This is a genomic window from Aureibaculum marinum, from assembly GCF_003813905.1.
GTDB lineage: Bacteria > Bacteroidota > Bacteroidia > Flavobacteriales > Flavobacteriaceae > Aureibaculum > Aureibaculum marinum.
This window is the reverse complement of the sequence record NZ_RPFJ01000009.1, coordinates 57,672-115,342: the sequence shown is the minus strand read 5'-3', so window position 1 is coordinate 115,342 and position 57,671 is coordinate 57,672. Positions and strand designations below refer to the sequence as shown.

Below are 57,671 nucleotides of genomic sequence, written 5' to 3'. Positions count from 1 at the left end.
AAAAAACATAAATCTTAGAATACTGAATACATTTAATCCTGATGATGAAGGTACTTTAATTACTGCTCGGTCTAGTTCAGAGGGTATAAAGTCATTATCAGTATTAGAAAACAATGCATTAATTAATTTTGAAGGTCGTGGTTTGTTGGGAAGAGCAGGTGTTGATGCTAGAATTTTTAAAGCATTGGGAGACCAAGATATTAGCGTAAGTATAATATCTCAAGGATCTTCTGAACGAGGTATTGGTTTGGTTGTAGAAGAAGAAAAAGCGAACAAAGCGGTTGCTGCATTAGAAAAAGAATTTGAAAGTGATTTTTATTCTCAAGATGTTAATAAAATTAGTGTTATAGATCAAGTGTCTGTAATCTCTTTAATTGGTATTGATTTAAGTTCGTTTCACAAACCTTTTAATACACTAATTAAAAATCAAATTGTTCCAATATTATTTAACAATACCATTACAGGTAAAAATGTAAGTTTGGTTGTTAAAAAGAATCAATTACATAAAGCCGTTAATGTAATTCATAGTGAGATTTTTGGAATATCTAAAAAAATAAACATCGCTATTTTTGGTCATGGATTAGTCGGAGGAACTTTAATTGACCAAATAATTACTTCAAAAGATGATATTGAAAAACGTAAAGGGATTAAGCTGAATGTTTTCGCTGTTGCTAATTCAAGAAAAGTACTGTATGATAGAAATGGCGTTCACGAAAATTGGAAAAATGCTATTGAAAAAGAAGGAGTAGCTTATCAAGTTGATGATGTAATAGCATATGCTAAACAATACCACTTAGAAAATTTAATAGCTGTAGATAATACAGCAAGTAAAGATTTTGTGGCAAACTATATTAAATTGGCAGAAAACGGATTTGATTTAGTATCTTCAAATAAAATTGGAAATACTATTGAGTTAGATTTCTATGAAGAGTTGCGAAAAGTATTAGCTAAAAATCAAAAGCAATATTTATACGAAACTAATGTTGGTGCTGGTTTACCTTTAATTGATACGATAAAATTGTTACACCTATCTGGTGAAAATATTACTAGAATTAGAGGTGTTTTTTCAGGTTCACTTAGTTATCTTTTTAATCATTTTTCTGTAGAAGACAGACCTTTTAGTGTTATTTTAAAAGAAGCTATAGATAATGGATTTACAGAACCTGATGCTAGAGAAGATTTATGTGGTAATGATGTTGCTAGAAAATTATTAATCTTAGCAAGAGAACTAGATTTAAAAAATGAGTTGGAAGATGTTCAAATTCAGAATTTAATACCTAAGAATTTAAGAACAGTTTCTGCTAATGAATTTTTAAACAGAATTACTGAATTGGATGAGGTGTATACTAATGTAAAACAAAATCAAGAACCTAATTTCGTGCTTCGATATGTTGGCGATTTATCAGGAGATTTGTCTAAAGATGACGGAGCAACTTTAAATGTAAAATTAGACTCCGTTCCCGAGGACAGCCCGTTAGGTCAAGTTAAAGGAAGTGATTCCATTTTTGAAATTTACACAGAATCTTATGGAGAGCAACCTATAGTAATTCAAGGAGCAGGAGCAGGAGCCGCAGTAACGGCTCGCGGTGTTTTTGGAGATGTTTTAAGGTTAGCAGATAAATTAGGATAACCATTTATAATCAATAGTAATACTTACTTATGTCTAAGCATAAAAATTTTGAAACCGAAGCGATTAGAACGCAAATAGAGCGTTCACAATTTTTAGAACATTCAAATCCTCTATACTTAACTTCTAGTTTTGTATTTGAAGATGCTGAAGATATGCGAGCGTCTTTTGCAGAAGAAAAAGAGCGTAATATTTATAGTCGTTTTACAAACCCAAATACTTCTGAGTTTGTTCAAAAAATATGTAAAATGGAAGGTGCCGAAGATGGTTATGCTTTTGCAACAGGTATGTCTGCTATATTTTCCACTTTTGCGGCATTGTTAAATGCTGGAGATCATATTGTATCTTCACGGTCAGTTTTTGGATCTACAAATTCATTATTTAATAAGTTTTTACCAAAATGGAATATTACTACAAGTTTTTTTAATGTAAATGAAGTTGATAATATTGAGCATTTAATTACTTCAAATACAAAAATTTTATATGCAGAAAGTCCTACAAATCCAGCGGTAGATGTTTTAGATTTAGAATTGCTTAGTACTATTGCTAAGAAACATAATTTATTGTTGATAATAGATAACTGTTTTGCTACTCCATACCTTCAAAATCCTATAGCTTTCGGAGCTGATTTGGTAATTCATTCTGCTACTAAATTAATTGACGGACAAGGAAGAGTATTAGGTGGAGTTACTATTGGTAAATCTGATTTAATAAGGGAAATTTACTTATTTTCAAGAAATACTGGGCCTGCATTATCACCTTTTAATGCTTGGGTGTTATCTAAGAGCTTAGAAACTTTAAGTGTTCGTGTTGATAAGCACTGTGAAAATGCCCTAAAAGTTGCAGAATTTTTAGAAGCCCATAACGCCGTAAGTTTTGTGAAATATCCATTTTTACCATCGTACCCTCAATACAAAATTGCAAAAAAACAGATGAAAGCAGGAGGAAACATTGTGTCTTTTGAAATAAAAGGAGGTGTAGATGCGGGCAGAAAGTTTTTAAACACTTTAAAAATGTGCTCGCTTTCAGCCAATTTAGGAGACACACGCACTATTGCAACACATCCGGCATCAACAACACATAGTAAATTAAGTGCCGAAGATAGATTAGAAGCTGGAATTTCAGATGGATTGGTTCGAATTTCTGTAGGATTGGAAAATGTAAAAGATATCATCGAAGATTTAGATCAAGCCCTTAAAAATATTTAAAATTTTAGTACTTTCGCAGTACTATGCTTTCTAAAAAAACAAAATACGGATTAAAAGCACTTGCCCATCTGGCAAGACAAAAAGACAGAACACCAGTTCAAATTGCTACGATTGCTGAAAAGGAAAATATTTCTAGAAAATTTTTAGAAAGTATATTGTTAACACTTCGTAAAAGTGGGTTTCTAGCATCAAAAAAAGGAAAAGGTGGAGGTTATTACTTGCTTAAAAATCCTAAAGACATAAAAATGTCTGATGTGATGCGTATTTTAGAAGGTCCTATTGCATTAACACCTTGTGTAAGTCTTAATTTTTACGAAAAATGTACAGATTGCGTTAATGAAGAAACTTGTGAGGTGCGACATTTAATGCTGGAAGTTAGAGACAGTACCTTAAAAATATTTAACAACAAGTCGTTAGCGGATATGATATAATTACTTACCTTGTATTTATTTCTGATTTTTTTTTCAATGTTAATAGAGTCTCTTATAAAGAAAAAATAATTTATTTTTGTTTATATTAATTTTAGAAAATGCAAAAAAGAACTGTTTTTCAGATGCTCGACAAGGCATCCGTTACCTATAAAGACAATCCTTATTTAAGCCAGAAAAATGATTCTGGTTGGGACAGAGTTACCTTTAGTGAAGCCAAAGAAAAAGCATTACATCTGGCATCTGCTTTTATAGAATTAGGAATTGGATATGAAGATAAAATTTCCATTTTATCAGAAGCAAAAATAGATTGGGTTATTTCAGAATTTGCCACTTTGTATGCAGGTGGAATCATTGTTCCACTTTCAATTAAATTGTTGCCAGAAGAGGTTCCTTTTCGAGTAAATCATTCCGAATCAAAGTTCTTTATAATTTCTGAAAACACCGTTGAGAAAGTGTTAAGTGCATGGAATCTGTATGAAAATAAAAATTTGAAACTGATTCTCTTAGACAAACCTTCATCTAAAATTATTGATATTTGTAAAGCCACTAATTTTGATCAAAGTCAACTGCTTTATATAGATGATTTGTATCAGTTGGGTGCTTCTAAATTTGATAAAAACCTTCAGACTATTCAGAAAATGAAGGAAATTATTAAAGAAGATGATGTAGTTACTATTTCATATACTTCTGGCACAACAGGCAACCCCAAAGGGATTATGCTTACGCATTTGAATTACTATTCAAATAGTTACGATGCTGTAGATACGTTTAAAATTAGAGAATTAATTTCTACCTTAATTATATTACCAACAGACCATTCGTTTGCTCATACCATTGGTCTTTATGCTGCACTTGCACGAGGTATTTCAATTCATTTTGTAGATGCCAGAGGAGGTAGTATGAATGCGTTAAAAAATATTCCTATAAATTTAGTAGAAGCCAAACCTAACTTTTTGTTGACAGTACCAGCATTAACAGGAAATTTTATTAGTAAAATTAGAGATGGAATAAAAGCAAAAGGGCCTTTTATAGAAGGTATTTTTAATCGTGGTATTAAGGCAGGTATTCGAAGAAATGGAGATGGATTTTCAAAACCAGGCTTAGTTGTACAAATAGCCACTTATTTTAATTATATAATTGCTAAAAAATTAATTTTTAAAAAATTAAAGCTCATTTTTGGTTCTGATATAGAGTTTTTTGTTGGAGGAGGAGCCTTATTAGATATTAAACAACAACAATTTTATAAGGCCATTGGAATTCCTGTTTATCAAGGATATGGATTAACAGAGGCCTCTCCAATTATTTCTACAAATACCCCGTTGGATCATAAAATGGGAACTTCAGGTAAACCCTTAAATAATGTGACTTGTAAAATTTTAGATGATAAGGGTAACGAACTGCCTAAAGGTCAAAAAGGAGAAATTTGTATTCAAGGTAATAATGTAATGAAAGGCTATTATAAGAATGAGGAGGCTACTAAAGAAACCTTAAAAAATGGTTGGTTACACACAGGTGATTTGGGATATATTGATCAGGATGATTTTTTAGTGGTGGTTGGTAGAGAAAAAGCATTGTTAATTTCTGAAGATGGTGAAAAGTATTCTCCAGAAGAAATTGAGGAAGCCATTATCAATTCTTCCCAGTTAATTCATCAAGTTATGATTTATAACGATCATAAAAAATATACTACAGCATTGGTTACCTTAAATAAAATGCATGTTATGGATTTTATAAAAAAACATAAAATTTTAGATGCAGAAGTGTTGGTTGCTAAGCTTAAAGAAGAACTGCATGCATTTAAAAAATTACGCGAATTTAATGGAAAATTTCCATCAAAATGGATTCCTTCTAATTTTCAAATTTTAGAAGAAGAATTTTCTGAAGTTAACTTTATGATAAATTCTACGTTAAAAATGGTTCGGCATAAAATAACTGAAAATTATAAAGACAGATTAGATTTAATGTATGTTAAGGATGCTCAAAAGTTAAGTTTAGAAAAAAATGTAGAGGTTATTAATAGGCTCTTCTTTATTGAATAGAACCATACAATATATGTTATAAAAACAGTAAATTGCTAAATTCGAAATTTAAATTTATGCTGGCATAAGTAGTTCTTTTTGCTATATCATTAAGAATATCAGCTATTTGTTATGTAATTAAAGCTATCTTGATATATTTTTGTCAGATAATTAAAAGTTAAAAATTATCTATTTTTTTTATACTATTTTTTTTGTAGTCTAGATATTTCCTCTATTTTTGCACAATATCCCACTAAGTCGATAGGATATAGAGTAAATATAATTTTATATGATACTAGATAGTTTTATAAATAGCCGATTGAAACAAAACAAAGAAACTTCAGAGCCTAAAGAAAAAGTAAAACGAAGTCTTGTTAAAACTGTTAGTTGGCGTGTAATAGGTACACTAGATACTGTTTTTATTTCGTGGCTTATTACGGGTACATTAACATTGGCTATTTCTATTGGTACGTTAGAGTTTTTTTCAAAAATGGTGCTTTATTTCTTTCATGAAAGAGCATGGAATAATATAAAATGGGGAAAGTAATGAACTTAGATTTAGATAAAATAAATAAGGAGTTAAGGTCAAAAACGCCAAAAGAAATCATTGAATGGGCAATTTCAATTGCTAAAAAACCGGTACTTACAACAAATTTTAGACCGTATGAAGTGGCTATTTTACATGCAGTTTCGCAAGTAAAAAATGATATAAACGTAATTTGGTGTGACACCGGATATAACACTCCAAATACGTATAAACATGCCGAAGAAATTATAGAAAAATTAAACTTAAACATTCATTTGTATGTGCCAAAACAAACTGCTGCTCATAGGGATGTTGTGTTAGGTATACCTCATGTTGACGACCCGAAACATAAACTATTTACAGAACAAGTAAAATTAGAACCTTTTAAAAGAGCAATGGCAGAACATCAACCAGATGTATGGTTTACAAATCTTAGAAAAGGACAAACGGCTTTTAGAGATAGTATAGATATTGTTTCTAAAGGAAAAGATGGTGTTATAAAAGTGAGTCCGTTTTATTATTATTCAGATGCTGAATTAGACACTTATTTGTTAGAATTTAAATTACCTAATGAATTTAAATATTACGATCCTACAAAAGTATTAGAAAACAGAGAATGTGGCTTACATGCTTAAACTTGATACAATGAAAGATAATACATCACATATTAACCCATTAGAAAACGAGGCTATTTATATAATTAGAGAAGTTGCAGCACAGTTTGAGAAACCTGTATTGTTATTTTCTGGAGGTAAAGATTCAATTACCTTAGTAAGGTTGGCTCAAAAAGCGTTTTATCCTGCAAAAATTCCTTTCCCTTTAATGCATATAGACACGGGGCATAATTTCCCTGAAACCATTGAGTTTAGAGATCGATTGGTTAAAGAATTAGGGTTAGAATTAATTGTTAGAAAAGTTCAAGATTCTATTGATCAAGGTAAAGTTAAAGAGGAAACAGGTAGGTATGCTAGTAGAAATCAATTGCAAACAACTACGCTATTAGATGCTATTGAAGAATTTAAGTTTGATGCATGTATTGGAGGTGCCAGACGTGATGAAGAAAAAGCGAGAGCCAAAGAACGTATTTTTTCGGTTAGGGATGATTTTGGACAATGGGATGAGAAAAATCAACGTCCTGAGTTGTTTGATATGTTAAATGGTCAAATTGAATTGGGACAAAATGTACGTGTATTCCCAATTTCAAATTGGACAGAATTAGATGTATGGTCTTATATCGAAAAAGAAAATATTGAAATTCCTTCTATTTATTTTGCTCATAAGCGTAAAGTCTTTTTTAGAGATGGATTAATATGGTCGCATTCAGATCATGTTTATCAAGATGACGATGAAGAGGTGTTTGAAAAAGTAGTCCGTTTTAGAACTGTGGGGGATATGAGTTGTACAGCTGCAGTTTTATCAGAAGCATCAGATATTGCTACGGTAGTTCAAGAAATTAGAAATTCTACCATTTCAGAAAGGGGAGCTCGTATTGATGATAAACGTTCTGAAGCAGCAATGGAAAAAAGAAAACAACAAGGATATTTCTAAAAAGTATTTAGCATTTAATAATAAAAACTTAGTACCTAATATAATTACAATGGAAGTTTTAAAAATAGCAACAGCAGGTAGTGTCGATGATGGTAAAAGTACATTGATAGGAAGAATTCTATACGATACTAAATCCTTAACGGATGACAAACTTGAAGCCATTGAAAAAACTAGTAAGCAAAAAGGATATGATTATTTAGATTTCTCGTTGGCTACAGATGGTTTGGTTGCAGAAAGAGAGCAAGGTATTACCATAGATGTGGCTCATATTTATTTCTCTACACCTACAAAAAGTTACATCATTGCTGATACTCCGGGCCATGTAGAATATACTAGAAATATGGTTACAGGAGCATCTACCTCACAAGCGGCTATTATTTTAATAGATGCAAGAAAAGGTGTGATAGAGCAAACTAATCGTCACTTTTTTATCAATAATTTATTGAGAATTAAAGAGGTTATTGTTGCTATTAATAAGATGGATTTGGTAGATTTTTCTGAAGAGATTTACACGAAAATAAAGACAGATTTTCAAGCCTTAATGGAAAAGAGAGATTATCAAAGTCAAAAAATTACTTTTATTCCCGTAAGTGCATTAAAGGGAGATAATGTTGTTAATCCATCAGAAAATATGCCTTGGTATAACGGAAAAACGTTGTTAGAGCATCTAGAAAATCTTAAGAATCAAGATATTTATAATGTAGGTACACCAAGGTTTCCTGTTCAATATGTAATTAGACCTAAAACAGATAAATTTCATGATTTTAGAGGGTATGCTGGAAAAGTATATGGAGGCGAATTAAATGTAGGAGATAAAATTGTAGTTTTACCATCACAAACTACATCAACTATAAAAGAGATTTATTTTTACGACCAAAAGTATCAGACGGCCTCACGACGATCTTCAGTTACCATTACCCTAGAAGATGACATAAATATTAGTAGAGGCGATATGATTGTTAAAGCTGGCGATTTACCAAAAATTGACAAACAGTTAACTGCCAATATTTGTTGGATGGATTCTAAACCATTACTGCCAGGTTCAAAATATGTTGTTCAACATGGAGTCAATAAAGTATTGGGTCGGGTAGATGCTATTCATCATAAAATTCATCCTGACTATTCAGGGATAGATTCAGATGTTGATAGTTTACAGGTTAATGATATTGCTTCTGTTACCTTAAAATTAAACAAACCTATATTTTATGATGAATTTAAAAATCATAGAACCAACGGTTCGTTTATTCTAATTGATTCTCAATCTAATCATACAGTTGGAGCAGGATTTATAAGTTAGATATTAATAGCATTGCTAAATTGGTAGTCTATTTCTTTAATCAAATAATCTACTAAATCGATAGGAAATATAGTGTAAATAAAAACTCTTCTGCCCCACGTTAGAGTTCCTCAAAAGAGGTTAGAAGGGGACTTATTATGCAAAGTTTTAGAACAGAATTAGAAAATCCAGTTGTTGAAAAAGATATTATCGATCTGGAGAAAAAAATCCGATTATTTAAAGAAGGTAGTATCAACGAAGAAAGTTTTAGAAGTCTTCGATTGGCTCGTGGTATTTACGGACAACGTCAATATGGAGTTCAAATGATTCGAATTAAATTGCCTTATGGAAAGGTTACTGGCGAGCAATTGCTCAGAATTTCAGATGTTTCAGACAAATACTCAACTGGTAAACTGCATATAACTACACGACAAGATGTACAAATTCATTTTGTTAGTATTGATAAAACTCCAGAATTATGGGCAGAACTTGAAAAAGATGATGTAACTATTAGAGAAGCCTGTGGAAATACTGTTAGAAACGTTACAGCAAGTGAAACAGCAGGTATTGATATTGACGAACCTTTTGATGTTTCTCCTTATGCTCACGCTACATTTCAATTCTTTTTAAGAAACCCTATTTGTCAAGAAATGGGGAGAAAATTTAAAATTTCATTTTCTGCTACAGACAAGGATACCGCTTTGGGTTTTATACATGATTTAGGTTTTATAGCAAAGCTAAAAGATGGTAAAAGAGGTTTTAAAGTAATGCTAGGTGGTGGATTAGGTTCGCAACCAAGACATGCAGATTTATTATATGAATTTTTGCCAGAAGAAAAAATAATTCCACTTACCGAAAGTATTCTTAGAGTCTTTGATCGCTATGGAGAAAGAGCCAAAAGAATGAAGGCTAGAATGAAATTTCTTATCAAAGACATTGGGTTAGATAATTTTATAAAGTTGGTAGAAGAAGAGCAAAAGGCCTTGGCAAATGAAACTGTAACCATTGATGTATCCAATTTTAAAAACAATCCTATTATTCCTGAAATTGATATTCCAAAAGTAACAATAGAAGATAGAGAAGCTTATCAGTTATGGAAAAAATCAAATGTAATTCCTCAAAAACAATCAGGTTTATTTGCAATTGGAATTAAAGTTAAATTAGGTGATTTTTCAACTGAAAAAGCAAGAAAATTAGCAACTTTAATAAAAGATTATGCAGGTAATGAATTGAGATTTACCTTAAGGCAGAATATTTTACTAAGGTATATAAAAGAGGCCTTATTGCCATTTTTTTACCAAGAGTTAAAAGCATTAGACTTTACTGAATTAGGTTATAATTCTACAGCAGATATAACAGCTTGTCCAGGAACAGATACTTGTAATTTAGGTATAGCAAGTAGCACTGGAATGGCTGATGAATTAGAACGGGTACTACAAACTGAATATCCTCAATACCTGAATAACCAAGAGGTTACCATTAAAATTAGTGGATGTATGAATGCTTGTGGGCAGCATAATATGGCTCATATAGGGTTTCAAGGAATGTCTATTAGAACCAAAGAGAAATTAGTTGCTCCAGCGGTTCAAATTTTACTTGGTGGAGGTGTTTTAGGAAATGGTGAAGGGCGATTTGCTGATAAAGTAATAAAATTACCTTCTAAAAGAGGGCCTCAAGCGTTACGACTTATTTTGAACGATTTTGAAAAAAATAGAACTAATAATGAGTCTTTTTTAGACTATTACGATAGAAAAGGGAAAATCTATTTTTATGATTTTTTAGTGCCGTTATCTGGGGTTGATAATCTTAAAGAAAATGACTTTGTAGATTGGGGTAACAACGACAAATATATTCAGGCCGTTGGGGTAGGTGAATGTGCAGGTGTAGTTATTGATTTGGTAGCTACATTATTATTAGAAGCTAAAGAAAAATTAGGATTAGCACAAGAATCGTTTCTTGATAAAAATTGGGCAGATGCTATTTACCACACCTATACTTCGTATGTAAATGGGGCAAAAGCCTTGTTGCTTTCAGAGGATAAAAAAACTAACAATCAGGCAAGTATTATTCAATTGTTTGACGAAGTTTTTATAGATACCCAAAAATTGTTTTTAAAAACCAGCTTTTCCAAATTAGTATATCAAATGAAAGAGAACAAACCATCAGAAGATTTTGCAAAAAAATACATCAAAGAGGCCATTTCTTTTTTTGAGAGTATTGAAGTGTATAGAACAAAAGAGTTAAGTCATGAAGCATAGAAAAATTCCAAAATTAACTGTAGTAGGTGCAGGTCCTGGAGATCCTGAGTTAATCACTTTAAAAGCTATAAAAGCGATACAATCTGCTGATGTTATTATGTATGATGCACTTATAAATGTTAGTCTATTAGAGTATGCTTCTAGTACTGCTGAAAAAATTTTTGTTGGTAAACGTAAAGGATGCTATCGCTATCAACAAGAACAAATTAATGAAATTATTGTTAGTAGAGCTAAGTCTGATGGACATGTAGTACGGTTAAAAGGAGGAGATCCTTTTATTTTTGGGAGGGGCTCAGAAGAAATTGATTATGCACAACAATTTGATTTGGAAACAGCTATGGTGCCAGGTATTTCTTCGGCAATGGCAGTACCCGCTTATCAAGGAATTCCGCTGACAAAAAGAGGTTCTTCTGAGAGTTTTTGGGTAATTACTGGTACTACTAAATCGCATCAAATTTCAGAAGATGTAGCCTTAGCGGCAAAATCATCCGCAACCGTAGTTATTTTAATGGGAATGGGAAAGTTAGATGAAATAGTAGCCTTGTTTTCTGCAGAAAACAAACAGAAAACCCCAGTTGCTATTATACAAAATGGAACTACAGAAAAAGAAAAAGTGGGTTTTGGAACTATAGAAACTATTTGTCAAGTAGTACAAGAAGAACAATTGTCGTCACCAGCTATTATTGTTATTGGAGAAGTTGTAAATAAACGTAATATTTTACAACAAGTTCAACAAGAAATACAATTAAAAGAAGCATTATGTTAGTAGAAAAAAACGAATTATATCCCATATTTTTAAAAGTAAACCAACTTAATACTATTATAGTGGGAGGAGGAAAGGTTGCGTTGGAAAAATTATCCTTTTTATTAAAATCGAGTCCTAATGCCAAAGTTGCCTTAATTGCATTAGATTTTTCTAGTGAACTGTTAGCCTTAACAAAAAAGCATAAAATACTAACAATGCAAAGACCTTATACAAGCAATATTTTACACAAACAGCACATGGTTATTGCCGCTACAAATGATAGCGAAGTAAATGCACAAATTTATAAAGATGCTAAGGAAAAACAATTGTTAGTAAATGTTGCAGATACTCCACATTTATGCGATTTCTACCTTGGTGGAATTGTAACAAAAGGCAATGTAAAAATAGCAATTTCAACAAATGGAAAATCACCTACAACGGCCAAAAGATTACGTCAATTTTTTGAAGAAGTAATTCCAGAAGATATTAATTTATTGGTGGGTAACTTACATAGATTTAGAAAAACAATTAAGGGAAATTTCGAGTCTAAAGTAAATGCCTTAAACAAACTAACAGAAGGATTATTAAATTAAAATAGATTGAACTTATTAGAACATTAGACTAAAAATTAGAAAATGATTAAAACAGATATATTAATAATTGGGGCAGGTCCAACAGGATTATTTACCGTTTTTGAAGCGGGATTGTTAAAGTTAAGATGTCATTTAATTGATGCTTTGCCTATTCCTGGCGGGCAATGTGCAGAAATTTATCCTAAAAAACCTATTTATGACATTCCTGGATTTCCAGAAGTGTTAGCAGGTAAATTGACCGAAAATTTATTAGAACAAGGAAAGCAATTTGAACCTGGTTTTACATTAGGTGAGCGTGCAGAAACTATCGATAAACAAGAAGATGGTTCTTTTATTGTTACTACAAATAAGGGGACAAAGCATCATGCTCCAGTAGTTGCTATTGCAGGAGGATTAGGAAGTTTTGAACCTAGAAAACCGTTGATTGAAAATATTGCTTTTTATGAAGGTAAGGGTGTTGAATATTTTATAAAAGATCCTGAAGTGTATAGAGGTAAAAAAGTTGTGATTTCTGGAGGAGGAGATTCTGCACTAGATTGGGCTATCTTTTTAGCCGATGTGGCTAGTGAAGTTACATTGGTGCATCGTAGAAATGAATTTAGAGGAGCCTTAGATTCTGTTGATAGAGTACAAGAATTAAAAGTATTAGGTAAAATAAATTTAATAACTCCAGCTGAGGTCACCAAATTACATGGTGAAGATAAAATAAAAGCAGTTTCTGTAACAAAAGAAGGGAGTGAACAAATTATTGAAACAGATCATTTTATTCCTCTTTTTGGACTGTCACCAAAGTTAGGTCCAATTGCAAATTGGGGATTGGAAATTGAAAAAAATGCAATAAAAGTAGATACTTTTGATTATCAGACAAATATACCTGGTGTATATGCTATTGGAGATGTAAACACCTATCCCGGTAAATTAAAATTGATTTTATGTGGCTTTCATGAAGCTACATTAATGTGTCAATCTGCATATAAAATTATAAATCCAGGTAAAAAGTATGTTATGAAATACACCACTGTAAGTGGTATAAATGGATTTGATGGTAGTAGAAAAGAAGCTCCTAAAGCAGTTGTAAAAGCTATAGTATAAAGTGGTTGACGTAAAAATAAAAATAAAAGACAGAGAAGGTGTAATTCATGAGGTACTTGCACCGACTGATATGGCAATGAATTTAATGGAAGTTTGTAAATCTTACGAGCTTCCTGTTGAGGGTACTTGTGGCGGAATGGCCATGTGTGCTTCTTGTCAGTGTTATGTGTTGTCAAACCATAGCATGTCAGAAATGGAAGAGGAAGAAGAAGCAATGCTCTCTGAAGCATTTTATGTGAAAGAAAATAGCAGGTTAGGATGCCAAATACCAATTACACCTGAATTGGATGGGTTAGAAATTGAATTGGCACCAGAATCTTAGGTTAGTGTGAATTTAAATCATTAACGGTTTTTTATCATATTAATAATAAAATGCTCATATCTTTGCTATTAAATTTTATTTTTAAACACGTTAACCTGTTTTAATCGATGCAATTACAATCGCAGAAGAAGTATAAACTTAGAAATTATAACATTTGTCTCAAAGATACTGTAGAGGCATTTACAAAAAAACTATTTTATAGTTTATTTGATAGTCACTTTAAGGCTGAAAATTATGAATTTTTAAAAAGTACATTTTTAAAAATTACGGAAAAATTAAATGTTTCTGAAAATAAAAAACGTTGGGAAGAATTTGAATCACATTTTGAGACAATTCAATATCAATTGAGTTTAGATGCAATGGCCATTGCAGAAAATGATCCTGCTGCTGAAAGTTTAGAAGAAGTGTATTTAGCTTATCCAGGCTTTCATGCAATTGCTATTTATCGATTAAGTCATGAGTTGTACAAGTTAAAAGTGCCAATTTTACCTAGAATGATGAGTGAATATGGACACGGTTTAACGGGTGTAGATATTCATCCAGGAGCTACAATTGGATCCTCTTTTTTTATTGACCATGCAACCGGAATTGTTATTGGAGAAACGTCAGTTATAAAAAATAATGTAAAAATTTATCAAGGGGTTACACTTGGTGGAATTCAGGTGAAAAAGAGTTTGGCAAGTACAAAAAGGCATCCTACAATTGAAGATAATGTTATTATTTATGCCAATGCTACTATTTTAGGTGGTGATGTGGTTGTTGGTGCTAATAGTATTATTGGTGCTAATGTATGTTTGACAGAATCTGTACCTGAAAATTCAATTTTAACCTATCAAAAAGAGTTTAAAATAAGAAATAGAGCAGATGCAAAGTAAAACGATAATTGATATCATTGGAAACACACCATTAATTGAAGCTAAAAACATTACTTCAAATAAAAATGTGCGTTTATTTTTAAAATTAGAAGGTAAAAATCCTGGTGGAAGTGTAAAAGATCGTGCTGCATTTCACATGATTAATGAAGCCTTAAAGCGTGGTGAAATCTCTAAAGGAGATACTTTAGTAGAAGCAACTAGTGGAAATACAGGTATTGCACTAGCTTTTATTTCTAAACTTTTAGGAGTAAATATGGTATTGGTAATGCCCGAAAATTCTACTGAAGAACGTATAAAAACCATGAGAGCTTACGGAGCAGAATTAATTTTGACTTCTGCAGATTTAGGAATTGAAGGAGCTCGTGATTATGCCATGCAATTAAAAGATAAAAAAGGGTATTTTATGCTCAACCAATTTTCAAATGATGATAATTGGAAAGCCCATTATAACACTACAGGACCAGAAATATGGAACGATACCAATGGTGAAATTACTCATTTTGTTTCTGCTATGGGAACAACAGGTACCATTATGGGAGTTTCTACCTATTTAAAAGAACAAAATGAAAAAATTCAAATTGTTGGAGCACAACCAGCAGATGGAGCCAAAATTCCTGGTATTAGAAAATGGCCAGAAGCTTATTTGCCTAAAATTTTTAATCGTTCAAAAGTAGATACCATCGTAGAAATTAGTGAAGCAGAAGCCAAAAAAACTTCAAATAGATTGGCAAAAGAAGAAGGTGTATTTGCAGGAATGAGTAGCGGAGGTTCTGTATGTGCTGCATTAAAAATTGCCAATCGTATTGAAAAAGGCATTATTGTAGCAATAATTTGTGATATTGGCGATCGCTACTTGTCATCAGATTTGTTTGAATAAAATTGGTTATAAGTTATTTAATGCGTTATTTTGCCCCAATTAGTTCTTTAAAATATGTTATCAAGAAAGGTGGAGGGATTAGACCCTATGAAACCTTAGCAACCCTTTTTAATAAAAAGCTCTCTTTTATCGGATTAAAATCATCTTTTAGATAATGATATTTAAAAAGATATAAGTTAAATGTATTAGAAAGAAGGTGCTACATTCTACCTATAAAAATAAGTAAAATTATTTTAAATTTTTAGTTTAAGACTAAATTTATGGCTAGATAACTAAGAGATTTTAACTTCCACAATTCTTGATAACATTTACTAACTATCCTAAAATATATAAGGATAGGGGATGACTAATAATGAAATATAGCCGATGAAAAATATCATACAAGAATTAGAAAAGAGAATTTTAGTACTCGATGGTGCAATGGGTACTATGATACAACAATATAAGCTTTCAGAAGAAGACTTTAGAGGAGATCGATATAAAGATTTTCACACCTCTTTAAAGGGAAATAACGATTTATTATCAATTACCCAACCTGAAGTTATAAAAAACATTCATAGAAAATTTTTGGAAGTTGGTGCAGATATTATTGAAACCAATACGTTTTCTAGTACTACCATTGGTATGGCAGATTATGAACTAGAAGAAGCTGTTTACGACCTCAATTACCAATCCGCTAAAATAGCGAAAGAAGTTGCCGATGAGTTTACAAAAAAAGACCCTGAAAAACCGCGTTTTGTAGCAGGTTCTATTGGACCAACAAATCGTACAGCAAGCATGTCACCAGATGTAAATGACCCTGCTTTTAGGGCAATAACTTTTGATGAGTTGCGTGTTGCTTATAAACAACAAGTAGAAGCTCTTATAGATGGTGGTGTAGATTTATTGTTGGTAGAAACAATTTTTGATACTTTAAATGCTAAAGCTGCTTTATTTGCTATTGAAGAAGTTAAGGAAGAGAAAAATATTGATATTCCAATTATGGTTTCTGGTACAATTACAGATGCATCTGGAAGAACATTGTCTGGACAAACAGTTGAAGCTTTTCTAATTTCAATTTCTCACATTCCAATTTTAAGCGTTGGGTTTAATTGTGCGTTAGGAGCCGATCAGTTGAAGCCTTATGTTAGTAGATTGTCTAGAGAAACCTCTTTTTATACATCTGCACATCCCAATGCAGGTCTTCCAAATGCTTTTGGTGAGTATGATCAATCGCCAGAAGATATGAAACTTTTAATAGAAGGATATCTAAAAGATAATCTTGTAAATATTATTGGCGGGTGCTGTGGTACAAATCCTGACCATATAAAGGCAATTGCCGAAGTTGCAAAAAAATATCAACCAAGAAAATTAAATGTAGAAGCTTGTTAATGGAGACTGATTGTAAAAAACACCTAAGACTTTCGGGTTTAGAACCATTAGTTTTAACACCTGATAGTAACTTTGTTAATGTTGGTGAAAGAACCAATGTTACAGGTTCTCGAAAGTTTTTAAGATTAATAAAAGAAGAGAAATACGATGAAGCACTGAGCGTTGCTAGAGACCAAGTTGAAGGTGGAGCTCAAATTATCGATGTTAATATGGATGAGGGAATGTTAGATGGTGAAAAGGCCATGGTAAAATTCCTAAATTTGATTGCTTCAGAACCTGATATTGCCAGAGTGCCAATAATGATTGATAGCTCAAAATGGCATATTATAGAAGCTGGATTAAAAGTTGTACAAGGAAAATGTGTCGTTAATTCAATTAGCTTAAAAGGTGGTGAAGAAGAATTTATCCGTCAAGCCAAATTGGTAAAACGTTACGGTGCAGCTGTAATTGTAATGGCTTTTGATAAAGATGGTCAAGCTGATACATACGAGCGTAGAATAGAAATATGTAAACGTTCTTATGATATTTTAGTAGACAAAGTTGGTTTTCCTGCTCAAGATATAATTTTTGATCCTAATATTTTTCCTGTAGCAACAGGTTTAGAAGAGCATCGATTAAATGCATTAGATTTTTTTAGGGCTACAAAATGGATTCGAGAAAATTTACCTTATGCCAATGTAAGTGGAGGGGTTAGTAATGTTTCGTTTTCATTTCGAGGAAATAATCCGGTAAGGGAAGCTATAAATGCAGCTTTTTTATATCATGCTATTCAGCATGGAATGACAATGGGTATTGTAAACCCTACAATGTTAGAGGTTTATGATGATATTCCTAAAGATTTATTAGAAAAAGTAGAAGATGTATTATTCGATAAACGTGATGATGCCACAGAACGGTTGTTAGAATTTGCAGAAACTGTAGTTGGTAAAGATAAAGTTGATGATACCACTAAAAACCTTTGGCGAAAAGACCCGCTTCAAGATAGAATTACCCATGCGTTAGTAAAAGGAATTGATACTTATATTATTGAAGATGTAGAAGAAGCTAGATTGTTAACTACTAAGCCTATAGAGGTTATAGAAGGACATTTAATGACAGGTATGAATGTAGTTGGTGACCTTTTTGGAAGTGGTAAAATGTTTTTACCTCAAGTGGTAAAGTCGGCTCGGGTTATGAAAAAAGCTGTAGCTTATTTACAACCATTTATTGAAGCAGCTAAAAATCCTGATTTGCCAAAAGAAGGAGTAGGAAAAATATTAATGGCCACTGTAAAAGGAGATGTTCATGATATTGGTAAAAACATTGTTTCAGTTGTTTTAGCTTGTAATAATTATGATATTGTAGATTTAGGTGTTATGGTACCTCCTGAAAAAATTATTTCTGAAGCTAAAAAACATAATGTTGATGCAATTGGCTTAAGTGGATTAATTACACCTTCATTAGATGAGATGGCTTTTATGGCAGAAGAGATGGAAAAGCATAATATGAACATTCCTCTATTAATTGGAGGGGCAACTACATCAAAAGCTCATACCGTTGTTAAAATTTCACCAAAATATAGCAATACTGTTGTTCATGTTAACGATGCTTCTAGAGCAGTAACCGTAGTAGGCAATCTGTTAGATAAGAATAGTGAATCTTTTAAAAAGCAAATTAGAGAAGAATATGACAAGTTTAGAGAGAACTTTTTAAGCCGTAAAAAAGCAAAAGAATACACTACTTTAGAAGTTGCCAGAGAACATAAGTTTTATATAGATTGGCAAAATTCAAACATTATAAAACCTAAAAAATTAGGTGTAACTATAATTGATGATTTTGACTTAAGTCTGTTAAAAGATTATATTGATTGGAGTCCTTATTTTAGGAGTTGGGAGCTACATGGTAAATATCCTGATATTTTAACTGATAACGTTGTAGGTGAACAAGCTAAAGAACTTTTTGCCGAAGCTCAACAAATGTTACAACGTATTTTCGATGAAAAATTATTAAAGGCCAAAGCTGTTTTTGGTTTGTTTCCGGCAAATACAGTAAACCACGATGATATTGAAATCTATGACGAAAAAGGCAATGTAATAGATACATTTTTAACATTGCGTCAACAGCTTAAAAGACGGGAAGGAATTCCAAGTTATGCCTTAGCAGATTTTATAGCTCCAAAAGAAATTGGTAAACAAGATTATGTTGGTTGTTTTGCCGTAACTACAGGTTTTGGAACTGACGAACTTGTTAAAGAGTTTCAAGAAAAATTAGACGATTATAATGCTATTATGGCAAAAGCTCTATCAGATAGGTTGGCAGAAGCTTTTGCAGAATACCTACACAAAAAAGTGCGAACGGAATATTGGGGATATGCCGCTAATGAAAATTTATCTAATGAAGAGTTGATAAAAGAAAATTATAAAGGTATTCGTCCTGCACCTGGTTATCCAGCTTGTCCTGATCATTTAGAGAAAAAAACCATTTGGAAACTTTTAAATGTTGAAAAAAATATTGGTATGAAACTCACAGATGGTCTTGCAATGTGGCCAGCATCAAGTGTTTCTGGTTACTATTTTGGTAATGAAGAAGCTAAATATTTTGGACTCGGAAAAATTAAAGAAGATCAATTGGTCGATTATGCTAAGCGAAGAAACATACCTTTAGATGAAGCTAGAAAATGGTTAAATCCTAATTTAGCGGAAGATTAAGTATTGTATTCTTTTACTGCTCAAACCTAATAAAGAATGAAAATAACAGAACATATAAAACAAGCCAAAGGCAAAACATTATTTTCTTTTGAAATTATTCCACCTCAAAAAGGTAGAAATATTCAAGAGTTGTATAATAATATTGATCCTTTAATGGAGTTTAAGCCTCCGTTTATTGATGTAACTACTTCTAGAGAGGAGTATGTATATATTGATAAAGAAGGGCTGTTAGATAGAAAAATTACAAGAATGCGTCCGGGTACCGTAGGTATTTGTGCTGCAATAAAACACAAGTATAATGTAGATACGGTTCCACATGTATTGTGTGGTGGTTTTACCAAAGAAGAAACCGAATATTTATTGGTAGATTGTCATTATTTGGGTATTGAAAATGTGATGGCTCTTAGAGGTGATGCTATGAAACATGAGCAATATTTTAAAGCCACAAAGGGAGGGCATAGTTATGCTTCAGAATTGGTTGAACAAATTCAAAACCTAAATTCAGGAAAATATTTGCACGATGTAATAAATGTAGAGGATAAAGCTGATTTTTGTATTGGAGTAGCCGGATATCCAGAAAAACATTTAGAAGCACCATCACTACAAACTGATTTAAAACGGTTAAAACAAAAAGTAGATGCAGGAGCAGATTATGTAGTTACGCAAATGTTTTTTGAAAATAAAAAATACTTTGATTTTGTAGAGGCTGCAAGAAAAATTGGAATTACAGTTCCAATACTGCCAGGAATAAAACCTATTGCTGTAAAACGACATTTACAATTATTACCACAAGTATTTAAAATTGATTTGCCAGAAGAATTAATTAAAGAGGTAGAAAAATGTAAAGATAATAAAGAGGTAAGGCAAGTAGGAATAGAATATTGTATTGAGCAATCTAAAGAGTTGTTAGCCGCAGGTGTACCCGTGTTGCATTATTATTCTATGGGTAAATCTGATAATATTAAGGCGGTAGCAGAAGGCATTTTTTAATGTTATTTGTAAGGAAATAACTATTTTATATACTAACATAAGCAAAAGCAATTATAGTTTATTTTAGTTGACAAAATAATTGCTACTTTTGTAATCTATAATAATAGTAATAACAATAATATAAACGATATGGCAATAGAAGTTACAGATGCTAATTTTTTAGACGTAGTATTGAAATCAGAAAAACCAGTTTTAGTTGACTTTTGGGCAGCTTGGTGTGGTCCTTGTAGAATGTTGGCTCCAACAGTTGAAGAATTAAGTGCCGATTTTGAAGGTAAAGCAGTAGTGGCAAAAGTAGATGTAGATGCAAATCAAGAATTTGCTGCAAAATATGGTGTTAGAAACATCCCTACTATTTTAATATTTAAAGGTGGTGAAGTAGTTGACAAACAAGTTGGTGTAGCACCAAAAGCAACATATACTGAAAAATTAGAAGCGTTAATTTAAGATTAAATATAAATATCTTAGATTTTGTAAAAAAGGTTTGTTTCAATGTTAGATACAGACCTTTTTTATTTAACTTCCAAATTCTGTAGTTATTATTACTTTAGAGAACTACTAACCTATAAAAGGTAATAACATTCAATAAATACATTCTAATGTCCATTCAAGAAGCGAAAAATATTAGCGGAATAAAAAACTTAGAGTTGTTAGCCAATCAGGTGGTTGAAGGTTTTATTACAGGGTTGCATAAAAGTCCATTTCATGGCTTTTCAGTTGAATTTGCAGAACATCGTTTGTATAATAAAGGTGAAAGTACAAAACATATTGACTGGAAGTTATTTGCCAAAACAGATAAGCTTTTTGTAAAGCGATACGAAGAAGAAACAAATTTAAGATGCCATTTAATTATTGATAATTCGGCATCAATGCACTATCCTCAGATCAAAAATCCTAATTTAGAGCACTTAAATAAAATAGGATTTTCAGTTATTGCTTCTGCTGCATTATTAGAAATTTTGAAACGCCAACGAGATGCTTATGGGCTAAGTGTTTATTCAGATGTAAACGAATATTATGCTCCTGCCAAAGGAAGTGAAAGGCATAGACGAATGCTATTGCATCAATTAGAAAAACTTTTAACAGAGCAATCTAAGGCAAAAACAAAAACTTTTGATGCATTGCATGAGGTAGCAGATAAAATTCATAGAAGGTCGTTATTATTTCTATTTACAGATATGTTTCAGGCAGATAAAGAAGAAGAAAGTTTATTTGAAGCTTTACGTCATTTAAAGTACAATAAGCACGAAGTAGTACTGTTTCATACCTTTGACAGTCAAAAAGAGTTAAATTTTAATTTTGATAATACTCCAAAAAGATTTGTAGATGTAGAAACTGGAGAATTTATTAATTTATATGCTGATACTGTTAAGGAAGGGTATAAGTCTATTGTAGAGAAGTATTTTAATGCTTTGAAAATGAAGTGTATGCAGTATAAAATTGAATATGTTCCTGTAGATATAAATCAAGGTTTTGAGCAGATTCTCACTACTTATTTAGTCAGTAGAAAAAGATTTTTGTAAATATTTTGCAAAAGGTTTTGCTATTTTAAAAAACGAGTTTATATTTGCACTCGCTTTAAGCAACGGTTTGGTAGTTCAGCTGGTTAGAATACCTGCCTGTCACGCAGGGGGTCGCGGGTTCGAGTCCCGTCCAGACCGCTAAAATTTCTAAAAGTCGAGAAGTTTTAATAATGTTGTGTTGTTTTTAGTAATTTACATATAAATTACTCTAGCTTAAAGAGTTAGTCGATGAAAAGCTTCCCAAATGGGATGCTTTTTTGTTTTATAGAGGTTTTAGAATTCAATATATTTCCAACAATTTACTTGAAAATATAAATTTTCTTTTTTGCATTATAAGATTTTCTTACACACCAAAATAGATTGTCTAGAACTTATTGCAAATGAATAGATGGTAACAAATCCTAATTTTAGTTAATGTACAATGATTAGAGGAATGAGACTATATAGCTTAAAGTTTTTTATAGTGTCAAAAACTATCATTGATAGTAATATGATTCTTTAAATTTTGTCAATTTTGATATGAAGTTACAATACCATTTTCAAAATATAAATACAAGCCTTCATAAACCCATTGCTCATGAACTCCCCAAGAACCAACGCTTTTGTTTATGTCATTAGGTTCGCCTAGTGAAAAAATTGTCATTTCTTTATTCATACCAATCCAATAATATCCAGCTTTTAGTTTATCATATATTTTCTTTCCGTATTTTTTTAAGATTCTTTTTTCTTGTTTTATTCTTTCTTGCTCTTTTAATTCAATCCTTTTTAAGCTTTCTTGATATTTTCTAGCAATACTTTCTATCTTTCTAACTCTTACTAGTTCTTTGACATCTTTATTCTCAATAACCCAAATACTATTAATAAATCCACACTTGGAATCAATACATGCTTTAAAATATCGATTTTTGTAATCTTTTAATATAACTTCTTTACTTTCTTTTAATTCGGGGATTAATAATTCGGACATTAAATCTGGGTTAACTCTGAACTTCGCCCCTTTTTTTACAAAAGCAATTACTGTAGAATCTTTTATAGCTTTCTTAATTCGAATACTATCCTTTTTTTTATTAATTAAAGCAATACTATCTTGTTTAATCTTGATTAGACTAATGCTATCTTTAATCTGCATAGACTCCTTAAGCAAAAATTCGTCATTTCTTAATTTTTGCGTTTTCAGATTTTCCATATCATCATTTAATATTAAAACATTAGATTTCACATACCCTATACAGTCATTAAAGTTTACTTTCCACCAATCAAGACCAAAATAGGAGATTATACCAACAGTTTTTCCTTTTTTAAATGAACAAACTGATTCTGTCATTATTTTAGGTTCTAAGTTTATATAACCTTTTGTGAAAAATTTAGTTGTTACATTTTGGGATAGTAAGTAGTTCGAAATAAATACTATTAAATAAATTAATCTTCTCATGTTTCACGACTAATTAAACTATATCTGAGTTATAAAAATAATTATATTTTATTAACTCTAAAATTTAAATATGTTGTGTACTATCTTTTGTTTTATTGAGGTTTTAGAATTAGGTATTAATATATTACGATTATAAGAAGGCAAGGTCTAGTGACGCAGCAGAAAGTCTTATATAGGTGCTTTCAGCTCATTATACGTACAACCATTGCCAGTATCTATAAACTACTAATCCGTATATATCAATTAGTCTAACAAATCAGGATCATTAAGAATCAATTCTATTTTTTTAATAATAACCGTAATTTGATCCATTTGTGCTTCTATATTTCTGAAAAACAGGCTAATATCTCTATTTACCCAGCTTTCTGAAATTACTCTAGCTCCTAAGCTAATTCTTAAAATGGCACTTTCAATAGCATTATTATATTTTACATTTACAGCTTGTCCAATATGACATTTTTGAGCTGCAAGTCTAATAATTTCTAGAGGAGCATTTTTAAAATGATCTGATAAGTCAGAATTTAAAAGTGTATATAGTTTTTTAACATTTGCAACAGATAAAACCTCGTTGTTTTTAAGAATAAAGAAAGGGAAAATGGTACGTACATTTCTTATACCAAATTCTTTACTATTATAACTGTTGGTTTTAGTTTCGCTATCATAAATTGGTTCTAAAAAAGAAGCATCTTTAATAGAATCTTCTACAAAATTGCAAAACATTTCAATACCCATATTTCTATATAAAATAGGAGTCTTGTAATACCTTTCCATTTCAACTATGGCAGCATTCCAACGCATATAAGAGCCATAATTGTATCCGTCAGATAAGTCATTTGAACATAACCATGAAGTTGGCCAGTCAGAATGATTGTAATAGTTGGTTAATCCTTTAGGCAATACATTTTTTACAGAATGAATTAATTTACCAACTTTTTTAGGAATAATTAATGCTCCAGAATATGGAGGACCTGTAAAGTATTTGCTACCTGTTATCGTTACAATGTAGCCTTTGTTTAAATAATTTTGTATGTCTGTTGGATCTAATCTAAGTTGGGCTGCATCTACAACAATTTGTATTGATAAATTGTCAAGTGTATCTAAATCATGCATCATCTTTTTACTAGGAGATTGATATCCTAATTTTGAATGATCCATAGTGTGTAATACTACATGTCTGCCCAATTTATTAGTTTCAGAAACGGCATTAAATATTTCTTTGTCTAATTGGCTTGATGGTTTTAAAGTTCCGTTTTGGTCTCTAAAAGGAATTTTTATTAAATCAATATCTCTAAAACCATCAATTTTTTCTCCTTTTTTTACAGGATAATTTAGAGCGGTTGTGTTTTCAAAATGACATCCTTTTAATGCTGCAGGTACACCACTACCAGTTTCATCAGAAGCTACTAAAATATGTGTAATGTCTTTATCAGAAATAATTTGAGTTATGGCTGCTATTTGCAATGCAGAATCTGTACCTGAAGGAGAAAATATTATTTCACATTCATTACTGAGTTTAAAAATTTTTCTCAAATTGTTTTTTAGCAATTCAGAAAACTGAATAGTAGCATTTTTAAACCCATTTTTTAAGCTATTTTTAATTAATATACTTCTAACCTTGTCTGTTTTGTCAAATGCAAAATTAGATACACTTGTAGCGGTTGAAGAAGCAAATGTAAAGGCATCCGGTCTTGGAAATGGTCTACATCCATATTTGTTTAATAAATTAATTTCGTCAATATTTAATCTAAGATCACCACCTGCCATTAATAAATATTCAGTAGGTTTTGCCAAATTTTCAACAATAGGTTTCCAAGATTCTTTAAAAGTTCTAGTTTTACTTTCTAGTCCATGAAAAGCTTCTAAATCTTTATATTTTGACAAAGATTTGGTGTCTAAATCTTCATCACTTTTAATTAAATTAATTAAGTAAGAATCAAGAGATTTTAATTTTTCTTTATCATCTTTAAATAATAACTTATAAAATATTCTAGTTACTTCAAGAGCCGCTATGTCACATAAAATAGTATCTTTTTTTTCAGTATTTAATGCTTTAAACCAAAGTTGCCATTCAATACCATATCTTAAATAGACTAAAGCTAATACCGGATTTTTTAAAAGAGATTGCCCAATTATAATAGCTTTATTAGGTACAATTTTAAATGTATTAGGCTTGTCAGAAGAAGCAATAATATTGATGTTATTAATTTTTGGTACTGTATTAAATCGTTTTAAAACATGAACCAGATAATTCACATTTTCTTTTTCAAATAAGCGAGTTCTTTTATACTGATTTTCTATAATTACATTATCTGTCATGGGTCTTTTTATCTAAAATAGTTGCATTAGAATAGGGTGCTATTTTGTCGCATCTAAGGTATGAAAAAATAGCAACTATGCCTATATCTAAGTTTAGTAATTTTTAACGGAAAGTAAACAAATGATAAGCAGTTTTTAAAACTAATTTACTGACAAATTTGGAAGGAATAGAGCCCTATTTTACATAAACCGTTTTTTTGTTGACAAAAGCTAACATTCCTTCTTTAGAAAGTTCTCTACCATATCCTGAAATTTTTGTACCTCCAAAGGGCAATCTAGCATCTGATTTAGTAAGTTCATTTACAAAAAAAGAACCATCTTCTATATGGTCAATTTGTGCTCTAGCAGCTTCTATATCTTCTGTAAAAAGCATTGTGCCTAATCCAAATTTGGTATTGGAAGCCATTTGTATAGTTTCTGCTCTGTTTTTTGCTTTTATTATTGCGGCTACAGGGCCAAAAATTTCTTCGTTAAATAAAGGCATGTCAGGTTTTACATTAGTTATAATTGTGGGTTGGTAAGTGGTGTTTTTACATGCATTACCAAAGTAAACTATCGCTCCTTTTTTAATAGAATCATCAACCTGTTCTTTAACTTTTTTAGCTAAGTCTGCTCTTGCTAAGGTGGCAATATCTGTTGAGGTATCCATTGGGTTACCCACTTTTAGTTGACTGATTTTATCTTTAAATTTATTTAAAAATTCGTCATAAATATCCTCAACAACTATAAATCTTTTTGCAGCAATACAACTTTGGCCTGCATTTAACATTCTAGAATTAACCATGGTGTCTAAATACAAATCTAAATTGGCATCTTCCCAAACAATACAAGCATTGTTTCCTCCTAATTCTAATACTGATTTTTTTAAATTTTTACCAGCAATAGCTGCAATTTTACGTCCTGCGTTTTCACTACCAGTTAATGTAACAGCTTTTACAATATCATTTTCAATTATAGTTTCTATTTTTTTATGCCCTGCAATTACGGTTTGGAAGCATCCTTTTGGATAACCGGCTTCTTCAAATAAATTTTGAATAGCAAGAGCACAGCCAGTAGTATTTGATGCATGTTTTAAAATGGCTGTATTACCTGCAGTTAACGTAGGAGCTGCAAAACGAAATACTTGCCAAAAAGGAAAATTCCAAGGCATAATGGCTAATATGCAACCTAACGGATCGTAACTTATAAAGCTTTCTTGTGCTTCGGTATCTATCAGTTCATCTGCTAAAAAGTCATCAGCATTAATAGCATAAAATTCACAAACAGTACTGCATTTTTCTATTTCAGCAATACTTTGTTTAATTGGTTTACCCATTTCTGCTGTTATTAATGCTGCTAATTCTTCTTTCTTTTTAAGAAGTAAATTACTTAGTTTTTTTAAAAGGGTTACTCTTTCTGGAATGGATGTTAGTTTCCAGTCGTAAAAAGTGTTTTGTGATTGTGATAATAGTTCATTTATCTCACTGTTGGAATGTTCTTTATATTCAGCAATTTGTTTTCCGTTGTATGGATTTACTGTTTTTATAGTGCTCATCCTTTATTTTTTTTGGTAAAAGTTTATTGTGTTTTTTGAGTAGCAATTGATATCTTCAAAGGTACTAAAAGTAGCGTGTTAATTTTTGCAATACCGAAGAAAATATGGAGTAATGTTTTTGATAAGAAATACTATTAGGGTAGGAGTTTTTTTAAGTAAATTGTTTTATTGATGTAAGTGAAACATAAAGTAAACTTTTTATAAGTCCCTAAAAAGAAACATTTACAAAAATCAATCAACTAAAAAAGAAATATCTCTCTTAGATATTAGAAAACATTTTGACCCAATTCATAGAAAAGGAGTTGCCTATTTAGGAGCTCCTTTTTGCTATTATCTATATTGATTTCCTATCCTATTAATTGATACCAATTGTCATAAGCTTTACTGATAAACAATACTAAAAACACTAGACTTACTAGAAATTTTACAGTTGTAGAGAATAAAAAACCAAGAAAAGAACCAAAACTAGCTTTGATGGCTCTTTTAGTGTCTTTACTGTCGTGCATTAGTTCACCAATAAAAGCACCTACAAATGCACCTATAATAAAGCCGAAAGGAATAGGAGAGAACAGTCCTACTAATAAACCTATCGTGGTGCCAATGGCTCCAGATTTGCTTCCTCCAAATTTTTTTGTTCCTACTGCCGGTATAATGTAGTCAAGCACCCAAATAAGCAAAGCAACACCAAGGGTTATGCCTAAAAAAGTCCAGTTCATAGGTATGGCATTGGTTAGGTGTAAAATTAAAAGTCCGAGCCATCCTGTAAAAGGTCCTGGTAAAACAGGTAAAAATGACCCGATTAACCCTAGTATCATTAGGCATCCACCAATTATTAATAAAAGTATATCCATTATTTTTTTTTATTTATTTGACGAAGATATTTAAAGTTTGTTACAAAGTTTATAACTAAAAAATTAGTTCAAACTAATTTTTTAGTTATATTTGCAGAAGAAGATTAATTTAATACTAAAAGATAATGAAACAATTAACAAAAGCAGAGGAGCAGATAATGCAAATTATGTGGGATCTTGAGTTGTGTACTGTTAAAGAGATAATTGAAAAATTTCCAGAACCAAAGCCTGCGTACAATACAGTTTCTACTATAGTTAGAATTTTGGAGGATAAAAAGTTTGTAGACCATCAAACTTATGGAAAGGGATATAAATACTTTCCTCTGGTTGAAAAATCTTCTTATAGTAATCAAAGTTTACACAAATTAATGGATGGTTATTTTGGAGGCTCTTTTAAAAGTATGGTATCCTTTTTTGTTCAGAAAAATGATGTGAATATTAAAGAATTAGAAAGCATTATGAAAGAGATAAACATGTCGGAAGAAGATAAGAGTGATACAACAAATTAATAGGGATTAAGTGTTACTTAAATAACTTAGAACCTCTCTATTAATTAATCAGGTTTTCAGTCTGTAAAAGTAAAAATTTAAATATAACCTTGGTTTTCAGTCTGTCGACTTCCGTTTTAAAACACAATAATATGTTAGATTATATTATCAAAGTACTACTTTTTCAAACACTGTTTTTAGCAGTTTATGACATATTTTTGAAAAGAGAAACCTTTTTTCAATGGAACAGGGTCTATTTAATGGCAACTTCAGTGTTGGCGTATGTGATTCCGTTGATAAAGATTAATAACGTACAAGAGTTTATACCTCAAGAATATGTGGTGCTATTGCCAGAAGTGGTTTTGAATCCTGCGGTTGTAATTAAGCAACAAATGAATCAGCCAGTTACCTTTTTTCTAGTTTTAAAGGTGGTTTTTTGGCTTGGTTTTACCGTTGCGAGTGTTTTATTTCTTATTAAGCTGTATAAGGTAATAAAATTGATAGTTGCTAATGATATAGAATATACTTCCAATTATTATTTGGTGTGGTTGCAAAACAATAAGGCGTTTTCTTTTTTCAATTACATTTTTTTAGGAAAGGAAAGTAATAACAAAGCTCAAATTATTGAACATGAGTTGGTGCATGTACAACAAAAGCACAGTTTAGATTTATTGTTTTTTGAGTTGCAAAAAATTGTGTTTTGGTTTAATCCGTACAGTTATTTGTACCAAGCAAGAATATCTGAATTGCATGAGTTTATTGCGGATTCAAAAGCGATAAAAATAGAAAACAAAGCTAATTATTTTAACCACTTATTATCAGAAACATTTGGTGTACAAAATATATCATTTATCAATCCATTTTTTAAACAATCATTACTAAAAAAACGAATACTCATGTTAAACAAAAAAAAATCTAAGCAAATACTGAAGTTTAAGTACGTATTACTAGTGCCTATATTAATGGGAATGTTATTGTACACATCTTGTGAGAAAAGTGAGCCAATATTAGAAAATGATAATGAGCTTGAAGAATTGTTGGAGCGAGACCCAAAAACCGAAAAATTTATTGATGAGAGATTAGATAAAATTATAGAGGAATTAGATAAGTTAAAAAATTTAACAGATATAGATTCAGAGAAAAAAAACGAAATAAGAGAACAACTTTATCGGTATCTACTTGAAAAGAGAGAGCAAAGAAAAATATATGGAGTAATGGAAACTCAGCAAATTGATGAAACTTTTGAAGGTGAAGACGTTCCCTTTGCAATAATTGAAAATGCTCCAATTTTTCCTGATTGTGAAAATGCAGAAGACAATAAAAAATGCTTACAAGAAAGTATTCAAAAGTTTGTGCTTCAAAAATTTAATACAAATTTGGCTAAAGATCTAGGGCTAGATCCAGGCAAAAAAAGAGTGATAACAACTTTTAAAATAGGTAAAGAAGGTAATATAGAAGATGTAAAAGCTCGTGGTCCTCATCAAGCTTTAGAAGATGAAGCCATTCGAGTTGTAAGTAGCTTGCCTAAAATGATTCCAGGAGAGCATCAAGGTGAAAAAGTAGCAGTTAAGTATGCGTTACCTATTACATTAATGATTGCCGATAAAGAGAGTGCTCAAGAAGAAATGGTTTTAGAAAGTAAGCCCAGTGTACAAGCATCAATAGATCATTCTGTCAACAGTGGCGTCATTTCGGGTAATGTAAAGGGCCTTGTTTCAGGTAAATTAATGGGATTACCAGGTGTAACGATATTTATTAAAGGAACAGATAAAGTAGCTGTAACCGATTTTGACGGTAATTTTAAAATAAAAGCGGCAAAAGGTGAGATTTTGTTAATAAACTTTAAAGGATTGCCAAGTACTGAAATTAAGATTTCTGAGAATAACAATTATATAGTTACCCTGTAATTTACATACTATTTCTCTATGCATAAAAATATAGCTGTATTACTTTTTATAGTATTTATTGTTAAAATCGATGCTCAAACATCGGTTTTAACTGTTGCAGATACATCTTTAGAAACAGGGAATTACCAATTGGCTTTAAAGCAATTAAAGGCAGATGAAAACCCATCGGAAGAAGTGCTTTTTAAAATAGCATCTATTTATCAGAAAACGGGTAATTATGCCAATGCTATAAAATACTATGATAGAGCATATGCAATGAATCCTTCCGATAAAATAAAAGAACAATTGGGTAAATGTTATCAATATGCTGGTAACACTAAAAAAGCAATGCAATTGCAAAGTGAGGTTTTAAAAGACAATCCTGATAATTTATTCTTGCAATACAATTTGGCCAAATTATATGCTGCAAATAGAAAAACTACCGAAGCTATTGTTTTATTAAAAGGATTGATTGCCAAAGATTCTGAAAATCCGAATTATCATTATGAATTGGGAGAAGTTTTAACTAAGATAAAAAAAGATCCCTTGAAACCCTATTTAGAAGCCTTTCGATTAGATACTGCTCATATTAAAAGTATGTATCAACTGGCAAAATATTATAATAAAGTTAAAGTGAGAGATTCGGCCGATCTTTTTATAGATAAAGGACTGGAAATCGATTCTGATAATTTAAATTTCTTACAGCTAAAAGCTCAAAATCAGTTTTTAAAGAAAGAATATGACTCAACTATAGTATATTTAAAAAAGTTAGAAATTTTAAATTTTAAAACGCCATTTGTAAATAAGTTATTCGGGTTAAGTTATTACAAGTTAAAAGATTATGAAAAAGCTTTGTTGTATTTTAATAAGGTGAAAAAAGTTGATTTTAAGGATGTAAATACCTTGTTTAATATTGGATTGGTACATGCAGCAATGCAAGAATATGATAAAGCTGAAATGAGTTTTATGATGTCAATTATGTTTCAAAAACCTGATGTTGATAAGAATTATTTTGAGTTAGGAAAAGTACAGCTAGAACAAGGAAAAATTAAAAGGGCATTAACCTCTTTTGAGGAAGGTTATAAAAATAATCCTAGAAATTTTCAGTTGCTTTTTCAATTGGCAATGTTGTCTGACGATTATTATAAAGATAAAAAAATAGCTTTAAGACATTATGAGGAATATGTAGAAAAATTTTCTACTTATGATAAAAAATCTACTTTGTATGCAAAATCTCGTATTAAAGAGATAAATAAAGAATATTTTATGAAAGGAGAAGAACAGGAATAGGGTTTTTTTATTAAAAAATTGTACTTTCGTTGTTATATCAATTAACAATGCTAAAGCGAACCGTAAGTTTTCTTTTTTTTATATTATTATTTACTTCTTGCGAGTACTTTTCGTCCAATTCAACGTCGTCAAAAAGTAACTTGGAAGTAGTTAATACGGTTATTGATTTTACTAAAGTTGATACTTATCCTATTTTTTCAGATTGTGAAAATTTTGCAGAAAATGATAATCAAAAGGAATGTTTCCAAAATACATTAACCCAAAAATTAAGTGAATCTTTAAATAAAGCTGATATAAAAGTACAAGAAGCTGTAAATGATACTGCATGGATTGATATTTTGATTGATAATACAGGAAGAGCGAGCCTTGTTAATGTAAATTCTACTAATGCTATTGACGAACAAATTCCTGATTTTAAAGAAATACTTAAAGTAAGTATTCAACGATTGCCAAGTATGAAACCGGCAGTGAAACGTGGAATTTTTGTAAAATCGCAATATCGGATGGCAGTTGAGGTAAAAACGATTTAGTCTTTAGTTTTCTTTAAAAAAATCTGAAGAATAAAAGTGCAATTTGATGTGTTTCTTTATAAGCGTATTACTAATTTTTTCATCAACCGAAGTACTTCTACATATAGCCAAATAAGAGTAACCAGTATTCCCCAAGTAGCCACCCATTCGTAATATTTTGGAGCTTTGTATAACTTTCTGTCAATAAAATCAAAATCAAGTAGTAATGAAAATGAAGCAACAATAGCCGTAATAATATTAAAACCTATAGCAAACCAAGAAGTACCCATAATATAAGGTAAGTAAATACCGAAAATGCCTAAAATCCAACTGATAATATAGATACTCATTATGGTAATAATTACCGTAATTAAAACACTTCTAAATTGCTTGGTAACTACAACAATTTTGGCTTTATACAGTAATAGCATTATAATAAAAGTTAGTAGAGTAACACTAACAGCCCGTATGGGCATGCCTTCAAATTTAGCCTCTGCATATGCAGAAATACCACCTAAAAATAGTCCTTTTGACAACGCATAGAGCGGAGTAGTAACTGGCGACCATTTTTTCTTGTAAGATGTGATAATACTAAATACAACAGCTGCTGCCATTCCTCCATAGGTATAATAGTCAACATCAAGACCTTTGGTAACTAAATCCCAAACATACCAAGTGGTTAAACTTACTAGAAAAATAGAAAAAAGCGATTTCAGAAACACACCATTTAAAGTCATTTTTGAGACAGAATTACGATTGTATTTCCAAATGTATCCGCTAAAAACAGGATTTGAAGTTTTGTAATTAAGTAGTGCCATATATTATTTTTTAAATGACCTGTTTTTCCAACGGTATCCTTTTTTTAAGGATAAAAAGATAACAAACATACTAAAAAACGGGTAGCAGCAACTGTTTAGTAAAAATCTATGAAAATGTAAGCGATGTTTATAAAAATGAAATATTCGCTGTAGCAGTATAAAATCTAAAATAAATTTAGCAGTAATAATAGTAAATAAATAGTGCCAACTTATTAGGTTTAACACCAAGAGTACAATTGCAGCAGCCCATAAAAAATTCATAGCCATTACAATTACTCCTACTAGTTTTGTGAAGGAGTTATTAACCGATGTTGTTTTAGAAGCCCAACGTACACGTTGTGAAATTAAAGATGTTATTGAGGGTTCTGGTTTGGTATAAACAAGTGCCTCTTTAGATTTTAAAAAATGTACTTTTTTAGGGTATTTTTTATGTATTTTTTCTAGTAAAAAAATGTCATCTCCACTCGCAATTTTGTCATTGTCTTTAAAGCCGTTGATCTCATTGAAAACAGATTTTTCGTAACAAAGATTAGCTCCATTGCATAAAAAAGGTTTTTTTAATCCAAATCCGCCAATAGTAGAAGCTTGTAAGCTTAAAAAGTCAAACAATTGAAACTGATCTAAAAAGGAATTGCTAACCTTGTAAGTAACAGGAGCTGCAATTAATTTTGGTTTATTGATTAGTATAAACGTATTAAACGTATTTAACCAATTTTTAGGTACGGTACAATCGGCATCTGTAGAAATTATCCATTCAAATTGAGCTTTGTCAATTGCTGTTTTAATAGCATCTTTTTTCGGTGAAATTGTTTTCCTATTATTTTCTAAGATAACAATGGGTAAATTTGGATGTTGTGTTTTAAAAAGTTGAATAAGTTCAACAGAATTATCAGTAGACTGGTCATTTACCATTAAAATTTCAAAATAATTTTTATGATAATTAAGTAAAACAAGACTTTTAAGCAGGTTGTTGAGGTTGTCTTTTTCATTCCGAAAAGGAATAATAATTGAAAACTTGGTAGTTGGAGGCTGTGATTTTTCTTCAAAAATAGACACACTATCAAACCCAATAACAAGAGCAATTAGTAAAGTTCCATAACATAGCAATATGAGTATTGATATCAATTCCAAAATAAAATAAATTCTATATTTTTAAAGCCATCATTTCTTATTCATTTTCAATACTAGGAAGTTTGAAATTTAATACAAAATAACTTCCTATAATAGCGGGTATTCCAAAATTGAGTATCCACATTAATAAGGTTATTGTAACAATTATTAATTCATTAACAGATACCAAACTAAATATCCAAATAGCAACAGAGCCTTTAACTAACCAATCTAATAATGCTAAACTTGGAACTATAGAGGCTAAAAAATACATAGCTGTAATCAGACTCATGCAAGTTAAATAATCAAGGTTAACCTCAAAAATGATTAGTAAAAAATAAAACTGGTGAGAGAATATTAGATACCGTAAAAAAGAAAATAACACTATGGTTAAATGTGATTTTAAAGACATTTTTTTTACAAAAAGAATAATTTTATCAATGTAAAAACCTCTAATTTTTTTAAAGCCCTTTAAGCCAATTCCTAATACAATTAATAATACTATAGCTACTAAATAGCCTAGTTTTTTAAAACGATAAACATCAATTTCTAACTTAAAGTTTATAAAAATATAGAGTAAACCTATAGCTCCTAATGTTAGAGTAACACTCATTTGGCTCATATTGCCAAGAAGATTTAGCAACATTATTTTTCGTCTATTTCCTTTTTTGTAATAGATGGCTTTTGCACCATATTCGCCAATTCTATTTGGGGTAAACAAAGAGGCAGTAAGTGATCCTAAGCTCTGTTGTAAAGAATTGTAAAAAGTGATATGTTTTACAATAGAAACTAATTTTTGCCATTTTAAAATTTCAAACAACCAATTAAAAATGGTAAAGCCTAGTAATGTAAAAATGGTTTTATAACTTTCAGCAATGCTATATTCAAGTTGATTGATAAAATCTTGAAAGTTAAGTTGCGGATTATGAATTGTTTTATCATAGATAAAGTAAAAAGCTCCAACAACAATAGCCAGTTTAATAAGAAAAAAAGAGAATTTTTTAGTTTTGTTTGGCAATGAATCGTATTTTAGTAGCTAGAGTGCAAATTAAGCAATTATTTATTTTAACCTGATAATAATGAGTAAAACCAACCACAAATTTAGTTCAAACCGAAGATCTGCTATAAAAAAAATGGGTTTCGTTGCAGGGGCAATTACAATGTCACCCATAGCTTCAGCTACTACAAAGAATATTAATTCAAAAAATAGAAATAGACTTTTAAGAATTGCACATATTACAGATGTTCATATGAGGCCAGAGCATAATGCTCCTAATCGTTTTAAGAAATGTTTAGCGGATATAAAAAAGCATAATGTTGATTTTTTTATGAACGGAGGTGATATTATTTATGCAGCTAATTATAAACGTATAACTAGAGAAAGAACTAAAGAACAGTGGGATATATGGAATGATTTGAGAAGTGAGTTTTCTGAATATGAAATGTATAGCTGTTTGGGAAATCACGATATGTGGTGGGCAGCTCCTGACAAATCAGACCCAATGTATGGAAAACAATATGTGGTAAAACAATTAAAAATGCCATCTACTTATTATAGTTTTGATAGAGAAGGTTGGCATTTTATTATTTTAGACAGCATGAATGATAGTACCATTTCGTTAGGTGAAATACAGCGAGAATGGTTGGCTGAAGATTTAGACAAAGTTTCTAAAGAAACGCCTATTTTAATAATGTCTCATTGTCCTATTTTAAGTTTATGTGGAGTTTTTAAAAATGGGAATCATAAAGATTTTAGTGAAATAACAAAAATATTCTATAAGCATAAAGATAAAAAAATACATTGCATTAGTGGTCATATCCATTTAGTAGATGCTGGAGTGTATAATAATGTAAACTATTATGTTACAGGAGCATTAAGTGGTGCTTGGTGGGAAGAAGGTGACGAGCATTCTGCACAAAAATATTGGTATAGAGAAACACCACCAGGTTATGCTATTCTAGATTTGTTTGATGATGGTACATTAGTAAATACATATCATCCGCATCAATACTAATAGTTATTAAAAGGATTATAGAATTGTATATTACTATCAGTTGGTAATTGATTAGTTTTGTGAAGAATACTTAACTTAAAAATTTGAATTCAGAGAAAATTATATTAGGCATAGATCCAGGAACTACAATTATGGGGTTTGGGTTGATAAAAGTGATTAACAAACAAATGTATTTTTTGCAATTGAATGAATTACAACTCAAAAAATATGACAATCATTATGTAAAACTCAAACTTATTTTTGAACGTACTATTGAGTTGATAGATTCGTACCACCCTGATGAAATTGCTATTGAGGCTCCTTTTTTTGGTAAAAATGTACAAAGTATGCTTAAGTTAGGTAGAGCTCAAGGTGTTGCTATGGCAGCTGGATTATCGCGTCAAATACCCATTACAGAATATTCGCCCAAAAAGATAAAAATGGCAATTACAGGTAACGGAAATGCTAGTAAAGAGCAAGTTGCTAAAATGTTACAAAGTACGTTAGGTATAAAAGAATTGCCCAAAAATTTAGATTCAACAGATGGCTTAGCAGCTGCTGTTTGTCATTTTTATAATGATGGTCGTGTTGAGGTTGGTAAAAGTTATTCTGGATGGGGGGCTTTTGTAAAGCAAAATCCTAATAAAATAAAGTAGCGGTTTTCTGTAGCATATAGCAAAAGTGATTTTAATAGAGAATTATGGCGTTTAAAGATTTGTTAGCATTAAAAAAGTCATTCAGATTGGTAATGAAAATAGTTGAAATTTCTAAGAAACTTCCAAAAGAAGAAACTTATGCTTTGACAAATCAAATAAGAAGTTTGTCCAGAAACATAACCGTCAATATTTCTGAGGTCTACAGAAATCGATTGTATCCAAAACATTTTATTAGTAGATTAACCTCTACCGTTACTGAAAATAGCTACTAAATGTCTTCTATCTATATTCACATACCTTTTTGTAAACAAGCATGTTACTATTGCGATTTTCATTTTTCAACTTCGTTACAGCGAAAAAAAGAAATGATTCAAGCCTTAGTCAAAGAAATAGTGTTGCGTAAAGATGAGCTTAAAAACGAAGTAGAAACCATTTATTTTGGAGGAGGAACTCCTTCATTATTAACTACAGATGAATTATCTATTTTAATACATACTATTTATAATAATTATAGTGTAGTTAAAAATCCTGAAATTACCTTAGAGGCAAATCCAGATGATTTGTCATTTGAAATAATTCAACAATTAGCAGTTTCTCCTATCAATAGATTAAGTATTGGTATACAATCTTTTTTTGATGAAGATTTGCAAATGATGAATCGTTCTCATAATGCAGAACAAGCCAAAAAATGTTTAAAAGAAGCTTCTTATCATTTTGATAATATAACGATAGACTTAATTTATGGAATACCAAATATGTCAAACGAACGTTGGAAAGAAAACCTTCAAATAGCTTTTGATTTTGGTATACATCATATTTCTAGTTATGCATTAACCGTAGAGCCTAAAACAGCACTGGCTAATTTTATTAAACGAGGAAAATATCCTAATGTTTCTGAAGATTTGGCATTAGAGCATTTTAATATTTTGGTATCTGAAACTGAGAATAATGGGTTTGTACATTACGAAATATCTAATTTTGGTAAGCCTGATTATTTTTCAAAACATAATACTGCTTATTGGTTAAACAAAATGTATTTAGGTATAGGACCTTCTGCTCATTCTTTTAATGGGAATCAAAGAAGTTGGAATATTTCTAATAATGTAAAGTATATTAAAGCCATAAATGATAATAAAATACCGAACGAAATTGAGTATTTATCTAAAAAAGATAGGTTTAATGAGGCTGTAATGACGGGTTTACGTACTATTTGGGGTATTAATTTACAAAAAATTGAAAAAGTATATGGTACAATTTATAAGACAGAGTTATTGAAAAATGCAGAAAAATATATTCAAAAAGGGATATTAATTGTCATCAATAATAAATTGCTAAAAACAACACAAAAAGGGAAGTTTTTAGCAGATGGTATTGCAAGTGACTTATTTATTTTAGATTAAGTGGTGTAACTCTTTTTATAAAAAACTACATAAACCTTTAAGTGTAACCTCTATTAAAATCGTTATATTTGACATTATAAAAGACTTGTAATATATGCTTACCACTATACAATACGGATCACGTAAATTAAAGATAAATCTATCAGAGCCTATAGATATTTCTATTCCTATACCGTTAACGAGAGATAATGTAGGTGTTTTAGCTTGGGGGCAAAAAAGTCCACGCTTAAAAAAATTAAGAAGTGTAAAAAAAAGGCATGCTACTAATTTTAATAGTATTAATTTAATGCCACATGCACATGGTACGCATACTGAATGTATAGGTCATATTACCAAAGAATTTGTTTCAATAAATAAAATATTAACGCAATTTTTCTTTTTGGCAGAAGTTGTTACCGTAGCTCCCGAAAAAAAAGGTAACGATTTTGTCATTTCAAAAAAGCAAATGCAATTTGTATTAGGTAATAAAAAGCGTGAAGCTATAATTATAAGAACAATGCCTAATACCAATAGTAAACTCAATAAAAATTACTCAAAAACTAATCCCCCCTATTTATTAGAAGAAGCTGTTATATATTTAAGAGAAAAAGGGATAGAACATTTGTTGATTGATACACCGTCAATTGATAAAGAAAAAGATGGAGGTGAGTTGTTGGGTCACAATGCGTTTTGGAATACGAAAGGAAAAAAAAGATTAAGTGCTACCATAACAGAATTAATTTTTGTTCCTAATCATATCAATGATGGTAAGTATTTTTTAAATCTTCAAATTACATCTTTAGAAAATAATGCAACACCTAGTAAACCTATTTTATATCAAGTACTAAATTAATATGAAAACTAGTTTAAAAATAGAAGAAATAGCAATGTTAGGTCTTTCTATCTATTTGTATTCTTTGTTAGATTTTGTTTGGTGGTGGTATTTAGTATTATTTTTTTTGCCCGATATTAGTTTTTTAGCTTATGCTATTAATACAAAAATAGGAGCTTATACCTACAATATATTACACCATAAGGGTACAATACTGTTTTTATTTTTCTTAGGAGTTTTTATGCAAAATGAAGTTTTACAAATGATTGGAATTGTATTTTTTGGTCACTCTTCGTTTGATAGATTTTTGGGGTATGGACTTAAGTACGCAGACAGTTTTAATAATACTCATTTAGGTAAAATTGGTAAAAACTAACCTCATGAACATAGAAGAATTACGTGATTATTGTTTGAGTAAAAAAAGAGTAACTGAACATTTTCCTTTTGATGAATCTACATTGGTTTTTAAAGTATTAGGAAAAATTTTTGCATTAACCTCCTTAGATAGAAAACCTACTCAGGTTAATTTAAAATGTGATCCAGAAAAAGCAATTAAGCTTCGTGAAGAATATGATGGTATTATAATTCCTGGATATCACATGAGTAAAAAGCACTGGAATACAGTTACTTTTGATAGTAGTTTGTCCAAAGAATTGTTGCAAGAGCTTATAGATCATTCCTATAACTTAGTAGTAAGTGGCTTGTCTAAAAAACTTCGTGAAACTTTATAAAAAACTTATTTTTAATATTATACTAAGCACGTATAATCATTACCTTTTTTTGATTTTATAGATTGGTTAAAAACAAAATGCATTTTGTTCTAAAGTTGCTTAGCTAAGCTATTTACGGCTTTTGGACTTGCAAACCCAATTATTTAATACTAATATTGCACCACCAAAAATCAAAAACCATGAGTGTACAAAAAGCCCTAGAAGAAAGAAGTAATTCTACTTGCGAAATGTGTAAAGGCACAGAAAACTTAAGTGTTTATAAATTACCACCAGCTTTAAATGAAACTGTTGATGAAGCCGTATTGGTTTGTAATACCTGTTTAGAGCAAATTGAAGATGCTGATAAAATGGATGTTAACCATTGGAGATGTTTAAACGATAGTATGTGGAGTGAGTATCAACCAGTACAAATTCTATCTTGGAGAATGTTACAAAGATTACGTGCAGAAGGTTGGCCACAAGATTTATTAGATATGATGTACTTAGACGATGAAGCCTTGGCCTTTGCTAGAGCATCTGGAGATCATTTAGATAAATCTAATGCAATTGTGCACAGAGATAGTAATGGTGCAATTTTAGAAGCTGGAGACTCTGTGGTTTTAATAAAGGATTTGAAAGTTAAAGGTTCTAGTATGGTTGCCAAACAAGGAACTGCTGTAAGACGTATCTCTTTAGATCATGAAAATCCTGAATATATAGAAGGAAAAGTTGATGGTCAGCAAATTGTAATAATTACAAAATTTGTAAAAAAGATTTAATCAAAATATTATTTAAAATTTACTCCCCTTATTTAGGGGAGTTTTTGTTTTCTTATTCTCGTAATGTTGTAGTAATAAGCAACACAACTTCTTTTGTATAGCTTGTATTAAAACATGTAATGTTTAAATGTATATTGATAGCCTATTCTTCATCTTTTTTAAAAAGGTTCAATCCAAAAGGTAAAATCAATAATAAAAAGAAGTATTGCCCCGAAATAAGACCAATTATAGTAACAATCAATCCTACAAGCATTAAAATATGTAATTTGTTAAGTTTCATACAAACAAATTCCTTTTGTGTATACTCTTTTAAATATGAGTTTAAAACACTCTGCTAGCTTTTTTAATAAATTTTTACTTTTCAAAATTAATAAGTTCTTGCTTAAAGTAAAGTAATTTGGTTACACTTCTTTTTAGTTATTAATATTGCTTATAATATTCTAAAACAATATTAATTGTTAATTTTTGGATAATAAAGTATTGCTACTGGATAAATTTTAATGAAAATCTGTTGAGTTTCTAAGTTAATTTTGATTAAAAAAATAACGAATACTAAAATAAATAATTATGAGTGTTAAATGGGAAGGTATTATGCCGGCAATTACAACAAAATTTAATGATGATGATACGTTAGATTTTAACATGTTTGAAATCAATATTAAAGCACAATTAGATGCTGGTGTACATGGAATTGTATTAGGAGGCACCCTTGGGGAAGCTAGTACATTATTGGAAGAAGAAAAACGCAGTTTAACACAAGTCACTGTAAAAATGGTTGAAGGAAAAGTGCCTGTAATGATTAATATCGCAGAGCAAAGTACAAAAGCAGCCATTAAAGCAGCAAATATGGCAGAAGAAGATGGTGCTTCTGGATTAATGATGTTACCACCAATGCGTTATAAATCTAGTGATAGAGAAACGGTTGAATATTTTAAAGCTGTTGCGAAAAATACTTCATTACCTATTATGGTATACAATAATCCTATTGACTATAAAATAGAGATTACCAATAAAATGTTTGACGAGCTATTAAAATTTGACAACATTGAAGCTGTAAAAGAGTCTACTAGAGATGTGACTAATATAACAAGAATAAAAAATCGTTTTGGAGATCGCTTAAAAATAATGACAGGAGTTGATACCATTGCTTTTGAGAGTTTGGTTTTAGGTGCTGATGGATGGGTAGCAGGCTTGGTTTGTGCCTTTCCGGAGGAAACTGTAGCTATTTATGAGTTGATTAAAGCGGGGCGTATTCAAGATGCTTTAGAAATTAATAGGTGGTTTATGCCTTTATTAGAACTCGATATAGTGCCAGAGTTGGTTCAAAATATTAAATTAGCAGAAGTTTATACGGGCATCGGCACAGAAAATGTACGCCCACCACGTTTACCACTAGCAGGGAAAAAGCGTAAAAAAGTAATTAAAATCATAGAAGATAGCCTTAAAACAAGACCAGATTTGGCTAAGTATAAGATATAGATTTATTTTTTTATGTGATAGTTTAAAGAGTATCACCATATTAATTTCTGCTTTATGTAAAAGTGTAGGGAGTAACCTAGTATCAATTTAACCCAAAAAAAAATAATTACACAATACTAATAATGATTACAGGAAAAAATTACATTGGCAATACATTAGCTGGAAAAGGAATAAAAACTTTTAAAACATTTAATCCTCAGTCTAATAAAGAAAATAAAACTGTTTTTATAGAAGCAACAGTTGAAGAGATAAATGAAGCTGTTGAATTGGCATTACTAGCTTTTAAAAAATATAGTAAGGTTTCAGGAGCTGAAAAAGCAGCATTCTTGGATACTATTGCTGATGAAATTTTAAACTTAGGAGAGGAGCTAATTCAAACGTATTGCTCAGAAACAGGGTTGCCAGAAGGACGAGCAAATGGAGAGCGTGGTAGAATGGTGGGGCAATTACGTTCATTTGCTGAGTTGGTTAAAGAAGGGTCATGGGTAGAGGCAACTATAGATACAGCTCAACCTGACAGAAAGCCTTTACCTAAGTCTGACTTAAGAAAAATGATGATTCCATTAGGTCCAGTAGTAGTTTTTGGAGCTAGTAATTTTGCTTTTGCATTTTCAACGGCAGGAGGGGATACCGCAGCTGCACTGGCTGCTGGTTGTCCTGTTATTGTAAAATCACATCCTATGCATTCAGGAACTGGAGAGTTGGTGAGTTCAGCAATTATTAAAGCGGCAGAAAAAACAGGAATGCCAAATGGTGTTTTTTCAAATTTAAATGGCAGTAGTACAGACGTAGGTGTAAATTTAGTTAAACATCCAGGGGTAAAAGCAGTTGGATTCACTGGTAGTATTAATGGCGGTAGAGCTTTGTTTGATATTGCTTCGCAACGTAAGGAACCAATTCCTGTTTTTGCAGAAATGGGAAGTGTAAATCCTGTTGTTATTTTACCAGAAGCATTAAAAAGTAATGGATCATATTGGGCTAAAACTTATGCGGGTTCTGTAACTCTAGGAGCCGGACAGTTTTGTACCAATCCGGGATTGTTATTAGGAATGAAAAGTGATGCTTTAACTGATTTTATAAATAAACTATCAAAAGAAATTATAAAAATAGAGCCTTCAGTAATGTTACATCCAAACATTGTGGGGGCGTATGAAAAAAATAAGAAAAGAGCATTGTCACAATCTGGGTTAACTGTTACAGCAACTATTGATATAGACGTTAAACCCAATTATGGGAAACAAGTAATAACTACTGTAGAAGGTAAAACGTTTTTAGAGAATACAACTCTACATCAGGAAGTTTTTGGGCCATTTTCTATGGTAGTACAATGTGAAGATGTAAAACAATTAGAAAATGTAATTTTAGCTTTAGAAGGACAATTAACAGGAACAGTTATTTCAAATACTGAGGAGCTTAGTAATTATTCCGTTATAATTGATGCCCTACAAAACAGAGTAGGAAGAGTAATTTTTAATGGGGTTCCAACAGGTGTTGAAGTTTGTCCTGCGATGCAGCATGGAGGTCCTTATCCGGCTTCTACAGATAGTAGGTTTACAGCAGTAGGTGTCCATTCAATAAAACGATGGGTGCGTCCTTTTAGTTATCAAGATTGGCCACAAGAATTATTGCCACAAGAATTAAAAGATGAAAATCCGTTGGGAATTCTTAGAGAGGTAAATGGAAAATTAGAATTGAAAAAATAATTGAAGTATGAGTTGGATAAGGCGTTTGTTGTTGGTATGTGTTTTTTTTATTTCTTGTAAGCAAGTTGATAAGTCAGAAAATAAAAATTCTTCAGCTCAACTAGAAAAAGTTATAAGCTTGTATCAAAGTCATGAAGGTTATGATAAAAAAGAATTTCCATTAGGACTTTTTACTAAAGAATATTTTCAAGCTCAAGCTGATTTTTCAAAAGAACAATTAGAAGCTCTGAATAAAATAGATGGTAAAAAGTTGTCAGAAACCGAACGTATATCTCTAGAATTATTAAAATTTAGGTTACAAGAAACTATTGATTATAATACGTATGAACAATACCTTAATCCGCTACTTTCCGATTCAGGATTTCATGTTAGCTTGCCCTATATAGTAAGACCATTAAATGATTATAATAGTGTAAAGGAATATTTGAATAAACTTGATGCGTTGCCTGTTTTTGTTGATCAACATTTAGATGTATTACAATTAGGATTAGCTAAAGGTTTGTCTCAACCCAAAATTATTTTTAAAGGGTACGAGTCTACCTATAATACTCATATAACAGAACGTGTTGAAGATAATTTTTTTTATTCTCCATTTAAAAATTTGCCAACTATTTTAACAGAAGTACAGAAAGATTCTATTTTAAACGCTGCAAAAATTGCTATTGAAACAAAAGTAATTCCTCAATTTAAGCGGATTAAAACTTTTTTTGAAACTGAATATTTCCCAAAAGCTAGAAAAAGTATTGGTGTTTCAGACACTCCTTATGGTAAAGAGTTCTATCAAAATAGAATTAATTACTATACCACAAGTACACAATATTCGGCTGAAGATATTCATCAAATAGGATTAAAGGAAGTGGCAAGAATAAAAGCTGAAATGGAAAAAATTATTGCCGATTTAGATTTTGAAGGAAGTTTTGCTGACTTTTTCCATTTTTTGAGAACTGATGAGCAATTTTATGCAAAATCTCCTAAAGAGTTGTTGATGATAGCTAGAGATATGGCCAAACGTGTTGATGCTCAATTGCCAAAATTCTTTAAAAAATTACCCAGAAAACCGTATGGTGTTGCTCCCGTACCTGATGCTATTGCCCCTAAATATACAACAGGAAGATATATAGGTACTTCAAAAAACAGTACAGAACCAGGATATTATTGGGTAAATACGTACAATTTAAAAAGTAGAACCTTGTATACTTTACCTGCTTTAACGGTGCATGAAGCTGTACCTGGCCACCATTTACAAATAAGTTTAAACAACGAATTAGGTGATAGTATTCCTCAATTTAGAAAAAACACATACCTCTCTGCGTACGGTGAAGGCTGGGGGTTGTATTGTGAATTTTTAGCAGATGAAATGGGAGTGTATACAACCCCTTATGAAAAGTTTGGACAACTAACTTATGAAATGTGGCGTGCTTGCCGATTGGTTGTTGATACCGGAATTCATGCGAAAGGGTGGACAAGAGATCAAGCTGTAGATTTTATGGCTTCCAAAACAGCATTGTCGTTTCATGAAATAAATACAGAAATAGACAGATATATATCATGGCCAGGTCAAGCATTGTCGTATAAAATAGGGGAGTTAAAAATTAGAGAATTACGTAAAAGAGCTGAAAAGGAATTGGCAGGTAAATTTGATATACGCCAATTTCATGAAATTATTTTAGAACAAGGAACAGTTACCTTGTCCATTTTAGAAGATAGAATTGATAACTATATAGAAGATACTAAGTTGTAATTTTGAGCGTATAACTTCAATTTTAAACCATGAAGTCTTTATTTAAATGTATTGATGCCCATACTTGTGGAAATCCTGTAAGAGTTATTACTGAAGGAGGACCCATTTTAAATGGTGCTAACATGAGTGAAAAACGCCAACACTTTCTAAAAGAATATGACTGGATTAGAAAGGGGCTTATGTTTGAACCACGAGGGCATGATATGATGAGTGGAAGTATTCTTTTTCCACCACACAATGCTGAAAATGATTTTGCTATACTTTTTATTGAAACCTCAGGATGTTTGCCAATGTGTGGTCATGGCACTATAGGTACAATTACTGTAGCTATAGAAGAAGGGTTGATTATTCCAAAAATTCCAGGAAAAATAAGGATGGAAGCTCCCGCAGGATTGGTTGAAATTGAATATAAAAAAACAAATAAAAAGGTAGATTGGGTAAAGTTAACCAATGTAAAAAGTTATTTGGCGGCTGAAAATTTAACTGTTGATTGTCCAGAATTGGGTGAAATCACTTTTGACGTGGCTTATGGTGGTAATTATTATGCCATTGTAGATATTCAGCCTAACTTTACGGGAATTCATAACTTTTCGGCTAATAAGATTATACAATATTCACAAATTGTAAGAGAACGAATCAATAAAAAATATCCAGCTACTTTTATACATCCTGAAAATGATACAATTAGAGATGTCACTCATATGATGTGGATTGGAAATCCAATAAACCCAACTTCTTCTGGAAGAAATGCAGTTTTTTATGGAGATAAAGCTATTGATAGAAGTCCATGTGGTACAGGAACTTCTGCAAGAATGGCACAACTACACGCAAAGGGGAAATTAAATGTTAATGAAGAGTTTATCCATGAAAGTTTTATTGGTAGCAAATTTATTGGACGTGTTGAGAAGGTAACAACCTTAAAAAACGGAGTAAATGCCATTGTGCCAAGTATTCAAGGGTGGGCAAAGATTTATGGCTATAATACAATTATTATTGATGATGATGACCCATATGCATTTGGATTTCAGGTCATTTAAAAAATTTAATTTTAAATAAGGTAATAGCTATTGATAATTAAAAACTATAAATGTATATGTTTTAAGAAATATGCAATAAATCTAATATTTTTTTGGAAAATTGTACAATTAATTAAATTTGAGTGACAAATAATAAATATTGAATTTACAAATGAAAACCTGTGTAATTATTGGTGGTGGTATTATCGGATTAAGTACTGCATATTATTTAAAAAAAGAAGGCTGTGAAGTAACTGTTATAGACCAAACCAATATGGATGGTGCAATAGGTGGAGCATCTTATGTGAATGCAGGATATTTAACTCCCAGTCATATTATTTCACTGGCGGCACCTGGAATAATTACTAAGGGTATTAAATATATGTTTGATAGTACGAGTCCCTTTTATATGAAACCGAGATTAGATTTAGATTTTTTAAAATGGACGTGGTACTTTAAAAAATCTGCAACTAAGTCAAAAGTAAAAAAAGGAATTCCAGTTTTAAAAGAGATAAATGTGCTTAGTAGAGGATTGTATGAAGAGATTCTTAACTCAAATGATCTTGGAAGTTTTCAACTGGAAAAAAAAGGGTTACTTATGCTTTATAAATCGGATGAAGTAGGAGAGGCCGAGGTTAAAACTGCTAAAATTGTTCAGGATTTAGGGTTAGAATCAGCTTTTTTAAATGCACAGGAATTAAAAGCCTTAGAGCCTAAAGTAAGTTCAGATGTAAAAGGAGCAGTTCATTATTTATGTGATTATCATACAAGTCCCAATCAGATAATGGAACGTATGAAATCCTATTTGAAAAATAGAGGTGTTGTTTTTAAAAAAAACGAAACAGTAGTTGATTTTTCAGTTAAGGAAGGTAAAGTTACCGAAGTGATATCAGATAAAAATGTATACATCGCTGACGAGGTTATTCTTTCGTCAGGTTCGTGGAGTAGTAAATTAGCTAAAAAATTGAATCTAAAATTGCCATTAGAAGGCGGAAAAGGTTATAGAATTAATGTTGAAGAAGAAACCGGAATTAATTATCCTGCTATTCTTATGGAAAAAAAAGTTGCCGTTACACCAATGGAAGGTTTTACCCGTTTTGCGGGTACTATGGAATTGTCAGGTATTAATCATAGTATAAATAAAAAACGAGTAGTTGCTATAGCCAAAGCATCAGAACAGTATTATGAGGGGTTAAGTATTTCTCAATCAAATATTGATAATGCTCTTTGTGGCTTACGGCCGGTATCTCCTGATGGCTTGCCGTATATTGGAAAAACTTCAGGATTGCGTAATTTAACTATAGGAACTGGCCATGCAATGATGGGGTGGAGCTTAGGGCCCGCTACTGGTAAATTAGTTTCTGAAATTATTGTAAATAAGAAAACTTCTATGGATATTTCTGCTTTTAGTCCGCAAAGGAAATTCTAAAAAAAGCATAAGATGGGATATCTTTAGATTTTCTTTAGATTGATTTATTACATTTATCAAATAAACGTTCTAAGTTTTCGTTTATAACTACTCAAATACTTGTTTTTTTTAAATTGATTTCTAGTAGGTTAGAACTTGTTTATGAAAATAAACAAAAATTAAAGGGGAATTTTTAATTTATAATTGTTTTAAATATGAAAGCAATTAATAAAATAAAAGATTATGTTTAAAGTAGGAGAAATTGTAGTTTGTGTAAATGCAAAAAGAAGATGGTATAGATTGGGAGGTCTAAGAGAGAATGAGATGTATACCGTTACAGGCTTTAATCCATATGATGGAGGATTAATCTTAAAAGAAGTGAAAAGTCCAAGAAGTGGTTATCATGCTTTTGCTGCAAATAGATTTAGAAAAGTTGATTATGCATTTGCTACTAAAGTTTTGGAAGAATTGCAAGCGGAACAACAACCAATGCCTAAACCAGAAATTGAACCTGAATTGCAACCACAGAAATTTGAACTTTCGTTGTTAAACTAATGTTTATATGCTTTTAACATTTATTTAATTTTAAAATTAAAAATAATATTGCTATATTCACCACGGGAAATAATTAAATAGCAATATGTTTAAAATTGGAGAAATCGTAGTTTGCGTTGACGCTAGACGCAGATGGTACAAATTAGGAAACCTTAAAGAAAATGAGATGTATACTGTTGTAGGATTTAATCCTTACGATGACGGTTTAATCTTAAAAGAAACTAAATCTATTAGAAGTGGTTATAATGCTTATGCCAAAGATAGGTTTAGAAAAGTTGATTATGAATTTGCAGAACAACTTTTAAATAATATTAAAGAAGAGCATCTTCAGAATAAAAATTCTTCAAAACATTCACAAAAATCAAAATAATTAGTTTGAATATAATAGGCATTCAATGTCCTCTTCAGGTAATTGAACCTTTTTCTTATATTTTAATCCTAATTTTTTAATTAATGCTAATGATTTAGTATTTGTAGGCTCAATAATAGCTGCAATTTTAGGTATGTTTAAGGTTTGTTGGGCATAGTTATATAATGCTTTGGTTGCTTCAAAAGCAAAACCTTTACTTGTAAATTTAGGCAATAACGCATATCCAATATCAATAATATCTAATTCTATCCTATTCACTAAGCCACAAAACCCTATTGGTTCATTGGTTTCTTTAATTTTAATGATATAATAGCCATATCCATTGTGTTTGTAACTTTTTAGAAATCTGCTCTTTATAAAATTTTTAGCATCACCAATAGTTTTAATATTTCTATCGCCAATATTTTTTATAAAGGAAGGGTTATTCATTAGCTGATGTAAAAAAGGAGCGTCATTTTCAGAAATAAAATCTAAAAGCAATCTATCAGTGTTAAGTAATGTCATTGGTAATAAATTAATTGTTAAAAATAAGCATTACATATTAACCAATAATAGTACTCTGTTTTTCGTAAAATTTATCAGATTGTAGTTTTAATAAGTCTTTCGTTTTTTGTTTTTTGTATTTATAAATGTCGTCATCATTAGAAACATCATAATAGACCTTTTCATTTAATTTTGCATCTGAAGTTAATAATAGTGATCTTTGATTTTTTTGTTGAGTAACCCACACTTTTAAAGCATTTTCTTGTTCTTCGTACTTTAAATCATAAGCTCCTTTAGGAGCTAATATTTTTGCTAAAACTGGTGCGGTCTCAATGGCGACGAATAACAGAAAGATAAAGAAAGAAGGTAGCCACGCTAGTTCGTTCAAAGCGTTAATACGAGCCATTAAACCATCAAAATTGTCTATAATAGGTTGATTATTTGTAATCTTTTTATTCTGATTACTTCTTAACTCAGATAGCATTGTTTCTTTGTTTGCTATTTCAATAGCATTCTCTTTTTTTAGTTGTTGTAATTCAACCAATAAAGCGTCGTGCTTCTCTCTTTTTTCTTTATAAACAGGACCTTTGCCTAGTTTCATTGTGCCTGAAGTACCTTCAGCCTCAGTTATATATGTATTGTATAAATCGTTTACGGCTTTTTCTTTAATTTCAATTTCATTTTTTAATGTATTAATTTCAGATTGTATTCTATTTATTTCAGGAATAAACTGTGCGGCTATTTGATTTTGATTTTGTACTGTTAACTGATTTTTTTGTTTTAATAATACTTGATTTATTTCTTTTTCAAATATTTTTATCTCAAGAGGTTTTGAGATAACTACGGCTATAATTATAGCCAATATTATTCTTGGAGAAGCCTGTAAAAACTCTTTAAAAACAGTATCTTGTTTTTTAATAGTAGAAACAATAAAACGGTCTAAGTTAAAAATTAGAAGCCCCCAGACCAATCCAAAACCTATAGCGATATAAATGTTATCAAATACGGTGTATAAGGCATATGAGCCGGCAATAAAGGCCATTACTGCAGTAAAAAATATTGTTCCACCTATACCAGCATATTTTATTTGTTCAGATTTAGGACTTTCATTTAATAAATCAGGATCAGCACCTGAACACATCCAAAAGAAGTTTTTTAGCATGATAAAGCAATTAAGTTATTAAAACGATAGAATAAAGGTTGGTGTTGTTTAACACCATGATAATTAAATGTTAAAGTTTAGTTATTGATAATCAAATAATTAGTGGTGTTAGTTGTTTTGCTTTAATTTATTAGTAACTAATGGTAGGAATTTGTTACAATAAGTTGTTTTATAATAAACTAAAACCTTTAACGATGGCTACAACTATTAAAATTAAAACTAAAAAGAGCAAACTAAAAGAGCATTTGGCAAATCAATACAAGCGTATGGTTAATAATTCTAATGATGATAAAAAGTTAGCCAAAACTTGGCCTTTAGATTTTAATCCATTTGTTTCTAACAAGAAAGGATGTCCTGAATCTTGGGCTGTATTTTCTATGAACCACTAATGTAGAATTAGAATTAAACTTAAAAATTAAACAACAATTTATTGCCTATTAAAGAAAAACCCATCTTATCAATGATAAGACGGGTTTTTTTATGTAAAAATTTTAATTAAGATTTTAATTCTACATAATATTTATAGAATAGAGGAATTGTTTCAATACCTTTTAAGTAATTAAATACTCCAAAATGTTCATTCGGAGAATGTATTGCATCAGTATCTAGTCCAAATCCCATTAAAATAGTTTTACTTTTTAATTCTTGCTCAAATAGTGCAACAATAGGAATACTACCTCCGCTTCTTTGAGGGATTGGAGCGGTACCAAAACTATCTTTATAAGCTTTAGCAGCTGCTTTATAACCAATACTATCTATGGGCGTAACGTATCCTTGTCCTCCATGATGAGGTTTGACGGAAACACGCACGCCCTCTGGAGCAATACTTTCAAAATGATTTTTAAATAATTCTGTAATTTCTTCCCAGTTTTGATGTGGTACTAAACGCATGGAAATTTTAGCAAATGCTTTACTAGCAATAACAGTTTTTGCTCCTTCTCCAGTATATCCTCCCCAAATTCCATTTACATCAAGTGTAGGTCTTATAGAGTTTCTTTCGTTGGTGGTATAGCCTTTTTCACCATAAACAGCATCAATGTCTAATTCTTTTTTATATTGTTCTAAAGAAAAAGGAGCTTTAGCCATTTCAGCACGTTCTTCTATAGATAGCTCTTCCACCTTATCATAAAAACCAGGAATGGTAATGTGATTGTTTTCGTCATGTAAAGAAGCAATCATTTTACTTAACACGTTAATTGGATTCGCTACGGCTCCACCATACAAACCAGAATGTAAATCTCTGTTTGCTCCAGTTACTTCAACTTCTACATAACTTAATCCACGTAATCCAGTAGTAATTGAAGGTTGTTGATTACTTATCATTCCAGTATCAGAAATTAAAATAACATCATTTGCTAATTTATCCTGATTTTGTTTTACAAACCATGCCAAACTTTCAGAGCCTACTTCTTCTTCACCTTCAATCATAAACTTAACATTACAAGGTAAATTATTACTACTAGTCATATATTCCAATGCTTTAACATGCATATACATCTGACCTTTATCATCGCAGGCTCCTCTTGCAAAAATTGCACCCTCTGGATGAATATCAGTTTTTTTAATAACAGGCTCAAAAGGAGGAGAGTCCCATAAATTTAATGGGTCTGGTGGTTGCACATCATAATGTCCATATACTAAAACAGTAGGAAGGTTTTTATCAATTATTTTTTCACCATAAACTATAGGGTATCCTGGAGTTTCGCAAATTTCAACGCTATCACATCCTGCTTTTTCTAAAGCGTTTTTTACGGCCTCTGCCATATCTATAACATCTTGATTAAAAGCAGAGTCAGCACTAATGGATGGTATTTTTAAAATTTCAATAAGTTCATTTATAAATCGATCTTTGTGCTGTTGTACGTAAGGTTTTAAATTATCCATCTTATGATTAAAAGTTATTATCTTCAAAAATAATAAAAATATAATTGAACCGTATGGGATTTTGTAAAGATTGATTATATTTGCAGCCCATTTATAAAACTATCTATAGTTAGATAAGGGAGAATGATGCAGGCGTGGTGGAATTGGTAGACACGCTAGACTTAGGATTTAACCAAGTATAGGTTCTTAAAATATTGTTAAAATGCGGGCGTGGTGGAATTGGTAGACACGCTTGACTTAGGATCAAGTGCCTCACGGTGTGAAGGTTCGAGTCCTTTCGCCCGCACAAAAGCCGAAGAGAAATCTTCGGCTTTTTTATTTTTAACAATGGAATTTCGTCAAGGTTTTTAACCTTGGGTACAACATAGGTACAACATTTGGTTATTTTAAGAACTACATTTGAATTGATTACCATTACTTCCATTTAATCTCAAACCATATTAAATTTCATAGTAATTAATAGATTTTAGTGAATTGCATCCGCATTTCTTCGCTAGGGAGAGTTTATTATCATACAATATACCCGCAATTTAAACTCGTAAAATACTTCCATCAAAAGACTACGGCATAATGCCGACTCCTTATCCTTTGCTTATTTATTCCGTTTCCTTTTGAGCCAAGATTTTATCTTCCGTTTGGTTTCTGCTTAAATATTGTTTAATCTAAAATTTAAGTATTATGACAACAAAAGCAAGTACCAAAAGTAGAAACGGTAAAGTAAGTACAGCCGTTAAAAAGGATGTCAAAGAAAGATTGACGCAAAAGGCAATTGGACTTCAAATTCAGAACCTTAGCATTGATAAGGTCATTCCCGACCCTATGCAACCAAGAAAGACTTTTAACGAAGCGTTGTTAAAGCAGCTTTCCGAGAGTATTAAAAAACACGGTGTACTTCAACCTATTACTGTACGTAAGTCTGGAAAAGAGTATATCATAGTAATGGGCGAACGCAGGTTTCGTGCTAGTAAGTTAGCAAGTAAGAAAACGATACCTTGTATAGTGAGAACGTATAAGAACAATGATGTTCTGGAAGTTCAAATCATCGAAAACCTACAAAGACAAGATGTCGAACCTACCGAAGAGGCAGAAGCAATTGCCTTTCTGAGCGAGAAATATGTGCCTTCTGAAATAGCAAAACGATTAGGACGAAGTGATAATTTTATAAGACAGCGTTTAAAATTAGCTGGACTTATCGAAGGGTTTAAGCACTTTGTTCGCAATGGTGATATGACCATTTCTCTAGGAATTGGCGTTGCACTATTTGAGCCAGAAGAACAGCAAATGATGCTTGAAACAATGGGCGAAAATTTCAATGCACATCAAGTCAACAGAATGATTAAAGACAAAACCTTTGATTTGGAAAAAGCATCCTTTGATGTAACTGACAAAAAGTTAATGCCAAAAGCTGGGTCTTGTGTAGAATGTCCATTTAATGCGGCAAATCAAGGAAATTTATTTGGCGAAGGAAAAATGGTCTGTACAAAATCAGCTTGTTTTGAGGCAAAGAAGACAAAATCTTTCTTGAACCTGATTGAAAAATCCAAGAAAGAGAACATTCTATTGATTCCGGAAATACAGAAATATTGGGCAGATGACGAAAATAATCAGCTCATTTTATCCCAACTGGAAAAAAATGGTTTGAAGGCCTATTTGCTGGATGATGTTGAAATTATCGAAAACCCCAATGAGCCAACAATTGAGGACATCAAAACAGAATATCAACATTATGAACTTTCTGATGATGAATTAAGAAGAAAATTAACGGAAGCTGTACAAGATTATGAAGAAGAATTAGGAATATATCATTCAGCTCAAGAAAATGGATTTGTAAATGGCATCGTGTTCCACCCTGAAACGCACCAACACAAAGAAGTGTTTGTTAAGGTCATTGAGAAATCTGAAACTGAAAATTCAATATATTCTGAACCCTTGGCCAACAGAAAAATGGCTGACTGTACCCCTGGAGAACAAATCGTAAAAATCAACGAAAAGGAAATCCGTAAAAAGCATATTGAAAATAACAAACAGTTTGAAGAAGTTGTATCAATGATTAGAGAGACCAAATACATTGACACCAAGAAAGCACTTTCAGTAGATGAAATGGTGGCATTTTCATTATCGCTCTATGAAAACAATGTGGATTATGTAGGACGACAAAGATTCTTTTCGGGTTTATTGAGTAATACGTCCAAGATGACAGATGTGGAAATTGTCGAATATTTCAAGAAGAAGTTCAAAAAAGAAATTTTTCATAAGCTGATTCGCTATATACTAACTAAGCAAGTACATTTTGGCGAAAGCAACCACATTAATAATTTGACGAACATTTCATTCTACAATGCGATGCAAGGGTATTACAAATCCAAGATTGTAAACATTGAGAAGGAATATGCTGAAAAAAGAAGCAAGCGTGAAGAGCGCTTGAAAGAGCGAATAACAATTCTTGAAAAACAAATTCAAGATTTGAACGATTAGCTTTTGTTGTTTGAAGAAGGGTCGGCATTCGTGCTGGCTCTTCTTCTTTTTTAGATAATATTCTGATTGAAGTGGGTTATTTAACAGAAAGAAATAATCAATCAATAGTAGCGCAAAGATAAACTCGCAAAATATACCCATCAAAAGACTACGGCATAAAGCCAACGCTTCTTCCCTTACTTATTTATTCCGTTTCCTTTTGAGCTGAGATTTTAGCTTCCGTTTGGGTTACGCTCAAATATTGTTTAATCTAAATTCAAAAGCTATGTATTTACAAAATTTACAGCAGGATGAAATCTTTGTTCCATCAGAAATGAAATCCTTAAAAACTTTGACACAGATGGAATCTCGACGAGGGCTTGAAAATGTCATCATCTCAAATGGAAAAATCGTTAATGTAGTCTCGAACAGCTACGGTCATATCCCGAACCAATTGTTCTTCAAGAAAGCAGAAGAAATGCTGACCGATGCAGAACTGAACTTTCACAAACGCACCATCAACAAGAATGATAGGTCGTTCATAACCGACTTTATCATCGATGATAAAAGTCAGTTTACCGTCAAGAATAACAAGGATTTGATACTGCCGATGTTACGCTTTAAAAACTCTTATGATGGTAGCGAAAAGACCTCTGGTCACTTTGGGTATTACCGAAAAGTATGTTCCAACGGATTGCACGTTTCTCAGGCAGAAATCGAGTTTTCTATCAAGCACAGTAAGAATAATACACAGCTTATTATGCCCAGATTGAACAACTTGTTTGACAAGTTTTTAGATAATGAGTTTTATACCATTACTAAGAAGTTCGATAAGATGAAGGAATTTAAAATCATCGATGCCCAAGAATTCGTCAAGGCTATTCTCGAAAAAACTAAACTCTTTAGATACGAGTGTAGCGACAAGAATAGCGACCCTTCAAAAAAGTCTCGTGAAGTCATTGAAATTTTGAATTACGAAGCCTTGTTACTCAATGAAGAACCGAATCTGTGGTTAGGTTACAACGCTTTTAACTCAGTATTACATAATACTTTGAAGAAGAGTTTTGGTCAACAAGAACGGTTGGATAAGAAATTATTCTATGAAGTCTATGAAATGGCTTAGAAATAGTTAAAGGTTTATCCAGTACCTATCTAAACTGGATTTTCTCTTATATCTAAAATTTAAATATTATGAATACTATAAAAACAGTACAGCTCGACTTTGGTTTTGAGTGCGAACCGATACAAATACAGAAAAAGATATTGAAGCCTAACAAAAAGCGTGATAACGATTTTGTCTTTAATTTTATGGATTGTCTTACCAGTCCAATCATTGTTTTTAAATCTGCTTGGCAAGATATAATTCCTAAAGACATACTTAAAAACATAAAATTATCAAGACTGTTATGCTCAATGCAACAAGAAGAAATGGCTTCACTTACCGAGGCTTTAGCATATATGATGCCTAGAACGTATGAAGCACCGATGCCCACAGAATGGGCAAACATTTATACTTGGTTGGGACTTCAATATGCAGGTCAGTTTAAGAATGCAGACCAATTAGGTACAATGAAAGAAATAGCACCTACAGAGCTTTCGGAATATGAAATGGGTCTATTAAATAATTTGCGAAGATGGATTTATGATAAAAGAAGAAAGGCTCTTAAAAATATTTTGAAGAAGAATACATTGAAGCCTAATTTTCCGGTTCATCAAAAACGACTCTTTGTAAAATGAGTTAGAAATTGGTAAAACCAACAAGCCCGCAAATTAATTGCGGGCTAAAATACTTTCGTATCTGCGGATAGAGAGGGATTCGAACCCCCGGTACGGTTTCCCGCACGCCTGAACTTCAATCAGGAGCTTTAGACCACTCAGCCATCTATATTTTCACCCTTAATCTATCCTTTCTTTGAATAAACTGGCTTGAGATAAGTAGTTCTAAAGCCATTGGGCGTGAAATTATGTATTCCTAATAAGTTTGCAATTTCCCTTGTTGTAGCCGCTGTAAACCCCGAATTATTGACTCCGTCAACAAATCTTCTTAAATTATCTTTCAATAGAATTAAAGAATCTTCATCGATTACACGAGTGTTTTCGCTGGTATTTACATTCCAACCCTTAATGTTTGGAGGCTGCAATGTAACCAAATTATGATTAGCGGCAGGTCCGTATAAATTCTTAAACCATTCGCCAGAACCCAGAAGTTGATTGATGTTATCTCTCGTTATAACATCGTGAATTGCTCTTGATTTTGCTTCTAGTACTAGATAATGCTGGTCTGTCATTACCCAGAGGACATCTGGCCCATTTCCAAACTCAGCTTCTGGTTCTTGTGTATAAAAACCGATTAAACTTCCTATTTCTGCCAAGGCATTTTCAAACTTTGTGTGCGGTATATCTTGACTAAAACTAAGATTTTCAAAGAGACTTTCAATATACATTTTAAAGTCTTGTGATGTTTCAAAGCGTTTAACGAAATGAAGAACTTGTATTGCTTGTCCTTCATTAGCTGTAATCTTGGTATAGCTATGACCATTTTTAGACTGAAGCATATGAGAAGTCGTCTGAGCCGCTTTTAATTGTAAATCATTGGATTTCGGAGCATTATCAAGAAATAAGTAATTTGCGGACTTTTCGAAGTACCAACCGCGTTGTTTGGAAGTTAAATCAACCGAGTCAACAATATCATTTAAAATAAGATTACTCGCACCTTCATAATCCCTTCTTCTGAATTGGTCAATAGCTTTCGACTCTACATCTGCGATTTCCAAATTTTTCAATATGCGGTCATCTGTTTTATCGCCTTCGATTTTTGACAATATATCTGAGTGGTATTCTCGCCAACTCATATCTTGCACCAAA

55 protein-coding genes, 3 tRNA genes and 1 riboswitch (2 of these 59 cut by a window edge) are annotated in these 57,671 nt (G+C 31.3%); of the genes, 45 read left to right on the top strand and 13 right to left on the bottom strand.

The window, feature by feature from the left end:
- The 21 genes from thrA to EGM88_RS07995 all read left to right on the top strand — a co-directional run.
- Positions 1-1,630 carry the 3' end of a bifunctional aspartate kinase/homoserine dehydrogenase I gene (thrA, locus tag EGM88_RS08095; RefSeq protein ID WP_123897468.1) on the top strand. The gene continues 1,760 nt to the left of window position 1, outside the view, so the window shows 1,630 of its 3,390 coding nt (coding positions 1,761-3,390); its start codon lies off the left edge, out of view; it ends in the stop codon at positions 1,628-1,630.
- A 29-nt stretch (positions 1,631-1,659) separates the two neighbouring features.
- Entirely contained in the window at positions 1,660-2,835 is a 1,176-nt protein-coding gene (locus EGM88_RS08090) for a trans-sulfuration enzyme family protein (RefSeq protein ID WP_123897467.1), read from the top strand.
- 23 nt (positions 2,836-2,858) lie between these two features.
- Positions 2,859-3,266, top strand: coding sequence for an RrF2 family transcriptional regulator (locus EGM88_RS08085; RefSeq protein ID WP_123897466.1), 408 nt, complete (start codon positions 2,859-2,861; stop codon positions 3,264-3,266).
- 98 nt (positions 3,267-3,364) lie between these two features.
- The gene (locus tag EGM88_RS08080) at positions 3,365-5,305 is read left to right on the top strand and encodes an AMP-dependent synthetase/ligase (RefSeq protein WP_123897465.1); all 1,941 of its coding nucleotides are present in this window, start codon (positions 3,365-3,367) and stop codon (positions 5,303-5,305) included.
- A 268-nt stretch (positions 5,306-5,573) separates the two neighbouring features.
- A complete protein-coding gene (locus EGM88_RS08075; RefSeq protein WP_123897464.1) occupies positions 5,574-5,831 on the top strand; it encodes a DUF2061 domain-containing protein in 258 nt (85 codons plus the stop codon).
- Entirely contained in the window at positions 5,831-6,445 is a 615-nt protein-coding gene (locus tag EGM88_RS08070; RefSeq protein WP_123897463.1) for a phosphoadenosine phosphosulfate reductase domain-containing protein, read from the top strand. The genes EGM88_RS08075 and EGM88_RS08070 overlap by 1 nt, the downstream gene beginning before the upstream one ends.
- 10 nt (positions 6,446-6,455) lie before the next feature.
- A complete protein-coding gene (gene cysD, locus EGM88_RS08065) occupies positions 6,456-7,358 on the top strand; it encodes a sulfate adenylyltransferase subunit CysD (protein ID WP_123897462.1) in 903 nt (300 codons plus the stop codon).
- 49 nt (positions 7,359-7,407) lie between these two features.
- Positions 7,408-8,655 carry a sulfate adenylyltransferase subunit 1 gene (locus tag EGM88_RS08060; protein WP_123897461.1) on the top strand — a complete coding sequence of 416 codons (1,248 nt, stop codon included), beginning with the start codon at positions 7,408-7,410 and terminating at the stop codon, positions 8,653-8,655.
- A 137-nt stretch (positions 8,656-8,792) separates the two neighbouring features.
- On the top strand, positions 8,793-10,892 hold the full coding sequence (locus EGM88_RS08055; RefSeq protein ID WP_123897460.1) for a nitrite/sulfite reductase: 2,100 nt from the start codon (positions 8,793-8,795) through the stop codon (positions 10,890-10,892).
- Positions 10,882-11,658 (top strand): uroporphyrinogen-III C-methyltransferase, encoded by a 777-nt coding sequence (gene cobA / locus EGM88_RS08050; RefSeq protein WP_123897459.1) that lies wholly within the window; start codon positions 10,882-10,884, stop codon positions 11,656-11,658. The genes EGM88_RS08055 and cobA overlap by 11 nt, the downstream gene beginning before the upstream one ends.
- Positions 11,652-12,230, top strand: a complete 579-nt coding sequence (locus tag EGM88_RS08045) for a precorrin-2 dehydrogenase/sirohydrochlorin ferrochelatase family protein (protein ID WP_123897458.1) — start codon at positions 11,652-11,654, stop codon at positions 12,228-12,230. The genes cobA and EGM88_RS08045 overlap by 7 nt, the downstream gene beginning before the upstream one ends.
- A 42-nt stretch (positions 12,231-12,272) precedes the next feature.
- Entirely contained in the window at positions 12,273-13,322 is a 1,050-nt protein-coding gene (locus EGM88_RS08040) for an NAD(P)/FAD-dependent oxidoreductase (RefSeq protein ID WP_123897457.1), read from the top strand.
- Between the two features lies 1 nt (position 13,323).
- Complete coding sequence (locus EGM88_RS08035) at positions 13,324-13,644, top strand: 2Fe-2S iron-sulfur cluster-binding protein (protein ID WP_123897456.1); 321 nt, start codon at positions 13,324-13,326, stop codon at positions 13,642-13,644.
- A 107-nt stretch (positions 13,645-13,751) separates the two neighbouring features.
- Positions 13,752-14,519: a serine O-acetyltransferase EpsC gene (gene epsC / locus EGM88_RS08030; RefSeq protein ID WP_123897455.1), complete on the top strand. Its 768-nt coding sequence runs from the start codon at positions 13,752-13,754 to the stop codon at positions 14,517-14,519.
- Positions 14,509-15,396, top strand: coding sequence for a cysteine synthase CysM (gene cysM, locus EGM88_RS08025; protein ID WP_123897454.1), 888 nt, complete (start codon positions 14,509-14,511; stop codon positions 15,394-15,396). Before epsC ends, cysM begins: the two co-directional genes overlap by 11 nt.
- Positions 15,397-15,450: 54 nt before the next feature.
- Positions 15,451-15,554, top strand: a riboswitch (SAM riboswitch).
- Between the two features lie 208 nt (positions 15,555-15,762).
- Positions 15,763-16,767, top strand: coding sequence for a homocysteine S-methyltransferase family protein (locus EGM88_RS08020; RefSeq protein WP_123897453.1), 1,005 nt, complete (start codon positions 15,763-15,765; stop codon positions 16,765-16,767).
- Positions 16,767-19,454 (top strand): methionine synthase, encoded by a 2,688-nt coding sequence (gene metH, locus EGM88_RS08015; RefSeq protein ID WP_123897452.1) that lies wholly within the window; start codon positions 16,767-16,769, stop codon positions 19,452-19,454. The genes EGM88_RS08020 and metH overlap by 1 nt, the downstream gene beginning before the upstream one ends.
- Positions 19,455-19,490: 36 nt before the next feature.
- Positions 19,491-20,444: a methylenetetrahydrofolate reductase [NAD(P)H] gene (metF, locus tag EGM88_RS08010; RefSeq protein ID WP_123897451.1), complete on the top strand. Its 954-nt coding sequence runs from the start codon at positions 19,491-19,493 to the stop codon at positions 20,442-20,444.
- Positions 20,445-20,573: 129 nt separating this feature from the next.
- Entirely contained in the window at positions 20,574-20,891 is a 318-nt protein-coding gene (gene trxA, locus EGM88_RS08005) for a thioredoxin (protein WP_123897450.1), read from the top strand.
- A gap of 152 nt (positions 20,892-21,043) precedes the next feature.
- A complete protein-coding gene (locus tag EGM88_RS08000; RefSeq protein WP_123897449.1) occupies positions 21,044-21,967 on the top strand; it encodes a DUF58 domain-containing protein in 924 nt (307 codons plus the stop codon).
- Between the two features lie 64 nt (positions 21,968-22,031).
- Positions 22,032-22,105 (top strand) — tRNA-Asp (locus EGM88_RS07995).
- Positions 22,106-22,475: 370 nt separating this feature from the next.
- Here the strand turns inward: EGM88_RS07995 and EGM88_RS07990 are convergent.
- From EGM88_RS07990 to EGM88_RS07975, 4 genes are all read right to left on the bottom strand, one after another.
- A complete protein-coding gene (locus tag EGM88_RS07990; protein ID WP_123897448.1) occupies positions 22,476-23,291 on the bottom strand; it encodes a hypothetical protein in 816 nt (271 codons plus the stop codon).
- 351 nt (positions 23,292-23,642) lie between these two features.
- A complete protein-coding gene (locus tag EGM88_RS07985; protein WP_123897447.1) occupies positions 23,643-25,715 on the bottom strand; it encodes a hypothetical protein in 2,073 nt (690 codons plus the stop codon).
- A 175-nt stretch (positions 25,716-25,890) separates the two neighbouring features.
- Positions 25,891-27,249: an NAD-dependent succinate-semialdehyde dehydrogenase gene (locus tag EGM88_RS07980; RefSeq protein WP_123897446.1), complete on the bottom strand. Its 1,359-nt coding sequence runs from the start codon at positions 27,247-27,249 to the stop codon at positions 25,891-25,893.
- Positions 27,250-27,596: 347 nt separating this feature from the next.
- Entirely contained in the window at positions 27,597-28,100 is a 504-nt protein-coding gene (locus EGM88_RS07975; protein WP_123897445.1) for a DUF456 domain-containing protein, read from the bottom strand.
- A gap of 125 nt (positions 28,101-28,225) precedes the next feature.
- Here EGM88_RS07975 and EGM88_RS07970 point away from each other — a divergent pair, with 125 nt between their 5' ends.
- The 4 genes from EGM88_RS07970 to EGM88_RS07955 all read left to right on the top strand — a co-directional run bounded on the left by EGM88_RS07970 (position 28,226) and on the right by EGM88_RS07955 (position 32,294).
- Entirely contained in the window at positions 28,226-28,609 is a 384-nt protein-coding gene (locus EGM88_RS07970) for a BlaI/MecI/CopY family transcriptional regulator (RefSeq protein ID WP_203229445.1), read from the top strand.
- A 131-nt stretch (positions 28,610-28,740) separates the two neighbouring features.
- A complete protein-coding gene (locus tag EGM88_RS07965) occupies positions 28,741-30,495 on the top strand; it encodes a M56 family metallopeptidase (protein WP_123897443.1) in 1,755 nt (584 codons plus the stop codon).
- Positions 30,496-30,513: 18 nt separating this feature from the next.
- A complete protein-coding gene (locus EGM88_RS07960; RefSeq protein ID WP_123897442.1) occupies positions 30,514-31,764 on the top strand; it encodes a tetratricopeptide repeat protein in 1,251 nt (416 codons plus the stop codon).
- Positions 31,765-31,811: 47 nt separating this feature from the next.
- Positions 31,812-32,294, top strand: coding sequence for a hypothetical protein (locus tag EGM88_RS07955; protein ID WP_123897441.1), 483 nt, complete (start codon positions 31,812-31,814; stop codon positions 32,292-32,294).
- 56 nt (positions 32,295-32,350) lie between these two features.
- On the opposite strand, the gene EGM88_RS07950 is transcribed toward EGM88_RS07955, so the two are convergent.
- The 3 genes from EGM88_RS07950 to EGM88_RS07940 are packed head-to-tail and all read right to left on the bottom strand — an operon-like array spanning position 32,351 to position 35,219.
- Positions 32,351-33,091, bottom strand: coding sequence for a Bax inhibitor-1/YccA family protein (locus EGM88_RS07950; protein ID WP_123897440.1), 741 nt, complete (start codon positions 33,089-33,091; stop codon positions 32,351-32,353).
- A gap of 3 nt (positions 33,092-33,094) precedes the next feature.
- Positions 33,095-34,222: a glycosyltransferase family 2 protein gene (locus EGM88_RS07945; protein WP_162497554.1), complete on the bottom strand. Its 1,128-nt coding sequence runs from the start codon at positions 34,220-34,222 to the stop codon at positions 33,095-33,097.
- 37 nt (positions 34,223-34,259) lie between these two features.
- Complete coding sequence (locus EGM88_RS07940) at positions 34,260-35,219, bottom strand: lysylphosphatidylglycerol synthase transmembrane domain-containing protein (RefSeq protein WP_238988410.1); 960 nt, start codon at positions 35,217-35,219, stop codon at positions 34,260-34,262.
- A gap of 61 nt (positions 35,220-35,280) precedes the next feature.
- Here EGM88_RS07940 and EGM88_RS07935 point away from each other — a divergent pair, with 61 nt between their 5' ends.
- The 8 genes from EGM88_RS07935 (at position 35,281) to EGM88_RS07900 (ending at position 40,551) form a co-directional block, all read left to right on the top strand.
- On the top strand, positions 35,281-36,216 hold the full coding sequence (locus EGM88_RS07935) for a metallophosphoesterase family protein (RefSeq protein WP_123897438.1): 936 nt from the start codon (positions 35,281-35,283) through the stop codon (positions 36,214-36,216).
- An 83-nt stretch (positions 36,217-36,299) separates the two neighbouring features.
- A complete protein-coding gene (ruvC, locus tag EGM88_RS07930; protein WP_123897437.1) occupies positions 36,300-36,851 on the top strand; it encodes a crossover junction endodeoxyribonuclease RuvC in 552 nt (183 codons plus the stop codon).
- A 44-nt stretch (positions 36,852-36,895) separates the two neighbouring features.
- Positions 36,896-37,123, top strand: coding sequence for a four helix bundle protein (locus tag EGM88_RS07925; protein WP_123897436.1), 228 nt, complete (start codon positions 36,896-36,898; stop codon positions 37,121-37,123).
- Positions 37,124-38,251, top strand: a complete 1,128-nt coding sequence (gene hemW, locus EGM88_RS07920) for a radical SAM family heme chaperone HemW (protein ID WP_123897435.1) — start codon at positions 37,124-37,126, stop codon at positions 38,249-38,251.
- Between the two features lie 94 nt (positions 38,252-38,345).
- A complete protein-coding gene (locus EGM88_RS07915) occupies positions 38,346-39,083 on the top strand; it encodes a cyclase family protein (protein ID WP_123897434.1) in 738 nt (245 codons plus the stop codon).
- 1 nt (position 39,084) lies between these two features.
- Positions 39,085-39,438 (top strand): DUF4260 domain-containing protein, encoded by a 354-nt coding sequence (locus EGM88_RS07910; RefSeq protein WP_123897433.1) that lies wholly within the window; start codon positions 39,085-39,087, stop codon positions 39,436-39,438.
- A gap of 4 nt (positions 39,439-39,442) precedes the next feature.
- Positions 39,443-39,793, top strand: a complete 351-nt coding sequence (locus EGM88_RS07905; RefSeq protein ID WP_123897432.1) for an MmcQ/YjbR family DNA-binding protein — start codon at positions 39,443-39,445, stop codon at positions 39,791-39,793.
- 179 nt (positions 39,794-39,972) lie between these two features.
- Positions 39,973-40,551, top strand: coding sequence for a PhnA domain-containing protein (locus tag EGM88_RS07900; RefSeq protein WP_123897431.1), 579 nt, complete (start codon positions 39,973-39,975; stop codon positions 40,549-40,551).
- 142 nt (positions 40,552-40,693) lie between these two features.
- Here EGM88_RS07900 and EGM88_RS15920 read toward each other — a convergent pair whose 3' ends face one another.
- Positions 40,694-40,831, bottom strand: coding sequence for a hypothetical protein (locus EGM88_RS15920; protein WP_203229444.1), 138 nt, complete (start codon positions 40,829-40,831; stop codon positions 40,694-40,696).
- Positions 40,832-41,118: 287 nt separating this feature from the next.
- On the opposite strand from EGM88_RS15920, the gene EGM88_RS07895 reads away from it, so the two are divergent.
- The 7 genes from EGM88_RS07895 (at position 41,119) to EGM88_RS07865 (ending at position 48,823) form a co-directional block, all read left to right on the top strand.
- Positions 41,119-42,030, top strand: a complete 912-nt coding sequence (locus tag EGM88_RS07895; RefSeq protein WP_123897430.1) for a dihydrodipicolinate synthase family protein — start codon at positions 41,119-41,121, stop codon at positions 42,028-42,030.
- 122 nt (positions 42,031-42,152) lie between these two features.
- Positions 42,153-43,733 (top strand): aldehyde dehydrogenase (NADP(+)), encoded by a 1,581-nt coding sequence (locus tag EGM88_RS07890; RefSeq protein ID WP_123897429.1) that lies wholly within the window; start codon positions 42,153-42,155, stop codon positions 43,731-43,733.
- Between the two features lie 7 nt (positions 43,734-43,740).
- Positions 43,741-45,474 carry a DUF885 domain-containing protein gene (locus tag EGM88_RS07885; RefSeq protein ID WP_123897428.1) on the top strand — a complete coding sequence of 578 codons (1,734 nt, stop codon included), beginning with the start codon at positions 43,741-43,743 and terminating at the stop codon, positions 45,472-45,474.
- A 29-nt stretch (positions 45,475-45,503) separates the two neighbouring features.
- Positions 45,504-46,511 (top strand): 4-hydroxyproline epimerase, encoded by a 1,008-nt coding sequence (locus EGM88_RS07880; RefSeq protein WP_123897427.1) that lies wholly within the window; start codon positions 45,504-45,506, stop codon positions 46,509-46,511.
- A 151-nt stretch (positions 46,512-46,662) separates the two neighbouring features.
- The gene (locus tag EGM88_RS07875) at positions 46,663-47,919 is read left to right on the top strand and encodes an NAD(P)/FAD-dependent oxidoreductase (protein WP_123897426.1); all 1,257 of its coding nucleotides are present in this window, start codon (positions 46,663-46,665) and stop codon (positions 47,917-47,919) included.
- A 222-nt stretch (positions 47,920-48,141) separates the two neighbouring features.
- Complete coding sequence (locus EGM88_RS07870) at positions 48,142-48,453, top strand: hypothetical protein (RefSeq protein ID WP_123897425.1); 312 nt, start codon at positions 48,142-48,144, stop codon at positions 48,451-48,453.
- A gap of 85 nt (positions 48,454-48,538) precedes the next feature.
- A complete protein-coding gene (locus tag EGM88_RS07865) occupies positions 48,539-48,823 on the top strand; it encodes a hypothetical protein (protein WP_123897424.1) in 285 nt (94 codons plus the stop codon).
- On the opposite strand, the gene EGM88_RS07860 is transcribed toward EGM88_RS07865, so the two are convergent.
- Together EGM88_RS07860 and EGM88_RS07855 are read right to left on the bottom strand one after the other, a co-directional pair.
- Positions 48,824-49,327, bottom strand: a complete 504-nt coding sequence (locus tag EGM88_RS07860; protein WP_123897423.1) for a GNAT family N-acetyltransferase — start codon at positions 49,325-49,327, stop codon at positions 48,824-48,826.
- 37 nt (positions 49,328-49,364) lie between these two features.
- A complete protein-coding gene (locus tag EGM88_RS07855) occupies positions 49,365-50,468 on the bottom strand; it encodes a DUF4407 domain-containing protein (RefSeq protein WP_123897422.1) in 1,104 nt (367 codons plus the stop codon).
- A 194-nt stretch (positions 50,469-50,662) separates the two neighbouring features.
- On the opposite strand from EGM88_RS07855, the gene EGM88_RS07850 reads away from it, so the two are divergent.
- A complete protein-coding gene (locus tag EGM88_RS07850) occupies positions 50,663-50,857 on the top strand; it encodes a hypothetical protein (RefSeq protein WP_123897421.1) in 195 nt (64 codons plus the stop codon).
- 106 nt (positions 50,858-50,963) lie between these two features.
- On the opposite strand, the gene EGM88_RS07845 is transcribed toward EGM88_RS07850, so the two are convergent.
- Entirely contained in the window at positions 50,964-52,352 is a 1,389-nt protein-coding gene (locus EGM88_RS07845; protein ID WP_123897420.1) for a dipeptidase, read from the bottom strand.
- A gap of 204 nt (positions 52,353-52,556) precedes the next feature.
- Here EGM88_RS07845 and EGM88_RS07840 point away from each other — a divergent pair.
- From EGM88_RS07840 to EGM88_RS07825, 4 genes are all read left to right on the top strand, one after another.
- Positions 52,557-52,638: transfer RNA gene (locus tag EGM88_RS07840), tRNA-Leu, on the top strand.
- A gap of 392 nt (positions 52,639-53,030) precedes the next feature.
- Entirely contained in the window at positions 53,031-54,827 is a 1,797-nt protein-coding gene (locus EGM88_RS07835) for a ParB/RepB/Spo0J family partition protein (protein WP_123897419.1), read from the top strand.
- Between the two features lie 265 nt (positions 54,828-55,092).
- Entirely contained in the window at positions 55,093-55,929 is an 837-nt protein-coding gene (locus tag EGM88_RS07830) for a DUF932 domain-containing protein (protein WP_123897418.1), read from the top strand.
- A 68-nt stretch (positions 55,930-55,997) separates the two neighbouring features.
- The gene (locus EGM88_RS07825; protein ID WP_123897417.1) at positions 55,998-56,543 is read left to right on the top strand and encodes a hypothetical protein; all 546 of its coding nucleotides are present in this window, start codon (positions 55,998-56,000) and stop codon (positions 56,541-56,543) included.
- Between the two features lie 64 nt (positions 56,544-56,607).
- Here the strand turns inward: EGM88_RS07825 and EGM88_RS07820 are convergent.
- Positions 56,608-56,692, bottom strand: a tRNA-Phe gene (locus EGM88_RS07820).
- A gap of 15 nt (positions 56,693-56,707) precedes the next feature.
- Positions 56,708-57,671: the 3' portion of a DEAD/DEAH box helicase gene (locus tag EGM88_RS07815; RefSeq protein WP_118505069.1), read on the bottom strand. 1,556 nt of this gene lie beyond the right edge of the window; 964 of the gene's 2,520 nt are visible here — the last part of the coding sequence; its start codon lies beyond the right edge, outside the window — the gene reads right to left on this strand; its stop codon occupies positions 56,708-56,710.

Coding starts and splice junctions, on each gene's coding strand:
- EGM88_RS07935 (WP_123897438.1), top strand. CDS start 35,281: ATGAGTAAAACCAACCACAAATTTAGTTCAAACCGAAGATCTGCTATA.
- EGM88_RS08060 (WP_123897461.1), top strand. CDS start 7,408: ATGGAAGTTTTAAAAATAGCAACAGCAGGTAGTGTCGATGATGGTAAA.
- EGM88_RS07865 (WP_123897424.1), top strand. CDS start 48,539: ATGTTTAAAATTGGAGAAATCGTAGTTTGCGTTGACGCTAGACGCAGA.
- EGM88_RS07870 (WP_123897425.1), top strand. CDS start 48,142: ATGTTTAAAGTAGGAGAAATTGTAGTTTGTGTAAATGCAAAAAGAAGA.
- EGM88_RS07965 (WP_123897443.1), top strand. CDS start 28,741: ATGTTAGATTATATTATCAAAGTACTACTTTTTCAAACACTGTTTTTA.
- EGM88_RS07980 (WP_123897446.1), bottom strand. CDS start 27,249: ATGAGCACTATAAAAACAGTAAATCCATACAACGGAAAACAAATTGCT.
- EGM88_RS08055 (WP_123897460.1), top strand. CDS start 8,793: ATGCAAAGTTTTAGAACAGAATTAGAAAATCCAGTTGTTGAAAAAGAT.
- EGM88_RS07850 (WP_123897421.1), top strand. CDS start 50,663: ATGGCTACAACTATTAAAATTAAAACTAAAAAGAGCAAACTAAAAGAG.
- cysD (WP_123897462.1), top strand. CDS start 6,456: ATGAAAGATAATACATCACATATTAACCCATTAGAAAACGAGGCTATT.
- EGM88_RS07830 (WP_123897418.1), top strand. CDS start 55,093: ATGTATTTACAAAATTTACAGCAGGATGAAATCTTTGTTCCATCAGAA.
- EGM88_RS07895 (WP_123897430.1), top strand. CDS start 41,119: ATGAGTGTTAAATGGGAAGGTATTATGCCGGCAATTACAACAAAATTT.
- EGM88_RS08000 (WP_123897449.1), top strand. CDS start 21,044: ATGTCCATTCAAGAAGCGAAAAATATTAGCGGAATAAAAAACTTAGAG.
- EGM88_RS07975 (WP_123897445.1), bottom strand. CDS start 28,100: ATGGATATACTTTTATTAATAATTGGTGGATGCCTAATGATACTAGGG.
- EGM88_RS07855 (WP_123897422.1), bottom strand. CDS start 50,468: ATGCTAAAAAACTTCTTTTGGATGTGTTCAGGTGCTGATCCTGATTTA.
- EGM88_RS07910 (WP_123897433.1), top strand. CDS start 39,085: ATGAAAACTAGTTTAAAAATAGAAGAAATAGCAATGTTAGGTCTTTCT.
- EGM88_RS07875 (WP_123897426.1), top strand. CDS start 46,663: ATGAAAACCTGTGTAATTATTGGTGGTGGTATTATCGGATTAAGTACT.
- EGM88_RS07835 (WP_123897419.1), top strand. CDS start 53,031: ATGACAACAAAAGCAAGTACCAAAAGTAGAAACGGTAAAGTAAGTACA.
- EGM88_RS07890 (WP_123897429.1), top strand. CDS start 42,153: ATGATTACAGGAAAAAATTACATTGGCAATACATTAGCTGGAAAAGGA.
- EGM88_RS08075 (WP_123897464.1), top strand. CDS start 5,574: ATGATACTAGATAGTTTTATAAATAGCCGATTGAAACAAAACAAAGAA.
- EGM88_RS07985 (WP_123897447.1), bottom strand. CDS start 25,715: ATGACAGATAATGTAATTATAGAAAATCAGTATAAAAGAACTCGCTTA.
- cobA (WP_123897459.1), top strand. CDS start 10,882: ATGAAGCATAGAAAAATTCCAAAATTAACTGTAGTAGGTGCAGGTCCT.
- metF (WP_123897451.1), top strand. CDS start 19,491: ATGAAAATAACAGAACATATAAAACAAGCCAAAGGCAAAACATTATTT.
- EGM88_RS07925 (WP_123897436.1), top strand. CDS start 36,896: ATGGCGTTTAAAGATTTGTTAGCATTAAAAAAGTCATTCAGATTGGTA.
- EGM88_RS07825 (WP_123897417.1), top strand. CDS start 55,998: ATGAATACTATAAAAACAGTACAGCTCGACTTTGGTTTTGAGTGCGAA.
- EGM88_RS08080 (WP_123897465.1), top strand. CDS start 3,365: ATGCAAAAAAGAACTGTTTTTCAGATGCTCGACAAGGCATCCGTTACC.
- EGM88_RS08020 (WP_123897453.1), top strand. CDS start 15,763: ATGAAAAATATCATACAAGAATTAGAAAAGAGAATTTTAGTACTCGAT.
- EGM88_RS07880 (WP_123897427.1), top strand. CDS start 45,504: ATGAAGTCTTTATTTAAATGTATTGATGCCCATACTTGTGGAAATCCT.
- EGM88_RS07950 (WP_123897440.1), bottom strand. CDS start 33,091: ATGGCACTACTTAATTACAAAACTTCAAATCCTGTTTTTAGCGGATAC.
- EGM88_RS07915 (WP_123897434.1), top strand. CDS start 38,346: ATGCTTACCACTATACAATACGGATCACGTAAATTAAAGATAAATCTA.
- cysM (WP_123897454.1), top strand. CDS start 14,509: ATGCAAAGTAAAACGATAATTGATATCATTGGAAACACACCATTAATT.
- EGM88_RS08045 (WP_123897458.1), top strand. CDS start 11,652: ATGTTAGTAGAAAAAAACGAATTATATCCCATATTTTTAAAAGTAAAC.
- metH (WP_123897452.1), top strand. CDS start 16,767: ATGGAGACTGATTGTAAAAAACACCTAAGACTTTCGGGTTTAGAACCA.
- epsC (WP_123897455.1), top strand. CDS start 13,752: ATGCAATTACAATCGCAGAAGAAGTATAAACTTAGAAATTATAACATT.
- EGM88_RS07885 (WP_123897428.1), top strand. CDS start 43,741: ATGAGTTGGATAAGGCGTTTGTTGTTGGTATGTGTTTTTTTTATTTCT.
- EGM88_RS08040 (WP_123897457.1), top strand. CDS start 12,273: ATGATTAAAACAGATATATTAATAATTGGGGCAGGTCCAACAGGATTA.
- hemW (WP_123897435.1), top strand. CDS start 37,124: ATGTCTTCTATCTATATTCACATACCTTTTTGTAAACAAGCATGTTAC.
- EGM88_RS08085 (WP_123897466.1), top strand. CDS start 2,859: ATGCTTTCTAAAAAAACAAAATACGGATTAAAAGCACTTGCCCATCTG.
- EGM88_RS08090 (WP_123897467.1), top strand. CDS start 1,660: ATGTCTAAGCATAAAAATTTTGAAACCGAAGCGATTAGAACGCAAATA.
- EGM88_RS07845 (WP_123897420.1), bottom strand. CDS start 52,352: ATGGATAATTTAAAACCTTACGTACAACAGCACAAAGATCGATTTATA.
- EGM88_RS07860 (WP_123897423.1), bottom strand. CDS start 49,327: ATGACATTACTTAACACTGATAGATTGCTTTTAGATTTTATTTCTGAA.
- EGM88_RS07990 (WP_123897448.1), bottom strand. CDS start 23,291: ATGACAGAATCAGTTTGTTCATTTAAAAAAGGAAAAACTGTTGGTATA.
- EGM88_RS07970 (WP_203229445.1), top strand. CDS start 28,226: ATGAAACAATTAACAAAAGCAGAGGAGCAGATAATGCAAATTATGTGG.
- EGM88_RS08070 (WP_123897463.1), top strand. CDS start 5,831: ATGAACTTAGATTTAGATAAAATAAATAAGGAGTTAAGGTCAAAAACG.
- EGM88_RS07955 (WP_123897441.1), top strand. CDS start 31,812: ATGCTAAAGCGAACCGTAAGTTTTCTTTTTTTTATATTATTATTTACT.
- trxA (WP_123897450.1), top strand. CDS start 20,574: ATGGCAATAGAAGTTACAGATGCTAATTTTTTAGACGTAGTATTGAAA.
- EGM88_RS07900 (WP_123897431.1), top strand. CDS start 39,973: ATGAGTGTACAAAAAGCCCTAGAAGAAAGAAGTAATTCTACTTGCGAA.
- EGM88_RS15920 (WP_203229444.1), bottom strand. CDS start 40,831: ATGAAACTTAACAAATTACATATTTTAATGCTTGTAGGATTGATTGTT.
- EGM88_RS07905 (WP_123897432.1), top strand. CDS start 39,443: ATGAACATAGAAGAATTACGTGATTATTGTTTGAGTAAAAAAAGAGTA.
- EGM88_RS07960 (WP_123897442.1), top strand. CDS start 30,514: ATGCATAAAAATATAGCTGTATTACTTTTTATAGTATTTATTGTTAAA.